Consider the following 44,587-nt stretch of genomic DNA (forward strand, 5'->3'; position numbering starts at 1 on the left):
TCCAGGCCTCTGGTCCCTGGTTTCGACAGGCTCAACCACCGGGGTGGGAACCTTCGGAGGCGGTGCACCGGGTCTCGACAGGCTCAACCACCGGGACGGGAACCTTCGGGTGGCGGTGCACCGGGTCTCGGCGGGCTCGACCACCGGGACGGGAGCCTTCGGGTGGCGGTGCATCGGGTCTCGGCAGGATCGAGCACCGGGGTGGGCGGCTTCGGGTGGGTGCATCGGGTCTCGACGGGCTCGACCACCGGGGTGGGCGGCTTCGGGTGGCGGTGCACCGGGTCTCGGCGGGCTCGACCACCGGGACGGGCGGCTTCGGGTGGCGGTGCACCGGGTCTCGGCAGGCTCGACCACCGGGGTGGGTCGCCGGGATTCGGCAGGCTCAACCTTCGGGGCATGGGAGCCGTGACAGATCGGGTCGCCGGGTTTCGGCGGGCTCAACCACCGAGGGTCAGGTTGGCGGGCTCAACCGTCGACGGACGCTCGGAAGGCGAGGGCGTGGATCAGGCCACGAGGCGGGCGTGGTCCGTCGAAGGCCCGGCGGTGAAGCGTGGCAGAGTGACCGCCTCGGTGGGTGAAGGCGCCTTCACGGCAGTGCGCTCCGGGGCCGCCCAGACGGTGATCGGGGCGGGAGTGAAGGGGAGTGCGGTGGGCTCGGCGACGACCTCGCCGCGCAGTGCGGCGGTCTCGGTGCGGAGCACAGTGGCCAGGGACGAGGCGATCTGATTCGCCTTCAGGCCGTGGAAGATTACGTCGGTGTCGTCGCTGCTGCGCGGAACCAGCGTCCACTGACCCTGGGCACCCACGAGGCGGGCGATCTGGGTGTGCAGAAGCTCGAAAACCTGCGCGTCACTGAGCTCGGGAACGTGCGGGGGAATGACCGGTGCGACCGGTTCGACGCGACGTCGTCGACCAAACATCGGGAGCCCCTTTCGGCTAACGTTCCCATGATCTTCTCAGTCTGCCGTCCGGTGCGGCACCGCCTCTGCTGACACGCCGACGGATCGGGGAGTCAGCCCTCGATCCGGCGTTCGTCGGCGTCCTGGATGACGGTTCCGATGGCGACGGCTGCGCTGAGCAGCCAGCCGATCCACATCAGCGCCAGTCGCCAGTCTCGCGGACCGGTGCGCGTGGCGCTCAGAATGTTCCAACCGCCGGCGAGCACGCCGATGATTGCACTGCTGAAAATGAACTTTCGCATGAAGACCTCCGCGCCTAACGCTACCGGGAAGTTGCCCGGCTGCGCGTTACCCGACAATCTGACCGATCGGACAGACTCTGACCGATCGGTCAGCTAGCGTTATCGGGTGACTCCCGAGCCCGTACTGCCCCAGCCCCCGCACAACCGCCAAAGCGCCAGTGTGGAACTGCGGGCGACAGCGTTGGAACAGTTCGCCTCGGTCGGTTTCGCCGGCACCTCGCTGCAGCAGATCGCCGACGCCGCCGGCTACTCCAAGTCGAGCGTGCTCTACCACTTCGCTTCCAAGGAAGCGCTCCTCGACGAGGTGCTCACTCCCGCGGTCGACCGGCTGGAGGCCATACTCGAACGGTTCCTCGCCACCGAGGAGAGTGCCCTCTCCCGGAGCCGGTTCGTGAACGACTTCATCGACTTCATCCTCGAATTCCGCCTTGAGCTGCACACCTTCATCAACCAGTCCCAGTCGCTGCGCGGCATCCCGGTGATCGACCGGGCCGGTGTTCTGATCGTGCGCCTGTCCGACACGCTCTGCCACGGCGATGCCAGCACGGAAGACCGCATCCGTTTCGGCATCGCCCTTGGCGGCGCCGCCTACACCCTGGTGGCCGGCATGACCTTCCTCGGCGAGGAGATCGCCCCGGAGGAGGAGATCCGCCCTGCGCTCCTGTCCGTCATCACCGAGTTGCTCGCCCCCGTCACCGTTCGCACCACCCCGTCCCGGAAGTAGCACCCATGGCAACCCTCCTCTATCGAATCGGCCACTTCGCCTACCGGCGCGCGGGGCTGGTGCTTGGCATCTGGGCCATCTTGCTGGTCGGGATCCTCGGCGTCGGGGTTGCCCTCGGCGGCCAGACCCAGGAGTCCTACGCGATTCCCGGCACGGAATCACAGGACACCATCGACAAGCTCGGCGCGGTGTTCCCCCAGGCGGCCGGCGCCGCGGTGCAGGTGGTCTACTCGACCCCGGACGGAGCATCCGTCACTGACGAGCCCTATCGCACGGCCATCGTCGACATGGCGGCCGAGCTCGCGGACGTCGCCGGCGTCGACTCGGTGCTCACGCCCTATGACGAATTTGCATCGGGCGCGATCTCGGAGGACTCGGAGAGCGCGTTCAGCCAGGTGCAGCTGTCCGGCCTGTCGACCGACGTCACCGAGGAAACCCTCGCCGCGGTGACCGGTACGCGGGACATCGCCGAGGCGGCCGGCCTCGAGGTCGCGTTCGGCGGCCAGGTCTTCGCGGACAACACCTTCGGCATCACCGTCTCCGAAGTGCTGGGCCTGATCTTCGCCGGCGTGGTGCTGGTGATCACCTTCGGATCGCTCGTGTCCGCCGGGATGCCGCTGTTGATGGCCCTGATCGGCGTTGGAGTCGCCATTGGCGGCATCACCGTGATCTCCGCGTTCGTGCCGGTCTCGAGCACGGCCCCCATGCTCGCCCTGATGCTCGGGCTCGCCGTCGGCATCGACTACGCGCTCTTCATCCTGTCGCGGCACCGAACACAGCTCGCCAACGGCGCCGAACCGCACGACTCGGCGGCCACGGCCGTGGCCACCGCCGGCAGTGCCGTCGTCTTCGCCGGGATCACAGTGATCATCGCCCTGCTCGGGCTGCTCGTGGTGGGAATCCCGTTCCTCAGCGTGATGGGGCTGGGCGCGGCCTTCGCCGTGCTGATCTCGATCTTCGTGGCGGTCACGCTCCTCCCCGCCGTACTCGGCCTCGCCAAGGGACGTCTCACCCCGAAGACCGGAAGCCGCGCGCACCGCCGGGCCACCCGGCCCGACACCGGCCGGCCCACCCTGGGCCACCGCTGGGTGAACCTCGTGCTCAAGGCGCCCGTCGTGGCCGTGCTCCTCGTCGTCGGCGTGCTCGGCACGCTGGCGGTCCCGGCGCTCAGCCTCGACCTCAACCTGCCCGACGGGGCGTCCGAACCGGAAGGTTCGACGCAGCGCGAGGCGTTCACCATGCTCGAGGAGGGTTTCGGGCCCGGCTACAACGGACCACTGATCGTCGTCGTCGACATTACCCAGACGACGGACATCTTCGGTGACCTGGATACCATCGGCGCGGCCCTCCGCACCCTGCCCGACGTCGCCTTCGTCGGCAAGGGGACCCCGAACCCGACCGTCGACACCGCCATCATCCAGGTCATGCCCGACAGCGCACCGAACGCGCCTGAGACCAAGGCGCTCGTGCAGGCCATCCGTGATCTCGCCCCCTCGATCGACAACGACCTGGGCACGCCCATCGCCGTGACCGGCGCGACCGCCGTGGGGATCGACATCTCCAACCGCCTCAGCAACGCGCTCGTGCCGTTCGCCCTGATCGTGGTGGGGCTCTCGATCATCCTGCTGACCATGGTGTTCCGCTCGATCTTCGTGCCGATCAAGGCGGCACTCGGATTCCTCCTGTCGGTGGCCGCGTCGATCGGCGCGACCGTGGCGATCTTCCAGTGGGGCTGGTTCTCCGAGTTGCTCGGGGTGGAGACCCCCGGGCCGATCCTGAGCTTCCTGCCCATCCTGCTGATGGCCGTGCTCTTCGGCTTGGCCATGGACTACGAGGTGTTCCTCGTCTCCGGCATGCGGGAGGAGTTCGTGAAAACCGGCCTGGCCCGTGAATCCATCGTGCACGGGTTCTCCCACGCCGCCCGGGTGGTCACGGCCGCCGCCCTGATCATGTTCTTCGTCTTCTTCGCGTTTGTGCCCGAGGGCACAGGGGCGATCAAGGGCATCGCCTTCGCACTGGCCGTCGGAGTCTTCCTCGACGCGTTCCTGGTGCGGATGACGCTGGTCCCGGCCGCGATGGCCCTCGCCGGCGACGCCGCCTGGTGGCTGCCGCGCTGGCTCTCCCGCATCCTTCCCAACGTCGACATCGAGGGTGAGGGTCTGCGTCAGCACCTGGCCGACAAAGAGTGGGCCACCAGCCAAACGCACGCCATCACCGCCGAGGGGGCCGTCTTCGGACTGCCGGAGAGCCCCTTCGGGCCGCTGAACCTCGCCATCGACGCCGGCACGGTGGTGGTACTGACCGGTTCCGCCACACATCGCCGCGTCGTCGCCGCAACGCTCGCCGGCCGGCTCGACCCGGTGTTCGGCCGCATCCAGGTCACGGGTTCCCCGTTGCCGTCCGAGCGCAGCCGCGCCCTCCGCGCGGTGGCACTCGCCGACGTGGGCGACAGCCGCGATAACGGGCTCACCGTGGGGGAGTTGCTGGCCGAACGGCTGGACCTGGCGCATCCGTGGTACCGCGCCGCGTCGCGACGCTCCCAGCTCGCCGACTGGCTCACACGACTCAACGGCGCACTCGGCACCACGTCGAGCGGTCGTGCCTCCGGCCCGATCGTCGCCGGCACGACCGTGTCGTCACTCTCGGCCCTGGGCCGCGCCACGGTGCTCGTGGCGGCGGCGCTCACCGAGACTCCGGGAGTCGTCATCGTGGACCTGGGCGAGGGGCTGCCGGTCGACCCGGCGGGACGCGATCTCGTGCAGGTGCTGGCGACCCTCGCTCCGGCGTCGACCACCCTGATCCTCGGTGCCGCCTCCTTCTCCGAGGCCACCCCGGTCTACCGTGGCGCCCGCCCGCTGCAGACTCTCGACCTTGATTCCCTTGACCGAAAGGCACTGAAGCGATGAGCACCAGGCTTGAGAAACTGTTCAGCCGCACGCCCGGGCAACGCCGAGGGGCTTTCGGGGCCCTGCTGGCGGGCCTGATCGTGGTGCCGCTCGCCGTGGCCGGCCTCTTCGCCGCGGCCCTTGCCACCGCCGACCAGCGCGTGGACACGCTGCCGGCGATCGTCGTCAACAACGACGAGATTGTCACCTCCACCCTGCCCGACGGCACTGAGCAGCCGGTGCTCGCCGGCCGCATGCTGGTGACCGAACTCACCAAGCCGTCCGGCGACGGGTCCAACGCCACCGGATTCGCCTGGACCATCTCCAACTCCACGGATGCCGCGGCCGCCCTGGCTTCCGGTGACGCCTACGCGGTGCTCACGATCCCGGAGGACTTCTCGGCGTCGGTGACCTCGCTGGGCGGGGCGACTCCCACTCAGGCCGACCTCGGCATCCGTACCGATGACGCGCACTCGTTCCTGGCCGGATCGGTGGCCCAATCGGTGGGCACCGCCATGTCGGGCGTCTTCGGTCGCGAGATCACCTCGCAGTACCTGAACGGGCTCTACACGAACCTGGCGGTGCTGGGCGAGTCCCTGACCCAGGCGGCGGATGGCGCCGCGCAGGTTTCGACCGGGGTCACCGGGGTGGCCACCGGCCTCGAGTCGCTGGCCGGCGGAACGGCCGCCGCGGCATCCGGCGCCTCGTCGGCCGCGACCGGCGCCGCATCCTTCTCCTCCGGCGTGACCGAGTACACCCAGGGCGTCACCGGACTGAGCGACGGCCTGACCCGGCTTCAAGCGGGCGCGGCCGGACTGGCCCCGCTTGCGACCGGCCTGCCGGCCTACGCGGCCGGGGTGCAGGACAGCGCCGACGGATTTCGGCAGCTGAACGCCCTCATGCAGAGCGACTCGCGGGTCGCCGACTACGCGCCGGCCCTGCAGCAGCTCCAGGGTGGACTCGACGCCCTTGCAGCGCAGAGCCCCGGCATCGGCCAGGCTGGGCCCGGCATCGAGGGTGTGCTCGGTGGTCTCTCCCAAAGCGCCGACGGTGCGAGCCAACTCGCCGCCGGGGGCGGCGACCTGCGCGGCGGCGCCAGTGACCTCGCCGCCGGGGTCGCCGGCGTCTCCACCGGCCTCTCGCAGCTGGCCACCGGCACAACGGATGCCGCCGCGGGCGCGCGCCTGCTCGAATCGGGAGCGGCCGAACTCGCCGGGGGACTGCAGGAAGGCGCGGACAGTGCGGCCCCGCTCACCGATACCGACCCGGAGGCGACCGCCGCGGTCGTTTCCGAACCGGTCGGCATCACCGTGGAGCGTGACAACGCCTTCGCGTCGATCGGCCCGGTCATCGGCATGGTCTTCGTGCCGATCGGCCTGTGGATCGGCGCCCTGGCCATCTTCCTGGTGATGAAGCCGCTATCCGCGATCGCGCTGGCGTCGACCGCGTCGACCGGCGGCCTCGTGGTCCGCAGCCTCGGCCGCGCGTTCGGCATCGCCGCGGCGCAGGCCGTGGTCGTAGTGCTGCTGCTGCACAGCACGCTCGGCGTCTCGTGGTCGATTCTGCCGTCGACCCTGGCCTTCGCGGTGTTCCTCGCGTTTGTGTTCGCGGCCCTGCACCACTTCCTCACGGCGGCCTTCGGCCGGGTCGGGATCGTGGTCTCCCTGGTGCTGCTCGCGTTGCAGCTCACCGCGGTGGGCGGGCTCTACCCCATCGAGCTGGTGTCCGCACCGTTCCAGATGATCAGCCCGTTCCTGCCGCTGACCTGGGCGGTGCAGGGGATGCAGGCCATCGTCTCCGGGGGAGGCACCAGCGCCGGCGGGCCGGCGGCCATCCTGGTGATCTTCGCCGTGGTGAGCGTTCTGGCCTCATATGGGACCGTCGCCAGCCGGCGCGGCGCCCGGTCGTTCGGGCTGGCGCAGGCTCGCAGCTGACGCGGACGCGACCGGAACGAACCCGCCCCGACCGCATTCGACGGGGATCGTGTCTCTCCTGAAATAACCGTGGGTGAGGCGCGGCCGGGCTCGCTTCTGGGGCCAACTCAGGACATCCGCCGCCCGGGTCGCCCGGCTGCCGCGGAGCAGTGCGGAACCAGTGCGGATTCCCGGCGCGGCCCGGCTGGATCTCCTGAGTTAGCCACGACACCCGCTGGACTCGCGGCAGCGATTCCGCGGATCGGGCATCCACCACGCCCTCCGCTCGGCCCCGCGACGAACCGGGTCAGTGGCGAACCGGGTCAGGGGCGAACCGGGTCAGGGGCGCACCGGGTCAGGGGGTGGTCGGGGCCTGGCCGATGCTCAGCCAGGCGTCGGTTCCGCCGCGAGCGCGAGCGCCGTGGCCCTGGTCGGCGGCGCGGGCGCTCTTCATCGCCTGAAGCTGGCGGTCGACATCCGCTCTGGTCGCACCATCCGACAGCTGCCGCTCGAGGTCCGCGTCGGGCGCGGCCGTGACGTCGCTCAGGGCGCCGCTGGACAGCAGCTCGTCGGTGGCGGCGGCCCGTGCCTGCATCTGGGCGACCCGGTCCTTCGCCCGGTCGAGGTCGGTGCCGACCGTGCCCATCTGCGAGCCGATACCCGCTGCGGCTTCGTTCGCCTTGACCCGAGCCTCGGAGGCGGCGTAGGTGGCCTTGATCGTCTCCTTCTCGGTGCGGAAGGCCGCGATCCGCTCGGCGAGGCGCCGCTCGTTGTCCTGCAGCTGCGCCTGCTGTTGCGCCAACGCGAGGTACTGGTTGCGGATCGCGGCGACCTGACCCTCCAGGAGTGAGCGGCGTTCCAAGGCCGTGCGGGCCAGGTCCTCCCTGCCCTGGTTCAGAGCCTCCTGGGCCTGGTCGGCGAGGCGCTGGTAACGACCGCCCATTTCCTGGCCCTGCAGCTCGATCCGCTTCTTTGCCGTCGCGACCTCGGCCAGCCCCAGCCGAACCTGCTGGAGCATCTTCACCTGCTGCTCATAGCTGTCGTCGAGGGCCTCGCGGGGGTCCTCCAGCTGAGTCAGCGCGCGGTTGGACTTGCTGCGAAGGATGACGCGCAGGCGCGAACTGAAACTCATGATTCATTCTTTCTGCCGAGACGATCCATGGACATCGGTCGACGCGGAATGGTCAACCCGTCGGGCCGGTTGCGGTCGCCGTTGCGGTCGCCGCTGAGGGGGTCGCCGTTGAGACCGCGCAACTCATCGACGCCGGCTCTGAGTGCGGCCACCTCCTGGTCGACGTCTGTGTGCAGCGTGGTGAGGGAATCATCGGTGAGGTCCCCGAGACCGGTGGCGACGGTGGAACGTAGTCGGCGCACCAGACCGGCCACCTGGTCGACGCGGCGGCGGGCCACCGACAGCTCCTCGGCGAGCACGGCGCGATCGGTTTCGCTGGTCAGCAGCCGCAACTGGGATTGCAGCGTCACGCCTTCACCGGCAATGCGCCGGAAGAGTCGCGGAAGTTCACCGAGCGGGCCCTGACTGCTCCGGGCCAGCCCGACGGCCGCCTGCCCGCTATCGAGGGATTCCTGCAGTCGCAACTGCAGCTTCAGAACCTCGTGTTGCGGGCCCCAGCTGAGGCGGGTGCGAGAACGCAGCACCGCTCCGGACAGCGCCCGGCTGCGGCGAATGCGCTTGTACAGCGTTCGCACCAGAACGAAGAATGAGACGAAGACAACGAGGCTGATGGTCGCGAAGACGATCAGCACCCAGCTCAACAGAAAACTCAGGTCCATGGGTCCGCCTTTGATCGAACAAGAATCGGGGAGTCGCGTCACAAGACGACACGATCCAACGGCCAAAATACGCTCGTTACCTTTGAGTTGTCACCATGCCGCGCCGGAGGTGACCGAAAGGCCCGCCCGGCAAGCCTTTCCGACCCGCTGGTAGCCTTGGGAGTCCAGCAAGGCGGGCGCGCTCTGCACCAGCCGGAACGGACGATACCATTACCTCTTCAGCTGACCCCCTGGCATCCGCCGCCCCGAACCCCACCTACTCGTTGGTCGTGGTCTCCAACCGTCTCCCGGTCGAGATTGAGGTCGACGACGACGGGACCGAGGGCTGGCGTACCTCGCCCGGCGGCCTGGTCACCGCCCTCGAGCCCATGATGCGCAGCTCCGACGGAGCCTGGGTCGGGTGGCCCGGCATCGCCGACCGCACGTTCGAGCCGTTCGAGAACGACGGCATCTCCATCGTCCCGGTGCGGCTCAGCGAATCGGAGCTGGAGGAGTACTACGAGGGCTTCTCCAACGACACCATCTGGCCGCTGTACCACGACGTGATCGCCCCGCCGCGCTACCACCGCAAATGGTGGGAGGCCTACGTGCGGGTGAACCGGCGCTTCGCCGAAGCCGCCGCAGCCGCCGCTGCCCCCGGGGCCACGGTGTGGGTGCACGACTACCAGTTGCAGCTGGTGCCACGGATGCTGCGCGACGCGCGCCCCGACCTCGTGATCGGCTTTTTCAACCACATTCCCTTCCCGCCGTACGGGATCTACGCCCAGTTGCCCTGGCGCAAGCAGATCCTCGACGGTCTGCTCGGCGCCGACCTGATCGGCTTCCAGCGCCTCGCGGACGCAGGCAACTTCTCCCGCGCCGTGCGCCGCCTCTACGGCTACCCGACCCGCGGCGTCGCCATCGACGTTCCTGCCCCCGAGGGCACGCACCGCCGGGTGATCGCCAAGCACTTCCCGATCTCCATCGACGCGGCCGCCTACGAGGAACTGGCGCGGCGCCCCGAGATCCAGGAACGCGCCCGCCAGATCCGGGAAGACCTCGGCAACCCCAAGACGATCATGCTGGGCGTGGACCGGCTCGACTACACCAAGGGCATCGCCCACCGCATCAAGGCATACGGCGAGTTGCTCGCCGACGGCAGGCTGAGCGTGGAAGACGTTACCCTGGTGCAGGTGGCCAGCCCCTCCCGGGAACGCGTCGGCCCCTACATCGCCCTGCGCGACGAGATCGAACTGGCCGTCGGCCGCCTCAACGGCGACTTCTCCACCATCAGCCACACAGCCATCAGCTACCACCACCACGGCTACCCGCGCGAGGAAATGGTGGCGCTCTACCTCGCCGCCGACGTGATGCTGGTCACCGCGCTACGCGACGGCATGAACCTCGTCGCCAAGGAATACGTGGCCGTGCGCTTCGACCGGGACGGCGTGTTGGTGCTGAGCGAGTTCGCCGGCGCCGCCGACGAGCTCAAACAGGCCGTGCTGATCAACCCGCACGACATCGACGGCGTGAAGGCCGCCATCCTCCGGGCCATCGCGATGCCGCGACAGGAACGGCTGCGACGGATGCGCGCGCTCCGCCGCAAGGTCTTCGACAACGATGTCGCCGCCTGGTCCTCCTCTTTCCTCCGCACCCTGACCGAAGGAGCCGCCGTGCGTCCCGGGATCCCCGACACCCTGACCGGCGCGCTGAAGGATCTCAGCCGGGCCGACAACATCCTGGTGGCCCTCGACTTCGACGGGACCCTCGCCCCTCACGTCGACAAGCCCGAAGACGCGCGCGCCGTGGCCGGCACCCGGGAGGCCGTGCAGCGACTGCTCGACCTGGACGGCGTGCGGGTCGCGTTCGTCTCCGGCCGGGCCCTGGTCAGCCTGCAGCATGTGTCGCAGCCGCAGACCGGCGTGCTCCTCACCGGCTCGCACGGGATCGAGGTGCAGCTGGACACTCCCGAGATCGAGCTCGACCTCGTCACCGCGGAACTCGAGCAGCTGGACGCCCTGGCCGAGGTGCTGGAGCGCATCTCCGGCAGCGTCGATGGAACCTGGATCGAACGCAAACCGGCCGGCCTCGCCCTGCACACCCGGCTGGCGACGCAACGGAACGCGGCGGCCGCGCAGAAGGCCGCGCGTGAGGAACTGGGCGAGCTGCTGCCCGGCCTGACCGTGCGGGACGGCAAGGATGTGATCGAGTTCGCGGTGCGCTCCAGCACCAAGGGCGACGCCCTCGAGCGGCTGCGCCGGCACACGGGCGCCGACCTGGTCTTCTACGCCGGTGACGACACCACCGACGAGGACGCCTTCGCCGTGCTGCGGCCCGGCGACGTCGGCCTCAAGATCGGGGCCGGCGACTCGCTCGCCGGCTACCGCGTGCGCGGCCCGGAAGACGTGCCGCTGGTGCTGGGCCTCATCGCCGACCAGCGTGCGGCCGTCGCGGCCGAGCGGGACGCCGCCGCCGGAGCGTGAGCCCCGGGCGACGGTCCGTGCTCAGCGGACGTTCTAGACTCAGTGCATGACTGAGATCGACATGAAGCCGCGCAGCCGCGACGTCACCGACGGAATCGAAGCCACCACCTCGCGTGGGATGCTCCGGGCCGTCGGTATGGGAGACGCCGACTGGGACAAACCCCAGATTGGCATCGCCAGTTCGTGGAACGAGATCACGCCCTGCAACCTCTCCCTGGACCGCCTCGCGCAGGCCGCCAAGGAAGGCGTGCACGGCGGCGGCGGCTACCCACTGCAGTTCGGCACCATCTCGGTCTCTGACGGCATCTCGATGGGCCACGAGGGCATGCACTTCTCCCTCGTCTCCCGTGAGGTCATCGCCGACTCGGTCGAGGTCGTCATGCAGGCCGAGCGCCTCGACGGCTCCGTGCTGCTGGCCGGCTGCGACAAGTCGCTCCCCGGCATGCTGATGGCCGCGGCCCGCCTCGACCTGGCCAGCGTCTTCCTCTACGCCGGGTCGATCGCCCCCGGCTGGGTCAAGCTCTCCGACGGCACCGAAAAAGACATCACCATCATCGACTCCTTCGAGGCGGTCGGCGCCGTCAAGGCCGGGCGGATGTCCGCGGCCGACGCCAAGCGCATCGAGTGCGCCTTCGCCCCCGGCGAGGGTGCCTGCGGCGGCATGTACACCGCCAACACCATGGCCAGTGTGGCTGAGGCCCTCGGCATGAGCCTGCCCGGCTCCGCGTCCCCGGCCTCAGCCGACCGCCGTCGGGACTACTACGCGCGCCGCTCCGGCGAGGCCGTCGTCAACCTGCTGCGCCTCGGGATCACGGCCCGGGACATCCTCACCCGCAAGGCCTTCGAGAACGCGATCGCGGTGGCGATGGCGTTCGGCGGCTCCACCAACGTGGTGCTGCACCTGCTCGCCATCGCGAACGAGGCCGAGGTCGAGCTCACCCTCGACGACTTCAACCGCATCGGCGACAAGGTGCCTCACATCGGTGACCTCAAGCCGTTCGGCAAGTACGTCATGAACGACGTCGACCGTCACGGCGGCGTGCCGGCCGTGATGCGAGCACTGCTCGAGGCCGGCCTCATCCACGGCGACGCACTCACCGTGACCGGCAAGACCGTCGCCGAGAACCTCGCCGAGATCGACCCGCCCGAGCTCGACGGCACGGTGCTGCGCACCCTCGACAACCCCATCCACGCCAGCGGCGGAATCACCATCCTCAAGGGCTCGATCGCCCCCGAGGGAGCCGTCGTCAAGACCGCCGGCTTCGACTCCGACATCTTCGAGGGACCCGCGCGCGTGTTCGAACGCGAGCGCGCCGCCATGGATGCGCTCACCGCGGGCGAGATCCGGAAGGGCGACGTCGTCGTCATCCGCTACGAGGGTCCGAAGGGCGGGCCCGGAATGCGGGAGATGCTCTCGATCACCGCCGCCATCAAGGGCGCCGGGCTCGGCGCCGATGTACTACTCTTAACGGACGGTCGATTCTCAGGCGGCACAACCGGACTGTGCATCGGCCATATAGCACCCGAAGCGGTGGACGCAGGTCCAATCGCCTTCGTGCGCGATGGTGATCTGATACGGGTCGATATCGCAGCTCGCACGCTCGACCTACTGGTCGACCCTGATGAGCTGGCCGCCCGGAGTGTTGGCTGGGCACCTCTGCCTCCGCGCTACACCCGGGGCGTTCTCGCAAAGTACTCGAAGCTCGTCCAGTCTGCGGCCGTCGGCGCCGTCACGGGCTAGCACTCACCATTCGTCATCGAACTAGGGAACTGATCACATGACCGCGGAAACTCCCGTGCCATCGCCATCACCCTCGCCTGCCGCATCCGCTGCGGCACCTGATTCAGGCACACCGGAAATCCTCACGGGTTCCGGCGCGATCATCCGCTCGCTGGAACTGTTGGGTGTCACCGACGTCTTCGGCCTGCCGGGCGGCGCCGTCATCCCGCTCTACGACGAGCTGATGAGCCAGACCGCCATCCGGCACATCCTGGTGCGGCACGAGCAGGGCGCCGGGCACGCCGCGGAGGGCTACGCCTCGGCGAGCAACCGCGTCGGGGTGGCCATCGCCACCTCCGGTCCCGGCGCCACCAACCTGGTCACGGCCATCGCCGACGCCTACATGGACTCGGTGCCGATCCTCTGCATCACCGGCCAGGTCTTCTCGACCCTGATGGGCACGGATGCCTTCCAGGAGGCCGACATCGTCGGCATCACCATGCCGATCACGAAGCACTCCTTCCTGGTCAAGCGCCCCGAGGACATCCCGGCGGCCATCGCCTCGGCGCACTTGATCGCCTCCACAGGTCGGCCCGGCCCGGTGCTGGTGGACATCACCAAGGACGCCCAGCAGAAGAGCGCACCGTTCATCTGGCCGCCCAAGCTCGACCTGCCCGGCTATCGACCGGTCACCAAACCCCACGGCAAGCAGGTGCAGGCCGCGGCCCAGCTGCTCGCCGAGGCCAAGAAGCCCGTCCTCTACGTGGGTGGCGGCGTCATCCGTGCCCGCGCGTCGGAAGAACTTCTCACCTTCGCCGAACTGAGCAAGACGCCCGTCGTCACCACGCTGATGGCGCGTGGCGCGTTCCCTGACTCGCACGACCAGCACCTGGGCATGCCCGGCATGCACGGAACCGTCTCCGCAGTGCTCGCATTGCAGGAGGCAGACCTCATCATCGCGCTCGGCTCCCGCTTCGACGATCGGGTCACCGGCAAGGTCTCCGAGTTCGCGCCGCACGCCACGATCGTGCACGTCGACATCGACCCCGCGGAGATCGGTAAGATCCGCGCCGCCGACGTGCCCATCGTCGGTGACGCGAAGGAGGTCATCGCCGACCTGACCGTCGCCTACGCGGCCGCGATCACCACGACGACGCCCGACGTCAGCGTCTGGTGGACCTACCTCAAGGGTCTGCGCGACGAGTTCCCGCTGGGCTACTCCGAGCCGACCGACGGCCTGATGAGCCCGCAGTTCGTGATCCAGCGCATCGGCGAGCTGACCGGGCCGGAAGCCGTCTACGCGGCCGGCGTCGGCCAGCACCAGATGTGGGCGGCCCAGTTCATCAAGTACGAGCGCCCCAACTCCTGGCTCAACTCCGGGGGAGCAGGCACGATGGGCTACTCCATCCCCGCCGCGATGGGTGCCAAGGTCGCCGAGCCCGACCGCGTGGTCTGGTCGATCGACGGCGACGGATGCTTCCAGATGACCAACCAGGAGCTGGCCACCTGCACCATCAACAACATCCCGATCAAGGTCGCCATCATCAACAACTCCTCGCTGGGTATGGTGCGCCAGTGGCAGACCCTGTTCTACGACGGACGGCACTCCTTCACCGATCTGCACACCGGGCACGGCTCCGCCATGGTGCCGGACTTCGTGAAGCTGTCCGAGGCCTACGGCGCCCTCGCCATCCGGGTCACCAGCCCCGACCAGGTCGACGACGCCATCAAGCTGGCGCTGGCCACCAACGACCGACCGGTGGTGATCGACTTCATCGTGAGCCGTGACGCCATGGTCTGGCCAATGGTCCCGCAGGGCGTCAGCAACAGCTATGTGCAGTACGCCAAGGATCACGCACCGACCTGGGAAGAGGAATAACCCGTGAGCACCCACGTTCTCAGCCTCCTCGTCGAGGACAAGCCGGGCCTGCTCACGCGGGTCGCCGGACTCTTCGCCCGGCGCGGCTTCAACATCGAGAGCCTCGCGGTCGGCCACACCGAGGTGCCGGGCCTCTCCCGCATCACGATCCTCGTCGACGTCGAAGACGCGCCGCTGGAACAGGTGACCAAGCAGCTGAACAAGCTGATCAACGTCATCAAGATCGTCGAACTCGACCCGGCCCAGTCGGTCCAGCGCGAACATCTGCTCGTCAAGGTGCGAGCCGACAACACGACCCGGTCAATGGTGCTCGAAGCCGTGACCCTGTTCCGCGCCCGCGTCGTCGACGTGTCCGTCGACGCCGTCGTCATCGAGGTCACCGGCGACTCCGGCAAGACACAGGCTCTGCTGCGCGTGCTCGAGCCCTACGGGATCAAGGAAATCGCCCAGTCCGGTCTGCTCGCCATCGGCCGCGGGTCGAAATCGATCAGCGAGCGCATCTTCAAGAACTAACCGGTCTCGACCAACTCGACCACCGGGATCCCGGTGGTCGAGCCTGTCGAGACACGACCACCGACGACAACAACAAGGAGAACATTTACTCGTGTCTGAGATTTACTACGACAAAGACGCCGACCTCTCGATCATCCAGGGCAAGAAGGTGGCCGTCATCGGCTACGGCTCGCAGGGCCACGCCCACGCACAGAACCTGCGCGACTCGGGTGTCGAGGTCGTCATCGGCCTCAAGGACGGTTCGAAGTCCAAGGCCAAGGCCGAAGAAGCCGGCTTCACCGTTCTCAGCACCGCCGAGGCATCCGCCTGGGCCGACGTCATCGTCATCCTGGCGCCCGACCAGGTGCAGCGTCACCTGTTCGCCGACGACGTGCTGCCGAACCTCGCCGCGGGCAAGGCCCTCGTCTTCGGACACGGCTTCAACATCCGTTTCGGCTACATCAAGGCCCCCGAGGGCATCGACGTCGTCATGGTCGCGCCCAAGGGACCGGGCCACACCGTGCGCCGCGAATACGAGGCCGGCCGCGGCGTTCCCGTGATCGTCGCCGTGGAGAAGGATGCGTCGGGCGCCGCCTGGCCGCTCACCCTCAGCTACGCCAAGGCGATCGGTGGCCTGCGCGCCGCCGGCATCAAGACCACGTTCACCGAAGAGACCGAAACGGACCTGTTCGGCGAGCAGGCCGTGCTCTGCGGCGGCGCGTCACAGCTGATCCAGTACGGCTTCGAGGTTCTCACCGAGGCCGGCTACCAGCCGCAGGTCGCCTACTTCGAGGTGCTGCACGAGCTCAAGCTCATCGTCGACCTGATGTGGGAGGGCGGCATCGCCAAGCAGCGTTGGAGCGTCTCCGACACCGCCGAGTACGGCGACTACGTCTCCGGCCCGCGCGTCATCGACGCCCACGTGAAGGAGAACATGAAGGCCGTTCTCGCCGACATCCAGAACGGCGCCTTCGCGGCCCGCTTCATCGCGGACCAGGACGCCGGAGCACCGGAGTTCCTCGCACTGCGCAAGAAGGGCGAAGAGCACCCGATCGAAGCCACCGGTCGCGAGCTGCGCAAGCTGTTCGCCTGGAACGCCTCCGCCGATGACGACTACACCGACGGTGAAGCCGCGCGCTAACACCCAAGCGCGCATCCACAGCGGGGCCAATCCACTCGATTGGCCCCGTTGTCGCGTTAAAAGGCTGCTTGAGCGGAGGATAAGTGCGGAGTGCTTGCCGCTGCAGGTGCCGCTGTCTAGCATTGTTCCCAGCGGATGAACCCGGCCGCATTCACGTCTTCCCGCGCGGCCAACAGACATCGACGATGACAATCGCAGGTGGTATTCCATGGGCAAGCAGGCTTCCAGGCAGCAGGGCAGGCATCCTCAGTCCGACAACGAGGTGCACGACCTGCAGAGGCATATTTCCGGTCGTGTGATCACCGTCGGCGATCCGGGTTACGACGAGGCCCGACGGGTCTGGAACGGCATGGTCGACCGGCGCCCGGTCGCGGTCGTGCGGGCTGCCGATGCGGGCGACATCGGCCCGGCGGTGCAGTTCGCGCGCACCCGCGGCCTCCCGCTTGCGGTGCGGGGCGGCGGCCACAACGTGGCCGGCAACGGCACGGTCGACGGCGGTCTCGTGCTCGACCTGGGCGGGCTGAGGGCGGTCGAGGTGAATCACCGCACCAATACCGTGCGCGCCCAGCCCGGTGCCACCCTCGCCGATCTCGACCGGGCCACCGAGCCCTACGGTCTGGCGGTACCGGTCGGAGTCGTCTCCGGAACCGGGGTGGCCGGATTGACCCTGGGCGGCGGGGTCGGCTGGCTGACCCGCGCCCACGGTCTCACCGTCGACAACCTGGTCGGGGCCGAGCTCGTAACCGCGACGGGAGAACTGGTGGTGGCGAGCGACGGCGAGAATGCCGAGCTGCTCTGGGGGCTGCGTGGAGGCGGCGGCAACTTCGGGGTGGTGTCCACGTTCACCTTCCGGGCGCATCCGCTGCCCGCGAGGGTGCTCTCCGGCAACCTCGTCTACGGTCGGGCCCGCTGGCCGGAGGCTCTGCGCGCCTTCGACGCCTGGACGCGCGACCTGCCGGACGAACTGACCTCGATCATCAGCTTCATGGTGCCGTCGCCCGACTGGGAACTGGGGGACGACCCGCTGATGCTGTTCGGTTTCGCCTGGGCGTCACTGGACCAGGCGGCGGGCGAGGAGGTCGTGGACCGACTGCGCCGGGCGGTGCCGCCCGACGTCGAGGACGTCGAGCGGGCCCGCTGGACCGACTGGCAGTCGGCCGTCGACGACCTCTTCCCGAAGGGCGTGCGCGGGTACTGGAAGAACACGTCCTTCGACCGGCTCGATGACGACGTGATCGAGGTCATCACACGCCGGGCGGCCGAACAGACCTGGCGGGGGACGGGATTCGACATCCACCACATGGGCGGAGCGGTCGCTCGGGTCGACGAGAACACCACCCCGTTCCCAAACCGGGCGGCGCGGTTTTGGCTGAACATCTACGGCTTCTGGCCCGATGCCGCCGACGACGAGGCCCGGATCGCGTTCGTGCGCGGATTCGCCGCGGAGATGGAGCCGTTCGCCTCGGGTGGCCAGTACCTGAACTTCCTTGGGGCGGAACCGGACCTGGACCCGGCTGCCGCCGCCCTAGCCGTCTTCGGACCCGCGAAACTCCAGCGCCTCAGCGCCCTCAAACGAGCCTGGGACCCGGACAACTTCTTCCGACTGAACCACAACATCCCGCCGACCCTGCCGCAGGCCTTCGGGTGAGCCTTCGGCCGGAAACCGTGCATTGGTGGCGCGCACCCGGAAAGGCGGGCAGGGGTGACGGCCGCGCAGGCTATTCGACCCACGCTGACGCGGTGCAGGCAATGGACCTCCGAAGAACCCTCCCGGAACACGAGGTGAACAGGCAACAGAAGCGCACAGCGCCGCGAATCTGCACCCCCAGACTGGGGGCATGAGTCCTTTCAATAGACGAGATCTGCTGCGATCCGCCGGCGTCATAGCCTTTGCCGGTGCTGCTGCAAGCGCTGGTCAGGCCAGGCCCGCCCAAGCCGCTGATTCCGCGGTGGTCCCTGACTTCCGGCACGGGGTCGCTTCCGGAGACCCTCTGCCGGACAGCGTGCTGATCTGGACCCGGGTCACCCCGATGCCCGATGCGCTGCCCGGCTCGGGGCTCGGCCCTGCTGTCACGGTGGACTGGGAAGTGTCCGAGGGCTCCGGATTCCTGCGAGCCGGTGCACACGATCGATGTGGCACCCACAGTCGGCGCGCTATTCGGGCTGGCCGCGCCGACGGGCGGCTATGACGGTACCCGGAGGGCCGGGGCGTTTCGGTTCTGACGGTTGACACCGGCATCGGGGGGGGGGGGGGGGGGGGGGGGGGGGGGGGGGGGGGGGGGGGGGGGGGGGGGGGGGGGGGGGGGGGGGGGGGGGGGGGGGGGGGGGGGGGGGGGGGGGGGGGGGGGGGGGGGGGGGGGGGGGGGGGGGGGGGGGGGGGGGGGGGGGGGGGGGGNCGGTGTGAAATAGGCGAGATGGCCGGCGCCCGGAACACTGTCTGCCTGCCGGGGATCGTCGGTGCCCGGCCGCCGGCGCAGGCAGGTCAGCTCCGCCACGATCTCCCGGAAGACCGGCGGCGACTCGGTGCCGGCGCAGAACCGGATGTCGGCCTCGGAGGCGGCCAATTCCTCGGGCCGTACGGTCTCGTTCGTGCGCTGCAGGTCGTCCCGGATCAGGTTCTCGGCCAGGGCGGCGCCGCGCTCGGCATACCAGTCGAGCCCTGCCGGGGCATCGAGCAGGTCCGAGGTTCGGTCGCCGGGTGCTGAATTCCGTTCGGTTGACTGCGCGGCAACGTGCGACAGGAGCGTCATGGCGCCGGCCCAGTCACCTGGGTGGGCTACCAGGTGCATCCGCACGGCGTTGTTGACTTGGGCCAGCAGGGTGGCCCCCGTCGCGGTGCGCCGAAAATACCCTGGTTCGTAGGCGAGCACCTGGCGCACGAGCGACGGATGCCGCAGCGCAAGCTGCAGCGCCACGATCCCGCCGGCGCTCGCGCCGAAGACCGCGGAAGGCGCGAGACCCAGCTGCTGGAGCAACACCGCAGCGTCGTCGGCGTGCCGAGCCGAATCACACGGCCAGCCCTCGCGGCTGCTGCGCCCGGTGCCGCGGGGATCCCACGTCACCACGGTGAACTCGGTCAGGCGCTCGGCGATCGGCCGGAACATCTCGGCGTCGTCGCTGGCGGCGCCGATGATGAGCAGCGACGGACCGGCGCCGCGCAGCTCGGCGTACAGCCGGCATCCGTTCACGTCGTACCAGCCGACGCGCGGTTTCTTCGCGCCGGGAAGGGCGAAGGGATTGCCGAGGGACTCCGCATCCGTCATCAAAAAAGTCTACGGGAGTACCGTTGGCCGTGCCGGGCGAATGCCCGGTTCATCTCGACGAAGGAGTCAGCGATGAAGGCACTGGTGTTTCACGGTCCCGGCAAGAAAGCGTGGGAAGACGTGCCTGACCCGAAGATCGTCAGGTCGGCCGATGCGATCGTGCGCGTGGACACGACCACCATCTGCGGCACGGACCTGCACATCCTCAAGGGCGACGTGCCGGCCGTGCAGGCGGGCCGCATCCTCGGTCACGAGGCCGTGGGCACGATCGTGGAGGTCGGCACGGCCGTGCAGACCCTCGCGGTGGGCGACCGGGTCATCGTCTCCTGCATCAAGAGCTGCGGGCACTGCGCGAATTGCCGGACCGGGCTGTACTCGCACTGCCTGGGCGACGAGGGGGCGTCCGGAACCGGCTGGATCTTCGGCCACCTCATCGACGGCACCCAGGCCGAGTACGTGCGGGTTCCCTACGCGGAGAACTCACTGCACCTGCTGCCCGCCGGGATCACCGACGAGGAGGCCGTCATGCTCTCCGACATCCTGCCGACCGGGTTCGAAATGGGCGTGCAGTACGGCCGGGTCAAACCGGGCGATGTGGTGGCCGTGATCGGCGCCGGGCCGGTCGGCCTCGCCGCCATTGCCACGGCCGGGCTGTGCGGCGCCGGCACGGTCATCGCCATCGACACCGACGTGAACCGGTTGGAGCAGGCCCGCCTGTTCGGGGCGACGGATGCCGTCGTCTCCGGCAGCCCCGACTGGAAGCAGCAGGTGCTGGCGTTGACCGACGGAGCGGGCGTCGACGTCGCCATCGAGGCGGTCGGCATCCCGGCGACCTTCGACATGGCGATCGAGGTGGTGCGCCCCGGCGGCAACGTGGCCAACGTCGGCGTGCACGGGAAACCGGTCGAACTGCACCTGGAGCACCTGTGGATCCAGAACATCAACATCAGCATGGGGCTGGTCAACACCAACACCACACCCATGCTGCTGAAGCTCGTGGCGCAGAAGAAGATCCCCGCCGACAGGCTGGCCACGCACCGGTTCCGGCTCGATCAGATCCTGGAGGCGTACGACACCTTCTCCCGGGCCGCGGAAACGAAGGCGCTGAAGGTCGTGATGAACCGGTGACGATCCGGATGGCGTAACTGTTGCTCGGTCGGACATCTGTGGCCGGTACGCCGGCAACATTCGTCCGATTTGGCAACAGTCACGCTGCCCGGCGCGGCCACCCTTTCCGCGGCGGATCGGTACGCTGAGCAGATGACTTCTGGATATTCCGACGGTGACGACCGGGACGACGCCCTGGGCTGGGCCGGCGACGACGATCCGACGCTCGTCTCCGGCGACGCGACGGCCGCGGCTGCTCGGCCGGTCGAGCCCGCTTCCGGGGCGCTCGTTCCGACCGCCGACGGTCCCGGCGAACCGCCGGAGGGATGGACCGTGACCGGCCCGGCATCCGCCGTCGAGGCCCAGGCCGCTGCCGACGCCGCCGCCGCCCGGACGGCCACGAGTTCGCTGGCACTCGTCTCCCTGGGCATCTTCGGCGGAATCTACCTGCTCTACACGATCGGCTGGTTCATCGGCGCGGGCCGCATCCAGACCCCGCCCAGCGATGTGTTGACCGAGTTCATGTTCTCCCTCGGACTCTGGCTGGCCGTGGCCGCGCCCGCGCTCTGGTTCGCGGTGACGTTCTGGCTGACCAAGACGCATCCCCGAGCCCGGATCGGCTGGTTGCTCCTCGGCGCCGTGCTGCTCGCCCCGCTCTCCTTCATCTCCGGACCGGGGGTCATCGCATGACCGATTCACCTGTGACCACGCCCCCGGCTGCTCCCTCACGGCGGCGGCGCACCCCGCGTTGGCTGTCGACGGGCATCGCGATCCTGTTCGGCCTCTTGTACGCCTATGACATCTGGGAGGGCATCGGCAACCTCGTCGGTCTGAACGGCCAGGCCCAGCTTCTCGACACCCAACTGAGCGGATTCGGCATCTTCGTTCTCCTCGTCGGCGTGCTCGGCCCGCTCCTCGTGTTCGTACTCGCCGCGTGGATCGGGCGCTCCCGTGGACCTGCCGCCCTGGCGGCCCTGTTCCTGGCCGGCCTCGGCCTGAATGCCGTGATCGCCGCCAACATCTTCACCCTCGGCGCGGGCAGTCTGCTCGTCTAGCGGTTAGAGGATCGCCACGACGATCAGCCCCATCAGCACCACTTGCCCGGCCAGCCGCGGCACGAGGGGGATCGCGGCCACGCCGAAACGGTCCGGGTAGTGGGCGGCGAAGGCGTTGGCGGGGAAGACGGCCGCCAGGAACACGATCAGGCAGACGCCGGCCGTCACAATCGTGGGTGGGTAGAGCAACCCGAGCCCGCCTGCGATCTCGCAGACCCCGGTGAGGATGACCAGGTTGGCGGGGCGCAAGATCCCGGTCGTGCGCAGGCGCGGCGGGATCATCGCACTCATCGTGCGTGCTACCACCGGCACGAAATGCGTGATGCCGGCACCGATGAAGATCACCGCCAGCACGAGGCGCAAGGCGAACTGGAGGTCGGGGTACGTCACGCTGCTCATGGCTCTATTCTCCAGCCGATAGAGTGTTTTCATATCTGGCGCCCCACGGTCGCGGCGCAAGCCATGTTTTTCTGCTGCTATCGGAGGATCCGTTTTCGTGTCAAAACCTGTTGTCCTTATCGCCGAAGAATTATCGCCTGCCACCGTCGACGCCCTCGGGCCCGACTTCGAGGTTCGCTCCGTAGACGGCACCGACCGGGTCGCTCTGCTTCTTGAGCTGGCCACGGCGCACGCCGTGCTGGTGCGCTCCGCCACCAAGGTGGATGCCGAGGCCATCGCCGCAGCACCGCTGCTCAAGGTCATCGCGCGCGCGGGAGTCGGCCTCGACAACGTCGACATCAAGGCGGCCACGGCCGCGGGCGTCATGGTCGTCAATGCCCCGACCTCCAACATCATCTCCGCAGCAGAACTGACCGTCGGGCACATCATCAGCCTGGCCCGTCACATCCCGGCCGCCCACGGCGCCCTGGCTCAGGGGCAGTGGAAACGCTCCAAGTACACCGGCGTCGAGCTCTACGAAAAGACCATCGGCATCATCGGCCTCGGGCGCATCGGCGCGCTGATAGCGGCACGGATGCAGGCCTTCGGCACGAATATCATCGCGTACGACCCCTACATCACCTCCGCCCGCGCCCAGCAGCTCGGCGTGGTGCCGGTCAGCCTCGACGAGCTCCTCGCGCAGTCCGACTTCATCACGATCCACATGCCCAAGACACCCGAGACGAACGGCATGATCGGCGCCGAGCAGTTCAAGCTGATGAAGCCCACCGCGTTCGTCGTGAACGTGGCCCGCGGCGGCCTCATCAACGAGGACGACCTCTACGACGCCCTCACCGCCGGCACGATCGCCGGCGCCGGCCTCGACGTGTTCGTCAGCGAGCCGCCGACCGGGTCGAAGCTGCTCGGGCTCGACAACATCATCACCACGCCCCACCTCGGCGCGTCCACGGACGAGGCCCAGGAAAAGGCCGGCGTCTCGGTCGCCAAGTCGGTGCGCCTCGCCCTGTCCGGGGAACTCGTGCCCGACGCGGTCAACGTCGCCGGCGGCGTTATCGACCCGTACGTGCGCCCCGGAATCCCGCTGGTGGAAAAGCTCGGCCAGGTCTTCTCCGGTCTCGGCGCCCACAGCCCGTTGACCAGCGTTGACGTGGAGGTTCGCGGCGAGCTCGCCGAGTACGACGTGAGCGTGCTCCGGCTCGCAGCGCTCAAGGGCATCTTCACCAATGTCGTCAGCGAGACCGTGTCCTACGTCAACGCGCCGCTGCTCGCCGAGCAGCGCGGCGTCGCCGTGCGCATGATCACCGACAAGGAGTCACCGGAGTACCGCAACGTCATCACGCTGCGCGGCGCCCTGGCCGACGGCTCGCAGGTCTCGGTGTCCGGCACCCTGACCGGCACCAAGCAGATTGAGAAGATCGTCGAGATCAACGGCTACGACGTCGAGGTTCCGTTCGACGGCCACCTGATCGTGATGCTCTACACGGACCGTCCGGGAATCGTGGCCGTCTACGGCCGCGAGTTCGGCGACGCCCAGATCAACATCGCCGGCATGCAGATCGCCCGGCACGAGGCCGGCGGCAAGGCTCTCAGCGTGCTGACGGTCGACTCGCCCGTTCCGGCGAGCCTGTTGACCAAGGTGCGCGATGCGATCTCGGCCGAGGCCATGATCGAAATCTCCATCACGGAATAGCGGTCCCCTCGGTCATTCGACCGATCACCGCGAGCAACCGGTCCAGCCTCGTCGTCGAGGTGTCGTCGACGGCAGGCTGACCGGGGCTCGCGAGGGTGGATTCGTAGTACAGTCCGTCACTGACGAGCATGATCACCTCGGCCACGTCCGGGTCTCCCACCGCCTCCTCGATGACGCTCAGCCACTGGCGCCGAGTTGAGGCCAGGGCCGCATTAGCCTGTGGATGTGCCCCCTGCGCCAGTCTGACGGCCGCACCGATCGCCTGGTCGAGCACCGTTCCCTCGCTCATCGAGGTGCGGATCAGGTAGTCGACCGCTCCGGCCGGGGCGGCTCGAATCTGCTCGACATCGTCTGCGACGAGCCTGTCGAGCCGGGCCAGGAGGCCCTCGACAAGCGCGTCCTTCGACCCGAAGTGGTAGAGCAGGCCGCCCTTGGACAGTCCGGCCGCCGCCGCTACCGCCTCGAGGGTGGTCGCCCGCTCACCCTGGTCGATCAGGAGGTGCGCGAAGGCATCCAGGAGGCGATCACGCGTGGGGGAGAGGCGTGGCACATGCCCGGCCAGGGTCGCGGTTTCAGAACTCATGATGCTACTATACCGTCTAGACGGTTTACTATACCGGCTGGACGGTACAGCATCCGTCCCTGAAGCCGAAAGCAGTCGTCACCGTGTCGAATTCCATCCGAGAGATCATCCCCGTCGCCCCCGTCAGCCGCGTGATCAGCCCCCGCCGCCGGTGGTGGGCCCTCGTCGTGCTCATGCTGCCCGTGCTCCTGGTCTCGATCGACAACACGGTGCTCAACCTGGCCCTGCCGGCTATTTCCGAGGATCTCCGCCCGACCGGCACGCAGCTGCTCTGGGTGATCGACATCTACCCGCTCATGCTCGCCGGCCTGCTGGTGGCCATGGGCAGCCTCGGTGACCGGATCGGGCGCCGTCGGCTCCTGCTGATCGGGTCGGCGGGCTTCGGCGCCGTCTCCGTGGTTGCGGCCTTCGCCCCGAGCGTCGAATGGCTGATCATCGACCGCGCCGTGCTGGGCTTCTTCGGTGCCATGCTGATGCCGCCGACGCTGTCGCTACTGCGCTCCGTCTTCACCGACCGCAACCAGCGGCGGCTGGCGATCGCGATCTGGGCAAGCGGTTTCGCCGCCGGCAGCGCCCTCGGCCCCGTGGTGGGCGGTGTGTTGTTGGAGCACTTCGCGTGGGGCTCGGTCTTCCTGCTTGCCGTGCCGCTGCTTGTGCCGCTGCTGATTCTCGGACCTATGCTCGTGCCGGAGTCCCGAGACCCGAACCCCGGACGCATCGACCTCTGGAGCATTACCCTCTCGTTGGCGACCATGCTGCCGGTCGTCTACGGCATCAAGGCCCTGGCCGAACACGGACCCACGCCCTCCTCCCTCGGACCGATCGTGTTCGGGCTGGCCGCCGGCTTCCTCTTCGTGCGCCGCCAGCCTCGCCTGACGCACCCGATGATAGACCTCGGTCTGTTCCGCCAGGGTGCCTTCAGCGGTGCGATCGGCGTCAACCTCCTCAGCGTGGTGGCTCTCGTCGGCGGCCTGTTCTTCGTCTCCCAGTACCTGCAACTCGTGCTGGCCCTCTCGCCGCTTGAGGCGGGGCTGGTGCTCGTGCCGGGACTGGCCGCGATGATCGTGTCGGGCCTACTGGTCGTGCCCATCGCCCGGCGGGTCCGACCGTCAATCGTGGTGCCGGTGGCCCTCCTGATCTCGGCCGCGGGCTACGCGGCCGCGGCGCTGGGCGGGGGAGACCTCGACGCGGCGGGCATCGCCCTCGTGTTCGTCGCCCTCGGGATCGGGATCGGTGCGGCGGAGACCGTCTCGAACGAACTGATCGTGGCGAACGCCCCGGCGGACAAGATGGGGGCGGCCTCCGCCGTCGGCGAGACGGCCTACGAGCTGGGCGCCGTGCTCGGCACGACCATCCTCGGTACCATCCTCACGGCGTCGTACCGGAGCGCGGTCGTGCTGCCGGAGGCGCTCACCGCGGCGCAGGGCGCCTCGGCGGCGGAAACGCTCGGCGGGGCCGTGGCCGTGGCCGACGGACTGCCCGACGGTCTGGCCCAGATGCTGCTCGCATCGGCCCGCGAGGCCTTCACCAGCGGAATCGGGCCCACGGCCTGGATCGGTACGGCGCTGGTGCTGGCGGCGGCGTTCGTGGCACTGGTCACCCTGCGCAAGGCCACCTGATCATTGGGGCCGCCGCCGGCACCAGTGCGACTAGATGTCGTCGACGGAACGCTTCTGCGAGGTGACCTGCTCGCCGCTCGCCGGGTCGACGGCGCTGCGGGTAGTCGTGATGCTGCTGCGCTTGCGGGTCAGCAGGACAATGCCGATGACCATGATGACGGCACCGGCGCCCATCAGGATGTAGCCGACCAGTTCGATGTCCATCCATTCGACGGTCACGTTCAGGGCGAACACCATGATGGCGCCGACGACGAGGAGGAAGATTCCCAATCCGAGACTCATGCGGGACTGCTTTCTGTTGGTTGTCAGGAGTTGTCCAGCTTAGACAATCGATGCGTCGCAGTAGGGTTTATCTACAGCCAACTTCCAGACATACGGAGTCGAATGTCCCCTCACATCAAGCTCGCTGTCATTCCCGGCGACGGAATCGGCCCCGAAGTCGTCGCTGAAGCGGTCAAGGTTCTCGAAGCGGCGACGGCCGCCGACGATGTCACCTTCGACGCAACCTGGTTCTCCCTGGGCGCGGGCCGGTTCCTGGAGACCGGCGATGTGCTCACCGACGACGACCTCGCGGCGATCGCCGGCCACGACGCCATCCTGCTGGGTGCCGTCGGGGGCGTGCCGGGGGACCCGCGCCTCGCCAACGCGAATATCGAGCGCGGACTGCTGCTGAAGCTGCGCTTCTCGCTCGATCACTACGTGAACCTGCGCCCGAGCGTTCTGTTCCCCGGGGTGCCCAGCCCGTTGGCGTCGCCCGGCAATGTCGACTTCGTGGTCGTGCGCGAGGGCACCGAGGGCCCGTATGTGGGCAACGGCGGAGCGATCCGCCAGGGCACCGCGAACGAGGTCGCGAATGAGGTCTCCGTCAACACGGCCTTCGGAGTCGAGCGCGTGGTGCGCTATGCCTTCGCCCAGGCCCAGAACCGGCCCCGCCGGCACCTCACCCTGGTGCACAAGACCAATGTGCTCGTCTTCGCCGGCAGCCTGTGGCAGAGGATTGTGATCGCCGTCGCGGCAGAATACCCCGATGTGAGCGTCGACTACCTGCACGTCGACGCGGCCACGATTTTCCTGGTCTCGAATCCGAGTAGATTTGACGTCATCGTCACGGACAACCTCTTCGGCGACATCCTCACCGATCTCGCGGCGGCAATCAGCGGCGGCATCGGTCTTGCGGCCTCCGGAAACATCAACCCCGACGGCAGGTTCCCCAGCATGTTCGAGCCGGTACACGGTTCGGCGCCGGACATCGCGGGCAAACAACTGGCTGACCCCACGGCGGCCATCCTCTCGGTGGCGCTTCTCCTGGAGCACCTCGGACTCACGGATGCCGCAGCCCGGGTGACCGCCGCCGTCACCGCCGATATCGTGGCCCGTGCGGCTCTCGGCACGCCCCGGAGCACCAGTGCCGTGGGCGACGCCATCGTGACTCGACTTACAGACAAGGGAATCCAATGAGCCAGGCAGCGACTGACGAGACATCCGGCACGGCCACCTTCCCGCTGAAGTTCAGCCTGACGCCGTCGACCGCGGCCCGCACGGAGATCGAGCGTGAGGAGATCCTCGCCGATCCCGGCTTCGGCAAGAAGTTCACCGACCACATGGTCGCCATCGACTGGACCCTCGATGAGGGCTGGCACAACGCCCGGGTGATGCCCTACGGCCCGCTGCACCTCGACCCGGCCTCCTCGGTGCTGCACTACGGCCAGGAGATCTTCGAGGGGCTGAAGGCGTACCGCCACGCTGACGGCTCGATCTGGACCTTCCGTCCGGAGAAGAACGCAGAGCGTCTGCAGCGCTCGGCTCGCCGTCTGGCGCTGCCGGAGCTCTCCGAGGCCGACTTCATCGAATCGATCCGGCAGATCGTCGCCGTCGACGGCGACTGGGTTCCCTCCGCCCGGGAGACCAGCCTCTACCTGCGGCCGTTCATGATCGCGAACGAGAGCTTCCTGGGGGTGCGGGCCGCACACCAGGTCGGCTACTACGTGATCGCCAGCCCGGCCGGCGCCTACTTCGCCGACGGTGTGGCCCCGATCAAGATCTGGCTCTCAACCGAGTATTCCCGCGCCGGCCGCGGCGGCACCGGCGCCGCCAAGTGCGGCGGCAACTACGCCGCGAGCCTGTTGCCCCAGATGCAGGCCTACGACAACGGCTGCGCCCAGGTCCTCTTCCTCGACGGTGAGACCAGCAGCCGCATCGACGAACTCGGCGGCATGAACGTGTTCTTCGTGCACGGCACCGACACGCTCGTCACCCCCCGCCTGACCGGCGCGATCCTCGAGGGCGTCACCCGCGACAGCATCATCCAGCTCGCACGGGACCGCGGCCTGACCGTGGAGGAGCGCGACGTGACCCTCGGCGAATGGCAGGACGGTGTCGCATCCGGTGCCATCACCGAAGTGTTCGCCTGCGGCACGGCCGCGGTCGTCACCCCGATCTCACAGCTCAAAGGCCCGAACCTCTCCATTGGAGACCCGGATGCCCCGGCCGGCGAGATCACGATGGCGCTCCGCCAGGAGCTTACCGACATCCAGTACGGCCGCCTGCCCGACCGCCACGGCTGGCTCACCCGGCTCGACGCCCCGGCGGCGCAGGCGTGAAGATCGCACGGTTCAGCCACGAGGGACTCATCTCCTTCGGTATCATCGACGACGACGAGATCGTGGTGCTGAAGGGGGACCCGATGTTCGCGGGCTACGACCCGACCGGGCAGCGTGTGGCCCTGCGCGACGTGAAGCTGCTCGCGCCGGTGATCCCGCGATCGAAGATCGTGGGTATGGCCTGGTCCTACTTCGCTGATGCGGCCGAGCAGTCCGCAGCGTCCGGCTTGTCCGGCGAGCCCCGGTTCTTCCTCAAGCCGAACACCTGCGTCGTCGGCCCCGGCGACCCGATCACGCTTCCAGCGTCGTCGGACGACGTGCACGTCGAGGGTGAGCTCGCGATCGTGATCGGCAAGATCACCCGCAACGTGTCCGTCGCCGACGCTGAAGCCTCGATCTGGGGCTACACGGTCGCGAACGACGTCACCGCCCGCGACCTGCAGGAGCGCGACGGCCACCTCACGCGGGCCAAAAGCTTCGACTCATTCTGCCCTCTCGGACCGGTCATCGACACCGAATACGACTGGACCGCACTGAATCTCGAGTCACGCATCAACGGCCAGGTCATCCAGACGGGCAACGCGACGCTGCTCAAGCACACCGTCGCGGAGATGATCTCCTTCGTTTCCGGCGTGTTCACCCTACTGCCGGGCGACGTCATCCTGACCGGTGCCCCCGACCGGTCCGCCCCCGTCGTGCATGGCGACGCCGTGCAGGTCGACATCGCCGGCATCGGCGTGCTGGCGAACCCGGTGCGGCGCGCCTGATCGTCAGTCGGCGCCCGTCAGTTGCGCCCGTCGGTCGCGCCCGCCAGTCGCGACCGTCAGTCGGCGGGGCCGGAGACCTCTGGGTACCAGGACCGGATCTGGTCCGTCGCCGTGTCGAGCAGCGCCACCGATTCGGTCGCGTTGACCCGGGCGAGCAGCATGGCGCTCATTCCCAGCGACGCCAAGGTGCGGGCGCGCTCGTGCGCGCGGTCCGGCCCGGTTTCGCGGGCCGCGGCGCCGGCCGCCCGGAGGGCGCCCTGCAGGGTGTTGGTCAGGTCCGATCGGTACCCCTCCACCACCTGGCGGGCGACATCGTCGTGCCCGGCGAGACCCGCCGCGCAGTTCACCAGCAGGCAGCCTCGACGCGGGGAGTCGCCGGGTAGGGCGGCGAGCGACGACCGTAGGTTGGCGAAGTAGGCGAGCAGCGAGTCCCGGCCGATCCCAGACCCGGTCAGAATGCGCAGCCGCGGGAGGATGACGGTGTCCTGGTAGTCCTCGACGGCGGCATCGAAGAGCCCGCGCTTGCTGCCGAAGGCGTGGTAGAGGCTAGACCGCTTGAGTCCCGTGGCCGATTCGAGGTCCGAGAGCGACACCATGTCGAAGCCTCTGTCCCAGAACAGGTCCCTGGCGGCCTGCACCACGGTTTGGCGCTCGAAAGACTGCAGCCGTCCCATGGCGTTTCCTCCGTCTTCGCTGTGAGTGGTTTTGTGTATCGCTCGGTACACAACATATATTAGGCCCTCCGTTACAAAAAGCAGGGGAGCCCCGCATGGCCTCGTCCACCACCAGTACTCAAATCCAACTTGCCGCCCGCCCCACCGGCTGGCCGACGGATGCCGACTTCCGCACGATCCGGACCGACCTGCCCGAGTTGAGCCCCGGCCAGGTCCGCGTGGCCAACGAGTTCGTTTCGGTCGACCCCTACATGCGCGGTCGGATGAACGACGCCAAGTCCTACTCCGCCCCCTACGCACTGAACGAGACGATGACGGGTGGGGCCGTCGGCCGCGTCGTCGCATCCGCCTCTGACGCAGTCTCCGTCGGCGACGTGGTGGTGCACCAGTTCGGCTGGCGCGACCTGGTTCAGGAGGATGCCGACGGCTTCCGGGTCGTACCCGAGCTGCCCGGCGTGCCGCTCTCCGCCTACCTCGGCGTGCTGGGCATGACCGCCCTCACCGCCTACGTCGGGCTGCTCGAGGTCGCCGGGCTCAAGGCGGGCGACACTGTCTTCGTCTCCGGCGCGGCCGGAGCCGTGGGCAGCATGGTCGGCCAGATCGCGCGGCTCAAGGGCGCGAAGCGCGTGATCGGTTCCGCCGGATCTGCCGAGAAGGTCGCCCTGCTGACCCAGAAGTACGGCTTCGACGCCGCCTTCAACTACAGGGACGGCAACATCGCCGAACAGCTCGCCGCGGCGGCGCCCGGCGGTATTGACGTCTACTTCGACAATGTCGGAGGCGAGCACCTCGAGGCCGCACTGGCCAGCTTCAACGACGGCGGACGCGCGGCCCTCTGTGGCGCGATCTCCGTCTACAACAGCACCGAGGCCGCTGCCGGCCCCCGCAACCTGGCAAACATGATCGGCCGCGGGCTGACCCTCAAGGGCTTCATCGTGGGCAACTACGTGGAGCACTTTGCCGCGTTCTCCGCCGACATGGGCGCCTGGCTGGCTTCGGGCGAGGTCGTCTTCGATGAAACCGTGGTCGACGGGATCGATCACGCGGTCGACGCCTTCCTCGGCCTCATGCGCGGCGAGAACACCGGCAAGATGGTTGTCCGCACGAACATCTGACTTTCCCGACAACATCCTTTTCACGATCACAAACTCTGGAGAACCCATGAATTCCGTACTTTTCGTCGTCAGCGCCGCAGACCACTGGACTCTCAACGACGGCAGCCTGCACCCCACCGGCTACTGGGCCGAAGAGCTCGCTGAGCCGCACCGCCTGTTCACCGAGGCCGGGTGGCAGATCACCATCGCGACGCCGGACGGCGTCGCCCCCACCATCGACGCGGGCAGCCTGACACCCGCGGCCGCCGGCGGAGAAGACCGAGCCGCGGCCATCGTGGCCTACCTCGACACGATCGGCAGTGAACTCGACGAGCCGCGCTCGATCAGTGACGTGACGGTCGCCGACTATGACGTGGTCTTCTACCCCGGTGGCCACGGCCCGATGGAAGACCTGGCCGTCGACGCCGTCTCCGGACGCATCATGACCGAGGCCCTCGACTCCGGCCGCATCCTCGGCGTGGTCTGCCATGCCCCCGCCGCGATGCTCGCCGCTAAGCGGGCCGACGGCAGCTGGCCCTTCACCGGCTACCGGATGACCGGCTTCACCGACGAGGAGGAGACCCTCGGCGGTCTCGCCCCGAAGGCGAAGTGGCTCGTGCAGAGCCGCCTGGTCGAGTTGGGCGCCGTCTTCGTTGCCGGCGAGGCGTGGGGTGAGCATACGGAAATCGACCGCAACCTCTACACCGGCCAGAACCCGGCATCCTCCGCCGCTCTTGCCGGCGAGATCATCGCCGCCGTCACCGCGAAGTCCGCGTAGCGCAGAGCGGTTTCCGGCACACCACGGCGGCGGGCCCGAACGAATTCGACGGAGATTGTCCCGTAAACAACGTTTCTGAAGTCAAAAACGGGATTTCGACCCAGAATCTCCGTCGAATCGGTTCGACGCCCGGCACGATGGGCCGCCTGTGATGAACAGGGGCAGGAAGTTCGGCCAGCTTTGACCGGCCGGGGGTCGAGCGCGTTGAGCGCGTCGCGACCCGGCTAGGGGAGACCCGGTTACGGGCGGAGGGCGCGCAGGGCGTCGGCGACGTCGTCCTCGTCGTTCCACAGGTGGAAGGCGACGCGCGCGCGTCCTGCCCGGCCCGACGCGGTGAGACCCGCCCCGGTGAGGCGGTCGAGGTCGGTGCCGTCGGCATCCGGCCAGGTCACGATCGCCTGGCCGGCCGGGGCGAGGTCGAGTCCGGTGCAGAGCGCGTCGCCCAGGGCCACCGCGTGGTCGCGAACCGCGGCCAGGTCGAGCCGGCCGAACAGGTCGAGTGCGGGTTCTGCCCCCACCCAGGCATTCCACGCCGGGGAGACGTCGAATCGGCGCGCGTCGGTCGCAAGGTCCATGCCCGGACCGTAGCAGGAGGCCCACGGGTCATGGCCGGCGTACCAGCCCGCCTGCACCGGATGCAGCAGAGCGGCCAGCCGCTCGGCCACGGTCAGGAAGGCCACGCCCCGCGGGGCGCAGAGCCACTTGTAGCTGTGACAGATCGTGGCGTCGAAGACGGATGCGTCCACCGGCATCCACCCGACGGCCTGCGTCGTGTCGCAGAGCGTGAAGCTCCTGTGAGCGTGGGCGGCGGCCACGATCGCCGCGGTGTCGGCGATGGCACCCGTCGCGGACTGCACGAGTGAGAACGCCACCAGCCAGGTGTTCGCGGTGATCCCGTCTGCCAACTCGGCCAGAGGCAGGTGCCGCACGGTGACCCCGCGGTGCGCCTGGCTGAGGAACGGGAACACCATTGAACTGAAATCGCCGTCGACGCAGAGCACCTCGGCGCCGTCGGGCACGCTCGCGCCCACGAGGCCCGCCAGCACGGATGCTTGCGACCCGATCGCGACCCGGCTCACCGGCACCGCCGCAAGCCCGGCATACGCGTGCCGAACCCGCTCGACCACGGCGGCATAGCCCGCCGCCGTGGCTCGTCCCGACGCCCACGCCTCCGCATCCGCGCGCAGGGCCGCTTCCGTCTCCCGGGTCGGCAGCCCGAGCGTGCAGGCGGCCAGGTAGCCGCGGCCGCCGCGGAACCGCTCGCGCGCCGAGCGCACTCCGATGCGGTCCGGCCGCCCGGGCAGACCCCCCGGCAGCGATGACGAGCCCTCCGGCAGCACGGGCAGCGACAAACGGGACGTGGGGGAGTCGCTCGTGATCATGCCTCCAGCATGCGGCCGGATCCATCCATTCAACAATGACCAGCAGCTGAGGCAACCCATAAGCCAGCGTTATGGTTAAGGAGTGCCCTCTCTCGCCCCGCCCGAACTCGACTCCATCATGCTGCGCGTCGTGGGCGCCCTCGCCGACCACGGTTCGATCACGGCCGCGGCCGCCGCACTCGGCTACAGCCAGCCGGCCGTGAGCCAGCAGCTCAAGCGGATCGAGCAGCGTATCGGGATGGCGGTGATCGAACGCGTCGGCCGCGGCGTGCGGCTCACCGAAGCCGGCCGGCTGCTCGCCCGGCACGCCGCGACCGTGAGCGGCGCCCTGGACACCGCCGCGGGGGAGCTATCCGAACTGCGGGGCCTGCGCTCCGGCCGGGTTCGGCTGGCGGCCTTCCCGTCCGCCTCGGCGACGATCGTGCCGCGTCTGCTTGCCGACCTCAGCCGCCGCCATCCGGGAGTCGGCGTCACCTACCTCGAGGCCGAGCCACCCGAAGCCGTGGCGCTGGTGCGGGAGAACCGGGCCGACCTGGCGATCACCTTCAGCTACCCCGGGGACCGGGTCGACCCGCACCGGGACAGCGCGGCGGGCCTCGTCGTGACCCGGCTCCGCCGCGACGAGATGATGCTCGTGCTGCCGGCCACGCACGCCCTGGCCGGCGACGGTGCCGTCGACCTCGGCGACCTGGCCGAGGAGAACTGGATCGGAGGATGTCCCCGGTGCCGCGGCCACCTGCTGGAGCTCTGCGGTCACACCGGTTTCACGCCCCGCATCTCCTACGAGACCGACAACGCGGCCGCGGTGCTCGGCCTCGTGGCGGCCGGCATCGGGGTGGCCATGCTGCCAGCGCTGGCCCTCGACTCCGTCGGCGCGCAGCCCCTGGTGGCCATCCGGCCCACCCGCGATCGTGACCACCGCACCCTGCACGCAGTCACGGTCACCGGGGCCGCTGGGGTGCCGGCCATCGCCGCCACCCTGCGCCGGCTCATCGCGCTGGCCGCGGAGCACACGGCCCACGCCCATACGGCCGCCGAGCATACGGCCGCCGAGCATACGGCCGCCGCGGCCCCGCTCGCCGCCCCCGCCGTGGCTTCACCGGCGTCTTCCTCCTCGCCTGCGGGCCGAGGCAACTAGAATCGGACGTGATGTCAGAGACAATTGCGCACCCGTTTTCCACCGCCACCGGCACCGACGTTCGCGTTCGGTTCTGCCCCTCGCCCACCGGAACGCCGCACGTCGGCCTGATCCGCACGGCGCTCTTCAACTGGGCCTACGCCCGGCACACCGGCGGCACGTTCATCTTCCGGATCGAAGACACGGACCCGGCCCGCGACACCGAGGAGAGCTTCGTGCAACTCCTCGACGCGCTCCGCTGGCTGCGCCTGGACTGGGACGAGGGTGTCGAGGTCGGCGGACCGCACGCTCCCTACCGCCAGTCCGAGCGCTACGACATCTACCGTGACGTGATCGAGCAGCTCAAGGCCTCCGGCCACATCTACGAGAGTTTCGCCACCGGCGAGGAGATCGAGGTGCGCAACGTCGCCCTCGGCCGCGACCCCAAGGCCGGCTACGACAACTTCGAGCGCGACCTGACCGAGGAGAAGAAGGCGGCCTTCCGCGCCGAGGGTCGCTCGCCGGCGCTCCGCCTCAAGGTGCCCGACACGGACATCTCCTTCGACGACCTGGTTCGCGGCGAGATCACCTTCCCGGCCGGCTCGTTCAGTGACTTCGTCGTCGTGCGGCCCAACGGGCATCCGTTGTACCCGTTCGTGAACCCGGTCGACGACGCGATGATGGGCGTCACCCACGTGCTGCGGGGTGAAGACCTGCTCTCCTCCACGCCGCGCCAGATTGCGCTGTACCACGCGCTGATCGACATCGGGCTGGCCACGTTCGTACCGCGTTTCGGGCACATGCCCTACGTGATGGGCGAGGGCAACAAAAAGCTCTCCAAGCGCGACCCCGAGTCGAACCTGTTCCACCACCGCGCCCGCGGCTTCGTGCCCGAGGGACTGGTCAACTACCTGTCGCTGCTCGGCTGGTCGCTCAGCAGCGACCGCGACGTGTTCACGATCGACGAGATGATCGCCGCGTTCGACGTCGTCGACGTGCTGCCGAACCCGGCCCGCTTCGACCTCAAGAAGGCCGAGTCGCTCAACGGCGACCACATCCGTCTGCTCGAGCCCGCCGACTTCGCAGCCCGGGTCATCCCGTACCTGGTGGCCGCCGGCGACGTGTCCGAGCCGCTCAGCGAGGTGCAGCAGGCCATCCTCGAGGCGGCCGCACCGCTCGTGCAGGAGCGAATCGCCCTTCTCGGCGAGGCGCCCGGCATGCTCGGCTTCCTGTTCATCGGCGGCGACTCGCTGGTGTACCAGCCGGATGCGCTGGCCTCGCTCCCGAAGAACGCGCGCGAGATCCTCGCCGCGTCCACGGCCGCGCTGCTCGACATTCCCGAAGCGGAATGGACCCACGACCGCGTGCACACGAGCCTGACCGAGACGCTGATCGATGGGCTCGCCCTCAAGCCGCGCGTGGCCTTCGGACCGTTGCGGGTCGCTGTCTCCGGCCGTCGCATCTCGCCGCCGCTGTTCGAGTCGATGGAGATCCTCGGCAAGGCGGAGTCCGTGCTGCGCCTCGCCCGCTTGGCGGCTACCACCCCCGAGTGACCTGCGTCGTCGGGGCCGGTCACGGGGCCTGCCCCGGCGAGCCGCCGGATATTTCGGCTCCGAGTTTGTCGCAACTCCCAGAGTGGGTTAGAGTTACGAGTCGGTCCGTTCCGCGGAATGGGCAGTGGGGTATGGTGTAATTGGCAACACGACTGATTCTGGTTCAGTTGTTCTTGGTTCGAGTCCAGGTACCCCAGCAGTAGCAGGCGCAGGATTCCGCGGCGATATCACCCATCGCCCATCCTTCCTTCGAGGCCCGAAACGGGCTGAATTACCAGATACGACACCAGATACCCCAGGCAGCAGTGCTGGGTTGTCGTGCGGCCCGGACAGATACTGATCTGTCACGGCCCACGCGGATGGCTCCCGGTAGCGCCTACGCACCTTTTGGGCATGGACGCGACAACGCAGGTTACTCCGACGTTCCTCACCCAGCACGAACTGTCCAAGTTGCTTCGACTCCCCGAGCGCACGCTGGAAGATTGGCGTCTCACCCATACGGGCCCGCCGTACCTGAAGCTCGGCCGGCACGTACGCTACGACGTCCAGGACGTGCTCGTCTGGGTCCAGGAGCATCGGCATGGGTAAGCCGCAGATCCCCGCCGGTGAGTTGGGCAAGATCGGCGTCAAGCGCCTCCCCAGTGGCCGGTACCGGGCCCGTGCCTCTACCCGTGACGACAGCGGCGCTCTGCATCGTCTCGGCGCGACCGCGGAGATCGAGGAACGGGCTCGCACCGAGGTCGGCCGCCAGGCAATGGCCTTGTCGACCGGTGGGTTTGGGAGCCTTGCGCCGTCGAACACGGTTGCCGATGCAGTCGAGCTCTGGTTGCCTCAGATCCTCACCCGCGCGAAGACCGGCAGCCTCACCTACTCGACTTATGAATCGTATGAGACGACAGCACGACTGGTTATCCTGCCTCGGTGCGGGGGAGTGCAGCTTGACCGGCTCACCGTCGGGCGCTGCGACCGCATTCTCCAAAAAATTCTGGAGGAGGAATCGATCTTGAAAGCACGTCACGCCCGCGCGGATTTGAGTCTCATCTGTGGCTACGCCGTGCGCGACGATGCGATGGGCGCTAATCCTGTGCGCGACGTTCAGCGCTTGCCGACAACGCCGAAGAAGGAGTCGACACTCACCACGGTGCAAATCACCACCATCCGCAAACTCATGCAGCAGTGGAGAATCACGCGGGAGGACGGTCCGAGGCCCAACTACCGGATCTTGATCGACGGCATGGAAATCATGTTGGGCACCTCGATCCGGATCGGAGAATGCCTCGGCCTGCGTCGCTGCGACGTGGACATGACGACCCTGCCTCCGACCCTCGTCGTCAACGGAACCATTGTCAGCACGAAGGCAGAAGGGATCCATCGCAAAGCCTCTCCGAAGCGCTCGCGACAACGGCGCAGCATCGCTCTCCCATCGATGGCCGCAGCGGCCGTTCGGCGCCGGCTGGCCCTTGCCGATCCCGACCCCGAGGCGTCACTGTTCGCCACCAAGTCCGGCCATTCACTGAGCGTCAGCAACTACGAGCGCTTACTCCGTTCGCTCATTGCCGACGAGCGCGCAAACCTGGTCAAACTGGGAGTCGATGTCGACGAATACACCACGCACATCTACCGACGCACCGCGGCAACGCTCATCGAGCGGGCCGCCGGCATCACGCTGGCATCTCGACTGCTCGGCCATGCGAACGAGCAGACCACGCGAAACAGCTACATTGTCACGGCCGACCTGGTCGACCCCGTGACGGCTGAGATCCTCGACGCTGTGCTCGGTGGTTGAACAAGGTCAGACGATTCAAGAATGAGTCCGTAGGAGGAACCTTATGCGGGCAGGTCTGGTGCTGGGTCGTGCTAGGTGGGGCGGATCATCGGTTTGAGAGTGACGAGTCCTGCCGGGAGGTCGCGGTGCCACGCTTCGATCTCGGCCGTGATCGCCCGTGGTGTCGCGATGAGGTGGTCGACACCGTCATCGTTGATTTGGTCGATGAGTGTTGAGAGAGCCCAGAGCTCGACCTGGTGGGCGAGGTGTACGCCGGCATCGCGGTACTGCTGTTGGGTCCATCTCGACTGAACCAGGGTGAGGAGATCGCCGTGTAGCTCGGTGAGAGACTCCCGTACGGCATCGGGGTCCGGTGCGGAGATGACTGCTCTCCAGGTTTTGTCGGAGGCGCTCAAATAACGGCGACTCCTGCGGGTGCCGAGTGCTCACTGTTCTGTGCAGGATGAACCCCCGGTTTGGAGTAGTGCGCCCTGTTACAAGCGGCAGATCCGCAGTCCTGGCGGTGACCACTCAAATCGAAATTGTTGATCGGCTCTGCTGGCTATAGGAAGCGGTCAGGAGTGGCGCAAGTCCCGTCGATGTGAGGCAGTCGACTTGGAAAATGCTCGTGATTCGGGCAACCAGAGCAGCACACAACCGAGCACAGTGAGGACAGTAGACAACACCCCCAGCACTGTCGGGACCACGAGAGCAAGTAGCTGAGTCGCTGCGAACACTGTGAGATAGATCACCGGCCAGCGCCGCCCTCTAGTCGCAAGCAACCCGGCTACAACGGGCATCACAACAAGCCAAGCGCTCGCCACGGTGTAGCTCAGAACCACCAGAATAATGGTTATGGTTTGTGCCGTAGCCCACGGGGAACTGACGAGCCCCGAGACGGTGAGGACTAACGCCAAGCCAGCCCCCGCCGTAATCGAAAGGAAAGCGTAGGAGACCGCGGCTGGCGTCGTTGGCCTTTCGGACGCTGACGGCCCAAACTTGTAATCGCGACTGATCTTCCCCGTGCGCTTCATATCCATCGACGTTCTACCTCAGTTCGTCTTCCTGCACCAAGCAGACTATACGGAAAAAAGTGAACTTCTCGGCAAGCGCCGCGCGACGTTCTCGGGAGAATTCAGCGTCCAGAAAGACCACTACTCCGCCCGGTTCGCCAAGCCCAGTAGGATCTCTCAGAATCCAGCCAGATAGCTGTGTCGTATGCCACTGACCCGACGTCTGCCGGCACGCGTCTGGTGCGAAACGGGGGAGCGGCTGCCGATCAGGACCAGGGACCGCAAGGGAACCGTGAGCGAAGAGCGCGTGTCTAAAACTCGTAGCCGTGGGTCAGACGCCAGACAAGAATGGTGAATGCGAAGACCCCAAAGACTACATAGCCGACGCCCGCGATACGAAGGTTCCCAGTCTTGTAAACAGTGCTCCGCATCTTCTCTGGATACATGGTCATCGTGTCGCCCAGAAGTTTGAAGAACTTCGCGAGAGGTTCAGGCCAAAGCAGGATGGCAACGCCCGAGGGGATCGCAATGATGCCCATTACAAGCATTGCGATGTTGGCGGCCATGTGGTGATCATAGCGACGCTCACAATCTCCAACGCCCAATCGGCCCGTAAGGCGGACGTCCATGGGCGCAGATTCGGCGCCAAGTCGCCGTGGTTCTGACGTTTCGGGGGAGTGGCGTTTGGGAAGCTGCACTGCAAATACGTATGCATGCTGAGGTGCGTCTCGGCGAAGCGGCATCGGGTGACCACTTTGCCGGTCGGCATTGGAAGCTCCGCAACAGGCGCTCGGACGCTCTTGATCTGAACGAGCCGGGGAGGCGTCTCAGGTGAGGTCGTCAACGGTAACGGTCTTGTACGGGCTGATCGGATTGCTCGTCGCGGCGGCAGCCGTCTTTGGAGGTTGGGCCTCCGTAGCGCTATTCGACCGGCGGTTTGAGAGACGGCCAAGCAGGCGCGTTGCGTTGGCCGCCGTAGGGGCAGCCGCGGGAACCATGCTGTTGGGATCCCTTGCTGGAATAGTGGATTCGGTGCAAGGGTCCGCCTCCTGGCTGGTGGTCATCGTCGGGATTACTTTCGTGCTGGCGGTCGTGGCGGCGATTGCTGCCGCGGTATTGGTTTCCTATGCGGAGAGGCACGCTTCAAGTAGTTCCGTGAAAGCGGTCTCGCAGGCTGCAGATGGCCGTTGGATCTAGCTGAGACAGCAAAATGCGGACACTTAGTGTCCCGTGTGATGCAAGGGCTTGCGGATCAAGCGTGGCTCTACGCCGCTCAATGTTGGGCTGCCGGTACGAGGGCTAATGCTCTGCCTGGCCGAGCGCCTCAATCAATTGGAACCGCTCCAGCACGACGAGCGTTTCGTCATCGACTGTGAAGTCTGAATTGTTGAGGAAGTCACGCATCTCCGCGCTGTGCCAGAAGGCTTCGTCTTCTGGCGACGAGGGACTCCGCCACCCGGGCCGTCAACTGGGGCAAAGACAATGACCGAGACGCAATCTAGAGCGGTGCGTGTACTCATCGGGGGCATCGTTGTGCTGATCCTCGCGGTGGACCGCGAAGCGTGGCCGGCGTCCCTCGCGCTGTGAACAGCACCGCTTCATGGGATTTTTCGCAGCGGTGAGTGGCGCTTTCAGCGTGTCCGTGGAAAAGTCTTCGGTGATCGATCAGGCACGCATAGTCCGTTCCGAGCGCGGCACACGGCGGGCCCGTAACTGGCACGATAGCTAAATGACGGACGACACCCCTTCTACGCCGCTCGACCACGTCACGTGGCCGTTGTCAACAGAACGTCTTACTTTGCGCCGAGTGAGCATGACCGATGAGAGCGCCATGTGGGCCTACCGGCAGCTCCAGGAAGTCAGTCGGTGGGGTTCGTGGAGGCCAGCCGACCAAGCGGACTGGCGAAGGCTCCTTCAAAGGCGACTCCGTGACGTTCTGGTCATCGAAGTGGACGGCCAGATCATCGGAGACCTCATGGTCAAGGTGGAGGACGCTTGGGGTCAGCGAGAGGTAGCCGATGGCGCCAGAAGCATGCAGGCTGAGCTTGGCTGGGCCCTGAACCCGAGCATGGGCGGCCAGGGGTTTGCGACTGAAGCTGTCCGGGAAGCATTGCGGCTCTGCTTCGAGGATCTGCAACTACATCGGGTCGTGGCGGAAATGTTTGCGGCGAACGAGCCGTCCCGTCGCCTCGCCGAGCGGATAGGAATGCGCCACGAAATGCACGGCGTGCGTGACTCCCTCCATCGTGACCTCGGATGGATTGACGGGATCGGATACGCGCTCTTGGCCGATGAGTGGAAATACCAGCGGGAACCGAAGCAGATCTTCTAATTGTCGGCTCATGCGGCTGGGCTCCAGTGCCGAAGGTCTTCAGAACAGGTAATGCGATAGGCCGTCCCGGAGCGGGTTCCCCTGCCCGCTGCTGTGTTGTTGCTGTTAGAGCGTGATGCCGCTGTCCCTCGCAAAGGTCGGTGCGGCCTCGGGCCACTTGAGGTGTGGGCGCTCGACCTGATGTACATCAGCGTGAAGGACGCCACCGCGACGAATGCGAGGGTGCCGGCAGCTCCACCGGAGCCCACGGTCGCTGTCTGGCCGAGGTAGGCGAACAGCCCCAGTCCGGGGAGGGCCGCACCGATACCCGCGATGATCCCCTGCACGACAGGTGGACGCTGCAAACGATGATCGATGATCCACAGCGCTAGAGAGGCACCAACAACTGCGGCCAAACTGAACACGAGACCACCAAATGTGCTGAGCATAAGTTGAACCATGAGGGATGGGGTCGCAACTTGGGGATTGGCCAGGGCGGCAGTGAGATGCGCCCCGGTGGCTAGGGCTGCGGCTGAAGCCACGCCGAGAAATACCCCCAGCAACATCGTGAACGCGACCGCTCCCGGCTTGCAGGCGGCCACATCCTGTCGACTCAGCCTCCCCATGGGAGACAGCATCGCACATGCTCGCACGCTTGGCAGGAATTCCCATTGGGCGTTCGGCTTATGGAAGGTTGGTGCTGGGCATCGCCCCGACTGGTGATGATTCAACTGCACGGTCCTCGGCGGAGCGTGTGGGCTTGACGCGATTCAGGCGTGTTCGCACGGCGATGCCGGCGCAGAGAATGACCGCGATGCCGCCGATGATCGTCTGCCAGGTGAGCTTTTCGTGGAGGATGAGGGCGGCCCAGGCGATGCTGAGGACGGGTTGGGTGAGTTGTACCTGGCTGACTTGGGCCATGGGCCCGATGGCCAGTCCGCGGTACCAGGCGAAGAATCCCAGGAACATGCTCACCACGCCGAGGTAGGCGAATGCGGCCCATTGGGTGGGCGTGCCGGTGGGTGGCTGGTTGACGATGGCGATTGTTGTCAGGGTGACCATGAGAGGCGCGGCCAGAACGAGGGCCCACGACACGGTTGGCCACGCTCCGATCTCGCGCGCGAGCAGGCCGCCTTCGGCATAGCCGATGGCCGCGGCCACGACGGCACCGAACAGGAGCAGGTCTGACCAGTGCCAGCGGATGCCTCCCCCTCCCTGCTGGGAGGCGAAGGCCACGGCCACCAGGGCTCCGACGGCGGCCATGATCCAGAACGGGAGCGGTGGTCGCTCGTGGCCGCGGATGACGGCCATGACGGCCGTCGCGGCTGGAAGGAGAGCAATGACTACGGCGCTGTGACTGGCCGACGCCGTCGTGAGGGCAAAGGACGTCAGGAGAGGGAAGCCGACGACGACACCACCTGCGACGACGGCGAGGCGAAGCCACTGAATGCCGCGCGGAAGGTGCTGGCGCGTGATGATCAGGGCGGCCGCGGCGAGCACGGCAGCGATAACAGCGCGCCCGGATCCGATGAACAACGGTGACATGCTCTCGACGGCCACGCGGGTGAACGGCACGGTGAAGGAAAACGCGGCGACACCCAGCAGCCCCCAAGCGAGGCCGGCCCGGGAAGGGGATAGCGGTGCGGGCATCCACTTGATAGCGCTATTGTTATCTGACATGGACAACGATAGCAGTTTTCGGATCGTGGCCGCACTGCGTGAATGGATTGTTGGCCAGGCGCCGGGCGCTCGGCTGCCCACCAGCCGGATGCTCGTCGCCGAGTACGGGGCAAGCCCGGTGACAGTACAGAAAGCACTGCGCACTCTTGTGGCGCAGGGGCTAATTGAAACCCGTCCGGGGGCCGGCGCCTTCGTTCGCGCGGTACGTACCGCGCGCCCGCTCGACTTCAGCTGGCAGACCGCGGCCCTGCGTTCCCCGAGCAGTCACCTCGGCGGGTTGAGCCCCGCGCTGCGTGCCGCGCCGCAGGGGAGCATTGCTTTGCATTCCGGATATCCGGACCGGGAGCTGTTGCCGGAGCGGCTGGTGCGGTCGGCGCTGGCGCGCGCGGCCCGCAGCGAGGCGGCACTGACACGCTCACCGGTCGCGGGGCTTCCGGAGCTGCAGTCCTGGTTCGCCCAGGAGCTCGGTGCCGCGACACCGGTCGGCGTGACTCCGCCCCTGCCAAGTGATGTCATCGTGCTTCCCGGGAGCCAAAGCGGTCTGGCCACGATTTTTCGTGCCCTGGTCACCACCGGAGCACCGCTGCTGATGGAATCGCCCACCTATTGGGGCGCGATCCAGGCTGCGGCTCAAGCCGGCGTCGACGTGGTCCCGGTTCCGTCCGGACCTGAGGGGCCCGATCCCGACGAGCTCGCTCGGGCGTTCCAGGAAACCGGTTCGCGGGTCTTCTATGCACAGCCCACCTATGCGAACCCGACCGGCGCACAGTGGTCAGAGACCACGACGACGCAGATCCTCGACGTTGTTCGGGCGCACGGCGCCTTTCTGGTCGAGGACGACTGGGCCCACGACTTCGGCATCGATACCGACCCGCATCCTGTCGCCGCGCGCGATGACGCCGGCCACGTCGTCTATGTGCGATCTCTCACGAAGAGCGTCTCGCCGTCCCTGCGCGTGGCGGCAATCATTGCCCGCGGCCCCGCCCAGGAACGCATTCTCGTTGACCGCGGTGCCGAATCGATGTACGTCAGCGGGATCCTTCAAGCCGCAGTGCTTGACGTCGTCACCCAGCCCGGTTGGCAGACCCACCTCCGCAGCCTTCGCCCGCAGCTGCGGGCCCGGCGAGATCTGCTACTGACGAGTCTGCGCGAGCATGCACCCGACGCCCACATAACCACGGTTCCGACTGGTGGTCTCAATCTGTGGGCTCGCTTGCCCGATGGGACAAGCCTCGAGCGGCTCGTCGCAGACTGCGAAGCCGCCGGAGTCCTAATCGCTGCCGGATCGAGTTGGTTCCCGGCCGAGGCCACCGGCCCCTTCATCAGGCTCAACTACTCCGGGCCGAACCCGGGGGCATTTCCCGACGGTGCCCGCATCATCGGCCAAGCACTTTTGTCCAATCACTGAGGTGACCGCGGCCCGCGAGCGCTGTCTGTCACCTCGAGCGCACCGCGCATAGTTGGTGGCACCGCGGGACTGCTGTCTCACCCGTCCCGTAGGAGGTTCCGCTTACGGGCAGGAGACGGCGTTGGATCCGTGTGCGTCTTCGAGATACCGTCTTCAGCGGAGTGCCATCATGGAAGCAGCGGGAGAACATGAACCGGCCCTGACAGCTAGGAATCTAGTGAGCACGCGAACCGACGCAAGGACTTCAAGAACTAGCCACCCGCATGCCTTGTGGTTCGCTGCGGGATCAGCAACCGCCGCAGTGACCGGTGGTTTGTTAGCGGCACTCTATATTGCATCCGTTATCGGGCTCGCCTGACGTAACCGTGGGTGGTTTCAGAGCGCCTTAACGAGTGCACGCCGCTCTCCGTCTGGTCACGTCCCGCTGAGTGGTGGAGTTTCTCAACACCGTGCGGGTCAGCTGTTTTAGTTTAGGCGGCGGCGAGTTCGGGGAGGATCACCGCCTCGTCGATGACCTCGAT

39 protein-coding genes, 1 tRNA gene and 1 pseudogene are annotated in these 44,587 nt (G+C 67.7%); 28 read left to right on the forward strand and 13 right to left on the reverse strand.

Annotated elements, in window-relative coordinates; all coding sequences use genetic code 11:
- Positions 1-503: 503 nt before the first annotated feature.
- Both E3O67_RS09735 and E3O67_RS09740 read right to left on the reverse strand, forming a co-directional pair.
- Complete coding sequence (locus E3O67_RS09735) at positions 504-920, reverse strand: hypothetical protein (protein ID WP_135102590.1); 417 nt, start codon at positions 918-920, stop codon at positions 504-506.
- A gap of 92 nt (positions 921-1,012) precedes the next feature.
- Positions 1,013-1,201 carry a hypothetical protein gene (locus E3O67_RS09740; protein ID WP_134428724.1) on the reverse strand — a complete coding sequence of 63 codons (189 nt, stop codon included), beginning with the start codon at positions 1,199-1,201 and terminating at the stop codon, positions 1,013-1,015.
- Positions 1,202-1,307: 106 nt separating this feature from the next.
- Here E3O67_RS09740 and E3O67_RS09745 point away from each other — a divergent pair, with 106 nt between their 5' ends.
- Genes E3O67_RS09745 through E3O67_RS09755 form a run of 3 tightly spaced genes read left to right on the forward strand, consistent with a single transcriptional unit; the run spans position 1,308 to position 6,744 of the window.
- Positions 1,308-1,925, forward strand: a complete 618-nt coding sequence (locus E3O67_RS09745) for a TetR/AcrR family transcriptional regulator (RefSeq protein WP_241979181.1) — start codon at positions 1,308-1,310, stop codon at positions 1,923-1,925.
- 5 nt (positions 1,926-1,930) lie between these two features.
- Positions 1,931-4,831, forward strand: coding sequence for an MMPL family transporter (locus E3O67_RS09750; protein WP_135102591.1), 2,901 nt, complete (start codon positions 1,931-1,933; stop codon positions 4,829-4,831).
- On the forward strand, positions 4,828-6,744 hold the full coding sequence (locus E3O67_RS09755; protein ID WP_134428726.1) for a YhgE/Pip family protein: 1,917 nt from the start codon (positions 4,828-4,830) through the stop codon (positions 6,742-6,744). The genes E3O67_RS09750 and E3O67_RS09755 overlap by 4 nt, the downstream gene beginning before the upstream one ends.
- A 334-nt stretch (positions 6,745-7,078) precedes the next feature.
- Here the strand turns inward: E3O67_RS09755 and E3O67_RS09760 are convergent, their stop codons facing one another.
- Both E3O67_RS09760 and E3O67_RS09765 read right to left on the reverse strand, forming a co-directional pair.
- The gene (locus tag E3O67_RS09760; RefSeq protein ID WP_134428727.1) at positions 7,079-7,855 is read right to left on the reverse strand and encodes a PspA/IM30 family protein; all 777 of its coding nucleotides are present in this window, start codon (positions 7,853-7,855) and stop codon (positions 7,079-7,081) included.
- Positions 7,852-8,514: a hypothetical protein gene (locus E3O67_RS09765; RefSeq protein WP_134428728.1), complete on the reverse strand. Its 663-nt coding sequence runs from the start codon at positions 8,512-8,514 to the stop codon at positions 7,852-7,854. The genes E3O67_RS09760 and E3O67_RS09765 overlap by 4 nt, the downstream gene beginning before the upstream one ends.
- A gap of 209 nt (positions 8,515-8,723) precedes the next feature.
- Between E3O67_RS09765 and E3O67_RS09770 the strand changes: the two genes are divergently transcribed.
- The 8 genes from E3O67_RS09770 (at position 8,724) to E3O67_RS17455 (ending at position 18,913) form a co-directional block, all read left to right on the forward strand.
- Positions 8,724-10,976 (forward strand): bifunctional alpha,alpha-trehalose-phosphate synthase (UDP-forming)/trehalose-phosphatase, encoded by a 2,253-nt coding sequence (locus tag E3O67_RS09770; RefSeq protein WP_135102592.1) that lies wholly within the window; start codon positions 8,724-8,726, stop codon positions 10,974-10,976.
- Between the two features lie 46 nt (positions 10,977-11,022).
- A complete protein-coding gene (ilvD, locus tag E3O67_RS09775) occupies positions 11,023-12,717 on the forward strand; it encodes a dihydroxy-acid dehydratase (RefSeq protein ID WP_134428730.1) in 1,695 nt (564 codons plus the stop codon).
- A gap of 37 nt (positions 12,718-12,754) precedes the next feature.
- Positions 12,755-14,575, forward strand: coding sequence for an acetolactate synthase large subunit (locus tag E3O67_RS09780; protein WP_134428731.1), 1,821 nt, complete (start codon positions 12,755-12,757; stop codon positions 14,573-14,575).
- 3 nt (positions 14,576-14,578) lie between these two features.
- A complete protein-coding gene (ilvN, locus tag E3O67_RS09785; protein ID WP_134428732.1) occupies positions 14,579-15,088 on the forward strand; it encodes an acetolactate synthase small subunit in 510 nt (169 codons plus the stop codon).
- A gap of 43 nt (positions 15,089-15,131) precedes the next feature.
- Entirely contained in the window at positions 15,132-16,208 is a 1,077-nt protein-coding gene (ilvC, locus tag E3O67_RS09790; RefSeq protein ID WP_134428733.1) for a ketol-acid reductoisomerase, read from the forward strand.
- Between the two features lie 208 nt (positions 16,209-16,416).
- Positions 16,417-17,856: an FAD-binding oxidoreductase gene (locus E3O67_RS09795; RefSeq protein ID WP_135102593.1), complete on the forward strand. Its 1,440-nt coding sequence runs from the start codon at positions 16,417-16,419 to the stop codon at positions 17,854-17,856.
- 190 nt (positions 17,857-18,046) lie between these two features.
- Positions 18,047-18,397, forward strand: coding sequence for a PhoD-like phosphatase N-terminal domain-containing protein (locus E3O67_RS09800; RefSeq protein ID WP_198418970.1), 351 nt, complete (start codon positions 18,047-18,049; stop codon positions 18,395-18,397).
- Between the two features lie 225 nt (positions 18,398-18,622).
- Entirely contained in the window at positions 18,623-18,913 is a 291-nt protein-coding gene (locus E3O67_RS17455; RefSeq protein ID WP_241982101.1) for a hypothetical protein, read from the forward strand.
- 201 nt (positions 18,914-19,114) lie between these two features.
- Here the strand turns inward: E3O67_RS17455 and E3O67_RS17825 are convergent.
- A pseudogene (locus E3O67_RS17825) lies at positions 19,115-19,471 on the reverse strand (alpha/beta fold hydrolase); the annotation flags it as partial.
- A gap of 72 nt (positions 19,472-19,543) precedes the next feature.
- Here E3O67_RS17825 and E3O67_RS09810 point away from each other — a divergent pair.
- From E3O67_RS09810 to E3O67_RS09820, 3 genes are all read left to right on the forward strand, one after another.
- Positions 19,544-20,599: a zinc-dependent alcohol dehydrogenase family protein gene (locus E3O67_RS09810; RefSeq protein WP_134428737.1), complete on the forward strand. Its 1,056-nt coding sequence runs from the start codon at positions 19,544-19,546 to the stop codon at positions 20,597-20,599.
- Positions 20,600-20,731: 132 nt separating this feature from the next.
- Positions 20,732-21,268, forward strand: coding sequence for a DNA polymerase III subunit gamma/tau (locus E3O67_RS09815; protein ID WP_135102594.1), 537 nt, complete (start codon positions 20,732-20,734; stop codon positions 21,266-21,268).
- On the forward strand, positions 21,265-21,633 hold the full coding sequence (locus E3O67_RS09820) for a hypothetical protein (RefSeq protein WP_135102595.1): 369 nt from the start codon (positions 21,265-21,267) through the stop codon (positions 21,631-21,633). The genes E3O67_RS09815 and E3O67_RS09820 overlap by 4 nt, the downstream gene beginning before the upstream one ends.
- Positions 21,634-21,636: 3 nt before the next feature.
- Here E3O67_RS09820 and E3O67_RS09825 read toward each other — a convergent pair whose 3' ends face one another.
- Entirely contained in the window at positions 21,637-22,032 is a 396-nt protein-coding gene (locus tag E3O67_RS09825) for a DoxX family membrane protein (protein WP_134428740.1), read from the reverse strand.
- A 97-nt stretch (positions 22,033-22,129) separates the two neighbouring features.
- Here E3O67_RS09825 and serA point away from each other — a divergent pair, with 97 nt between their 5' ends.
- Positions 22,130-23,722 carry a phosphoglycerate dehydrogenase gene (gene serA / locus E3O67_RS09830; protein ID WP_134428741.1) on the forward strand — a complete coding sequence of 531 codons (1,593 nt, stop codon included), beginning with the start codon at positions 22,130-22,132 and terminating at the stop codon, positions 23,720-23,722.
- Here the strand turns inward: serA and E3O67_RS09835 are convergent.
- Positions 23,712-24,305, reverse strand: coding sequence for a TetR/AcrR family transcriptional regulator (locus E3O67_RS09835; RefSeq protein WP_134428742.1), 594 nt, complete (start codon positions 24,303-24,305; stop codon positions 23,712-23,714). The genes serA and E3O67_RS09835 overlap by 11 nt on opposite strands.
- Before the next feature lie 95 nt (positions 24,306-24,400).
- Here E3O67_RS09835 and E3O67_RS09840 point away from each other — a divergent pair, with 95 nt between their 5' ends.
- Positions 24,401-25,924 carry an MFS transporter gene (locus E3O67_RS09840; protein WP_241979188.1) on the forward strand — a complete coding sequence of 508 codons (1,524 nt, stop codon included), beginning with the start codon at positions 24,401-24,403 and terminating at the stop codon, positions 25,922-25,924.
- Between the two features lie 30 nt (positions 25,925-25,954).
- On the opposite strand, the gene E3O67_RS09845 is transcribed toward E3O67_RS09840, so the two are convergent.
- Positions 25,955-26,206, reverse strand: a complete 252-nt coding sequence (locus E3O67_RS09845) for a DUF6458 family protein (RefSeq protein WP_134428744.1) — start codon at positions 26,204-26,206, stop codon at positions 25,955-25,957.
- A 102-nt stretch (positions 26,207-26,308) separates the two neighbouring features.
- On the opposite strand from E3O67_RS09845, the gene E3O67_RS09850 reads away from it, so the two are divergent.
- From E3O67_RS09850 to E3O67_RS09860, 3 genes are read left to right on the forward strand one after another with little or no spacing between them, the layout of a single operon-like run.
- On the forward strand, positions 26,309-27,382 hold the full coding sequence (locus tag E3O67_RS09850) for a 3-isopropylmalate dehydrogenase (RefSeq protein WP_134428746.1): 1,074 nt from the start codon (positions 26,309-26,311) through the stop codon (positions 27,380-27,382).
- On the forward strand, positions 27,379-28,524 hold the full coding sequence (locus E3O67_RS09855) for a branched-chain amino acid aminotransferase (RefSeq protein WP_134428748.1): 1,146 nt from the start codon (positions 27,379-27,381) through the stop codon (positions 28,522-28,524). Before E3O67_RS09850 ends, E3O67_RS09855 begins: the two co-directional genes overlap by 4 nt.
- Positions 28,521-29,291 (forward strand): fumarylacetoacetate hydrolase family protein, encoded by a 771-nt coding sequence (locus E3O67_RS09860; protein ID WP_134428750.1) that lies wholly within the window; start codon positions 28,521-28,523, stop codon positions 29,289-29,291. Before E3O67_RS09855 ends, E3O67_RS09860 begins: the two co-directional genes overlap by 4 nt.
- Before the next feature lie 56 nt (positions 29,292-29,347).
- Here E3O67_RS09860 and E3O67_RS09865 read toward each other — a convergent pair whose 3' ends face one another.
- Positions 29,348-29,965 carry a TetR/AcrR family transcriptional regulator gene (locus E3O67_RS09865; protein ID WP_134428752.1) on the reverse strand — a complete coding sequence of 206 codons (618 nt, stop codon included), beginning with the start codon at positions 29,963-29,965 and terminating at the stop codon, positions 29,348-29,350.
- 95 nt (positions 29,966-30,060) lie between these two features.
- Here E3O67_RS09865 and E3O67_RS09870 point away from each other — a divergent pair, with 95 nt between their 5' ends.
- Together E3O67_RS09870 and E3O67_RS09875 are read left to right on the forward strand one after the other, a co-directional pair.
- Positions 30,061-31,080 carry an NADP-dependent oxidoreductase gene (locus E3O67_RS09870; RefSeq protein ID WP_134428754.1) on the forward strand — a complete coding sequence of 340 codons (1,020 nt, stop codon included), beginning with the start codon at positions 30,061-30,063 and terminating at the stop codon, positions 31,078-31,080.
- A gap of 46 nt (positions 31,081-31,126) precedes the next feature.
- On the forward strand, positions 31,127-31,837 hold the full coding sequence (locus E3O67_RS09875) for a type 1 glutamine amidotransferase domain-containing protein (protein WP_134428756.1): 711 nt from the start codon (positions 31,127-31,129) through the stop codon (positions 31,835-31,837).
- Between the two features lie 239 nt (positions 31,838-32,076).
- Here the strand turns inward: E3O67_RS09875 and E3O67_RS09880 are convergent, their stop codons facing one another.
- Positions 32,077-33,219 carry an aminotransferase class V-fold PLP-dependent enzyme gene (locus tag E3O67_RS09880; protein ID WP_135102596.1) on the reverse strand — a complete coding sequence of 381 codons (1,143 nt, stop codon included), beginning with the start codon at positions 33,217-33,219 and terminating at the stop codon, positions 32,077-32,079.
- A gap of 118 nt (positions 33,220-33,337) precedes the next feature.
- On the opposite strand from E3O67_RS09880, the gene E3O67_RS09885 reads away from it, so the two are divergent.
- The 5 genes from E3O67_RS09885 to E3O67_RS09905 all read left to right on the forward strand — a co-directional run bounded on the left by E3O67_RS09885 (position 33,338) and on the right by E3O67_RS09905 (position 37,675).
- Complete coding sequence (locus tag E3O67_RS09885) at positions 33,338-34,357, forward strand: LysR family transcriptional regulator (protein WP_134428855.1); 1,020 nt, start codon at positions 33,338-33,340, stop codon at positions 34,355-34,357.
- Between the two features lie 11 nt (positions 34,358-34,368).
- Complete coding sequence (gene gltX, locus E3O67_RS09890) at positions 34,369-35,889, forward strand: glutamate--tRNA ligase (protein ID WP_135102597.1); 1,521 nt, start codon at positions 34,369-34,371, stop codon at positions 35,887-35,889.
- A 125-nt stretch (positions 35,890-36,014) separates the two neighbouring features.
- Positions 36,015-36,086 (forward strand) — tRNA-Gln (locus E3O67_RS09895).
- A 196-nt stretch (positions 36,087-36,282) separates the two neighbouring features.
- Entirely contained in the window at positions 36,283-36,477 is a 195-nt protein-coding gene (locus tag E3O67_RS09900) for an AlpA family transcriptional regulator (protein ID WP_135102598.1), read from the forward strand.
- A complete protein-coding gene (locus E3O67_RS09905) occupies positions 36,470-37,675 on the forward strand; it encodes a tyrosine-type recombinase/integrase (RefSeq protein ID WP_135102599.1) in 1,206 nt (401 codons plus the stop codon). Before E3O67_RS09900 ends, E3O67_RS09905 begins: the two co-directional genes overlap by 8 nt.
- 71 nt (positions 37,676-37,746) lie before the next feature.
- Here E3O67_RS09905 and E3O67_RS09910 read toward each other — a convergent pair whose 3' ends face one another.
- Complete coding sequence (locus E3O67_RS09910; protein ID WP_135102600.1) at positions 37,747-38,070, reverse strand: hypothetical protein; 324 nt, start codon at positions 38,068-38,070, stop codon at positions 37,747-37,749.
- 908 nt (positions 38,071-38,978) lie between these two features.
- Positions 38,979-39,233: a hypothetical protein gene (locus tag E3O67_RS09915; RefSeq protein WP_135102601.1), complete on the reverse strand. Its 255-nt coding sequence runs from the start codon at positions 39,231-39,233 to the stop codon at positions 38,979-38,981.
- Positions 39,234-40,396: 1,163 nt separating this feature from the next.
- Between E3O67_RS09915 and E3O67_RS09920 the strand changes: the two genes are divergently transcribed.
- Positions 40,397-40,999, forward strand: coding sequence for a GNAT family N-acetyltransferase (locus E3O67_RS09920; RefSeq protein WP_135102602.1), 603 nt, complete (start codon positions 40,397-40,399; stop codon positions 40,997-40,999).
- A gap of 663 nt (positions 41,000-41,662) precedes the next feature.
- Here the strand turns inward: E3O67_RS09920 and E3O67_RS09925 are convergent.
- A complete protein-coding gene (locus E3O67_RS09925; protein ID WP_135102603.1) occupies positions 41,663-42,658 on the reverse strand; it encodes a DMT family transporter in 996 nt (331 codons plus the stop codon).
- Here E3O67_RS09925 and E3O67_RS09930 point away from each other — a divergent pair.
- Complete coding sequence (locus tag E3O67_RS09930; RefSeq protein ID WP_135102604.1) at positions 42,657-44,066, forward strand: PLP-dependent aminotransferase family protein; 1,410 nt, start codon at positions 42,657-42,659, stop codon at positions 44,064-44,066. The genes E3O67_RS09925 and E3O67_RS09930 overlap by 2 nt on opposite strands.
- The last annotated feature ends 521 nt before the right edge of the window (positions 44,067-44,587 follow it).

Origin of the sequence: Cryobacterium sp. TMT3-29-2 (assembly GCF_004564305.1) — a bacterium.
In the GTDB taxonomy this organism is placed as follows: domain Bacteria; phylum Actinomycetota; class Actinomycetes; order Actinomycetales; family Microbacteriaceae; genus Cryobacterium; species Cryobacterium sinapicolor.

Coding starts and splice junctions, on each gene's coding strand:
- E3O67_RS09735 (WP_135102590.1), bottom strand. CDS start 920: ATGTTTGGTCGACGACGTCGCGTCGAACCGGTCGCACCGGTCATTCCC.
- E3O67_RS09740 (WP_134428724.1), bottom strand. CDS start 1,201: ATGCGAAAGTTCATTTTCAGCAGTGCAATCATCGGCGTGCTCGCCGGC.
- E3O67_RS09750 (WP_135102591.1), top strand. CDS start 1,931: ATGGCAACCCTCCTCTATCGAATCGGCCACTTCGCCTACCGGCGCGCG.
- E3O67_RS09755 (WP_134428726.1), top strand. CDS start 4,828: ATGAGCACCAGGCTTGAGAAACTGTTCAGCCGCACGCCCGGGCAACGC.
- E3O67_RS09760 (WP_134428727.1), bottom strand. CDS start 7,855: ATGAGTTTCAGTTCGCGCCTGCGCGTCATCCTTCGCAGCAAGTCCAAC.
- E3O67_RS09765 (WP_134428728.1), bottom strand. CDS start 8,514: ATGGACCTGAGTTTTCTGTTGAGCTGGGTGCTGATCGTCTTCGCGACC.
- ilvD (WP_134428730.1), top strand. CDS start 11,023: ATGACTGAGATCGACATGAAGCCGCGCAGCCGCGACGTCACCGACGGA.
- E3O67_RS09780 (WP_134428731.1), top strand. CDS start 12,755: ATGACCGCGGAAACTCCCGTGCCATCGCCATCACCCTCGCCTGCCGCA.
- E3O67_RS09795 (WP_135102593.1), top strand. CDS start 16,417: ATGGGCAAGCAGGCTTCCAGGCAGCAGGGCAGGCATCCTCAGTCCGAC.
- E3O67_RS09800 (WP_198418970.1), top strand. CDS start 18,047: ATGAGTCCTTTCAATAGACGAGATCTGCTGCGATCCGCCGGCGTCATA.
- E3O67_RS17455 (WP_241982101.1), top strand. CDS start 18,623: ATGGCCGGCGCCCGGAACACTGTCTGCCTGCCGGGGATCGTCGGTGCC.
- E3O67_RS09810 (WP_134428737.1), top strand. CDS start 19,544: ATGAAGGCACTGGTGTTTCACGGTCCCGGCAAGAAAGCGTGGGAAGAC.
- E3O67_RS09815 (WP_135102594.1), top strand. CDS start 20,732: ATGACTTCTGGATATTCCGACGGTGACGACCGGGACGACGCCCTGGGC.
- E3O67_RS09820 (WP_135102595.1), top strand. CDS start 21,265: ATGACCGATTCACCTGTGACCACGCCCCCGGCTGCTCCCTCACGGCGG.
- E3O67_RS09825 (WP_134428740.1), bottom strand. CDS start 22,032: ATGAGCAGCGTGACGTACCCCGACCTCCAGTTCGCCTTGCGCCTCGTG.
- E3O67_RS09835 (WP_134428742.1), bottom strand. CDS start 24,305: ATGAGTTCTGAAACCGCGACCCTGGCCGGGCATGTGCCACGCCTCTCC.
- E3O67_RS09845 (WP_134428744.1), bottom strand. CDS start 26,206: ATGAGTCTCGGATTGGGAATCTTCCTCCTCGTCGTCGGCGCCATCATG.
- E3O67_RS09850 (WP_134428746.1), top strand. CDS start 26,309: ATGTCCCCTCACATCAAGCTCGCTGTCATTCCCGGCGACGGAATCGGC.
- E3O67_RS09855 (WP_134428748.1), top strand. CDS start 27,379: ATGAGCCAGGCAGCGACTGACGAGACATCCGGCACGGCCACCTTCCCG.
- E3O67_RS09865 (WP_134428752.1), bottom strand. CDS start 29,965: ATGGGACGGCTGCAGTCTTTCGAGCGCCAAACCGTGGTGCAGGCCGCC.
- E3O67_RS09870 (WP_134428754.1), top strand. CDS start 30,061: ATGGCCTCGTCCACCACCAGTACTCAAATCCAACTTGCCGCCCGCCCC.
- E3O67_RS09875 (WP_134428756.1), top strand. CDS start 31,127: ATGAATTCCGTACTTTTCGTCGTCAGCGCCGCAGACCACTGGACTCTC.
- E3O67_RS09880 (WP_135102596.1), bottom strand. CDS start 33,219: ATGATCACGAGCGACTCCCCCACGTCCCGTTTGTCGCTGCCCGTGCTG.
- E3O67_RS09885 (WP_134428855.1), top strand. CDS start 33,338: ATGCTGCGCGTCGTGGGCGCCCTCGCCGACCACGGTTCGATCACGGCC.
- gltX (WP_135102597.1), top strand. CDS start 34,369: ATGTCAGAGACAATTGCGCACCCGTTTTCCACCGCCACCGGCACCGAC.
- E3O67_RS09900 (WP_135102598.1), top strand. CDS start 36,283: ATGGACGCGACAACGCAGGTTACTCCGACGTTCCTCACCCAGCACGAA.
- E3O67_RS09905 (WP_135102599.1), top strand. CDS start 36,470: ATGGGTAAGCCGCAGATCCCCGCCGGTGAGTTGGGCAAGATCGGCGTC.
- E3O67_RS09915 (WP_135102601.1), bottom strand. CDS start 39,233: ATGGCCGCCAACATCGCAATGCTTGTAATGGGCATCATTGCGATCCCC.
- E3O67_RS09920 (WP_135102602.1), top strand. CDS start 40,397: ATGACGGACGACACCCCTTCTACGCCGCTCGACCACGTCACGTGGCCG.
- E3O67_RS09930 (WP_135102604.1), top strand. CDS start 42,657: ATGGACAACGATAGCAGTTTTCGGATCGTGGCCGCACTGCGTGAATGG.
- E3O67_RS09925 (WP_135102603.1), bottom strand. CDS start 42,658: ATGTCAGATAACAATAGCGCTATCAAGTGGATGCCCGCACCGCTATCC.